Annotated in this window: 42 protein-coding genes and 1 pseudogene; 40 read left to right on the top strand and 3 right to left on the bottom strand. The window is 35.9% G+C overall.

Annotation, left to right across the window (positions count from 1 at the left end; translation table 11 throughout):
- The 8 genes from KKC91_01115 to KKC91_01080 all read left to right on the top strand — a co-directional run.
- The coding region (locus KKC91_01115; protein ID MBU0477157.1) for a substrate-binding domain-containing protein at window positions 1–451 on the top strand (451 nt) is incomplete at its 5' end.
- Complete coding sequence (locus tag KKC91_01110) at window positions 438–1,604, top strand: Xaa-Pro peptidase family protein (GenBank protein MBU0477156.1); 1,167 nt, start codon at window positions 438–440, stop codon at window positions 1,602–1,604. The genes KKC91_01115 and KKC91_01110, both read left to right, overlap by 14 nt.
- Window positions 1,605–1,632: 28 nt before the next feature.
- The gene (locus tag KKC91_01105; protein ID MBU0477155.1) at window positions 1,633–2,019 is read left to right on the top strand and encodes a hypothetical protein; all 387 of its coding nucleotides are present in this window, start codon (window positions 1,633–1,635) and stop codon (window positions 2,017–2,019) included.
- Between the two features lie 5 nt (window positions 2,020–2,024).
- The gene (locus KKC91_01100) at window positions 2,025–3,923 is read left to right on the top strand and encodes a DUF4838 domain-containing protein (GenBank protein ID MBU0477154.1); all 1,899 of its coding nucleotides are present in this window, start codon (window positions 2,025–2,027) and stop codon (window positions 3,921–3,923) included.
- 33 nt (window positions 3,924–3,956) lie between these two features.
- Window positions 3,957–5,633 (top strand): metallophosphoesterase, encoded by a 1,677-nt coding sequence (locus KKC91_01095; GenBank protein ID MBU0477153.1) that lies wholly within the window; start codon window positions 3,957–3,959, stop codon window positions 5,631–5,633.
- A gap of 32 nt (window positions 5,634–5,665) precedes the next feature.
- Window positions 5,666–6,355, top strand: a complete 690-nt coding sequence (locus KKC91_01090; protein MBU0477152.1) for a prepilin-type N-terminal cleavage/methylation domain-containing protein — start codon at window positions 5,666–5,668, stop codon at window positions 6,353–6,355.
- A gap of 31 nt (window positions 6,356–6,386) precedes the next feature.
- Entirely contained in the window at window positions 6,387–7,295 is a 909-nt protein-coding gene (locus tag KKC91_01085) for a hypothetical protein (protein MBU0477151.1), read from the top strand.
- A gap of 22 nt (window positions 7,296–7,317) precedes the next feature.
- Window positions 7,318–9,810, top strand: coding sequence for a hypothetical protein (locus KKC91_01080; GenBank protein MBU0477150.1), 2,493 nt, complete (start codon window positions 7,318–7,320; stop codon window positions 9,808–9,810).
- Window positions 9,811–9,937: 127 nt separating this feature from the next.
- On the opposite strand, the pseudogene KKC91_01075 reads toward KKC91_01080, so the two are convergent.
- The 3 genes and pseudogenes from KKC91_01075 to KKC91_01065 form a co-directional block, all read right to left on the bottom strand.
- Window positions 9,938–10,048: pseudogene (locus KKC91_01075) on the bottom strand (divalent-cation tolerance protein CutA).
- Window positions 10,048–11,511 carry an NAD(P)/FAD-dependent oxidoreductase gene (locus tag KKC91_01070; GenBank protein MBU0477149.1) on the bottom strand — a complete coding sequence of 488 codons (1,464 nt, stop codon included), beginning with the start codon at window positions 11,509–11,511 and terminating at the stop codon, window positions 10,048–10,050. The pseudogene KKC91_01075 and the gene KKC91_01070 overlap by 1 nt, the downstream one beginning before the upstream one ends.
- The gene (locus KKC91_01065) at window positions 11,484–13,076 is read right to left on the bottom strand and encodes a hypothetical protein (protein MBU0477148.1); all 1,593 of its coding nucleotides are present in this window, start codon (window positions 13,074–13,076) and stop codon (window positions 11,484–11,486) included. The genes KKC91_01070 and KKC91_01065 overlap by 28 nt, the downstream gene beginning before the upstream one ends.
- A gap of 99 nt (window positions 13,077–13,175) precedes the next feature.
- Here KKC91_01065 and KKC91_01060 point away from each other — a divergent pair, with 99 nt between their 5' ends.
- The 32 genes from KKC91_01060 to pelF all read left to right on the top strand — a co-directional run.
- Window positions 13,176–13,550 (top strand): PilZ domain-containing protein, encoded by a 375-nt coding sequence (locus KKC91_01060; GenBank protein ID MBU0477147.1) that lies wholly within the window; start codon window positions 13,176–13,178, stop codon window positions 13,548–13,550.
- A gap of 93 nt (window positions 13,551–13,643) precedes the next feature.
- Complete coding sequence (locus KKC91_01055) at window positions 13,644–14,129, top strand: hypothetical protein (GenBank protein MBU0477146.1); 486 nt, start codon at window positions 13,644–13,646, stop codon at window positions 14,127–14,129.
- A gap of 25 nt (window positions 14,130–14,154) precedes the next feature.
- Window positions 14,155–15,192 (top strand): UDP-N-acetylglucosamine 4,6-dehydratase (inverting), encoded by a 1,038-nt coding sequence (gene pseB / locus KKC91_01050; GenBank protein ID MBU0477145.1) that lies wholly within the window; start codon window positions 14,155–14,157, stop codon window positions 15,190–15,192.
- A complete protein-coding gene (gene pseC / locus KKC91_01045; GenBank protein MBU0477144.1) occupies window positions 15,192–17,288 on the top strand; it encodes a UDP-4-amino-4,6-dideoxy-N-acetyl-beta-L-altrosamine transaminase in 2,097 nt (698 codons plus the stop codon). Before pseB ends, pseC begins: the two co-directional genes overlap by 1 nt.
- A 72-nt stretch (window positions 17,289–17,360) precedes the next feature.
- Window positions 17,361–18,116: a glycosyltransferase family protein gene (locus tag KKC91_01040; GenBank protein MBU0477143.1), complete on the top strand. Its 756-nt coding sequence runs from the start codon at window positions 17,361–17,363 to the stop codon at window positions 18,114–18,116.
- Window positions 18,113–18,865, top strand: coding sequence for a sugar phosphate isomerase/epimerase (locus KKC91_01035; protein MBU0477142.1), 753 nt, complete (start codon window positions 18,113–18,115; stop codon window positions 18,863–18,865). The genes KKC91_01040 and KKC91_01035 overlap by 4 nt, the downstream gene beginning before the upstream one ends.
- Window positions 18,858–19,910, top strand: coding sequence for an N-acetylneuraminate synthase family protein (locus tag KKC91_01030; GenBank protein ID MBU0477141.1), 1,053 nt, complete (start codon window positions 18,858–18,860; stop codon window positions 19,908–19,910). The genes KKC91_01035 and KKC91_01030 overlap by 8 nt, the downstream gene beginning before the upstream one ends.
- On the top strand, window positions 19,897–21,447 hold the full coding sequence (locus tag KKC91_01025) for an acyl--CoA ligase (GenBank protein ID MBU0477140.1): 1,551 nt from the start codon (window positions 19,897–19,899) through the stop codon (window positions 21,445–21,447). Before KKC91_01030 ends, KKC91_01025 begins: the two co-directional genes overlap by 14 nt.
- Window positions 21,444–22,214 (top strand): inositol monophosphatase, encoded by a 771-nt coding sequence (locus KKC91_01020; protein ID MBU0477139.1) that lies wholly within the window; start codon window positions 21,444–21,446, stop codon window positions 22,212–22,214. Before KKC91_01025 ends, KKC91_01020 begins: the two co-directional genes overlap by 4 nt.
- Window positions 22,215–22,219: 5 nt before the next feature.
- Complete coding sequence (locus KKC91_01015) at window positions 22,220–23,851, top strand: B12-binding domain-containing radical SAM protein (GenBank protein ID MBU0477138.1); 1,632 nt, start codon at window positions 22,220–22,222, stop codon at window positions 23,849–23,851.
- A 54-nt stretch (window positions 23,852–23,905) separates the two neighbouring features.
- Window positions 23,906–24,922: a 4-hydroxythreonine-4-phosphate dehydrogenase PdxA gene (gene pdxA / locus KKC91_01010; protein ID MBU0477137.1), complete on the top strand. Its 1,017-nt coding sequence runs from the start codon at window positions 23,906–23,908 to the stop codon at window positions 24,920–24,922.
- Window positions 24,923–24,970: 48 nt separating this feature from the next.
- On the top strand, window positions 24,971–25,996 hold the full coding sequence (locus KKC91_01005; GenBank protein MBU0477136.1) for an AAC(3) family N-acetyltransferase: 1,026 nt from the start codon (window positions 24,971–24,973) through the stop codon (window positions 25,994–25,996).
- Entirely contained in the window at window positions 25,993–27,303 is a 1,311-nt protein-coding gene (locus KKC91_01000) for a DUF4910 domain-containing protein (GenBank protein MBU0477135.1), read from the top strand. Before KKC91_01005 ends, KKC91_01000 begins: the two co-directional genes overlap by 4 nt.
- Before the next feature lie 44 nt (window positions 27,304–27,347).
- Window positions 27,348–27,848: a GNAT family N-acetyltransferase gene (locus KKC91_00995; protein ID MBU0477134.1), complete on the top strand. Its 501-nt coding sequence runs from the start codon at window positions 27,348–27,350 to the stop codon at window positions 27,846–27,848.
- Window positions 27,845–28,402: a GNAT family N-acetyltransferase gene (locus KKC91_00990; GenBank protein ID MBU0477133.1), complete on the top strand. Its 558-nt coding sequence runs from the start codon at window positions 27,845–27,847 to the stop codon at window positions 28,400–28,402. Before KKC91_00995 ends, KKC91_00990 begins: the two co-directional genes overlap by 4 nt.
- 61 nt (window positions 28,403–28,463) lie before the next feature.
- The gene (locus KKC91_00985; protein MBU0477132.1) at window positions 28,464–30,575 is read left to right on the top strand and encodes a radical SAM protein; all 2,112 of its coding nucleotides are present in this window, start codon (window positions 28,464–28,466) and stop codon (window positions 30,573–30,575) included.
- Window positions 30,576–30,587: 12 nt separating this feature from the next.
- Complete coding sequence (locus KKC91_00980) at window positions 30,588–32,531, top strand: hypothetical protein (protein ID MBU0477131.1); 1,944 nt, start codon at window positions 30,588–30,590, stop codon at window positions 32,529–32,531.
- A gap of 4 nt (window positions 32,532–32,535) precedes the next feature.
- Window positions 32,536–34,473 carry a hypothetical protein gene (locus KKC91_00975; protein ID MBU0477130.1) on the top strand — a complete coding sequence of 646 codons (1,938 nt, stop codon included), beginning with the start codon at window positions 32,536–32,538 and terminating at the stop codon, window positions 34,471–34,473.
- 9 nt (window positions 34,474–34,482) lie between these two features.
- Window positions 34,483–35,958: an oligosaccharide flippase family protein gene (locus KKC91_00970; GenBank protein ID MBU0477129.1), complete on the top strand. Its 1,476-nt coding sequence runs from the start codon at window positions 34,483–34,485 to the stop codon at window positions 35,956–35,958.
- Between the two features lie 12 nt (window positions 35,959–35,970).
- Window positions 35,971–37,800, top strand: coding sequence for a hypothetical protein (locus KKC91_00965; protein ID MBU0477128.1), 1,830 nt, complete (start codon window positions 35,971–35,973; stop codon window positions 37,798–37,800).
- Window positions 37,801–37,810: 10 nt separating this feature from the next.
- Entirely contained in the window at window positions 37,811–38,584 is a 774-nt protein-coding gene (locus tag KKC91_00960) for a 3-deoxy-manno-octulosonate cytidylyltransferase (protein ID MBU0477127.1), read from the top strand.
- 2 nt (window positions 38,585–38,586) lie between these two features.
- Window positions 38,587–39,573, top strand: a complete 987-nt coding sequence (locus tag KKC91_00955; protein ID MBU0477126.1) for a radical SAM protein — start codon at window positions 38,587–38,589, stop codon at window positions 39,571–39,573.
- The gene (locus KKC91_00950; protein MBU0477125.1) at window positions 39,573–40,328 is read left to right on the top strand and encodes an SDR family oxidoreductase; all 756 of its coding nucleotides are present in this window, start codon (window positions 39,573–39,575) and stop codon (window positions 40,326–40,328) included. The genes KKC91_00955 and KKC91_00950 overlap by 1 nt, the downstream gene beginning before the upstream one ends.
- Before the next feature lie 11 nt (window positions 40,329–40,339).
- On the top strand, window positions 40,340–41,041 hold the full coding sequence (locus KKC91_00945) for a hypothetical protein (protein MBU0477124.1): 702 nt from the start codon (window positions 40,340–40,342) through the stop codon (window positions 41,039–41,041).
- 27 nt (window positions 41,042–41,068) lie between these two features.
- Window positions 41,069–42,574 carry a B12-binding domain-containing radical SAM protein gene (locus KKC91_00940; GenBank protein ID MBU0477123.1) on the top strand — a complete coding sequence of 502 codons (1,506 nt, stop codon included), beginning with the start codon at window positions 41,069–41,071 and terminating at the stop codon, window positions 42,572–42,574.
- Window positions 42,575–42,612: 38 nt separating this feature from the next.
- Window positions 42,613–43,662, top strand: coding sequence for a Gfo/Idh/MocA family oxidoreductase (locus KKC91_00935; protein MBU0477122.1), 1,050 nt, complete (start codon window positions 42,613–42,615; stop codon window positions 43,660–43,662).
- Between the two features lie 3 nt (window positions 43,663–43,665).
- A complete protein-coding gene (locus KKC91_00930) occupies window positions 43,666–44,673 on the top strand; it encodes a class I SAM-dependent methyltransferase (protein ID MBU0477121.1) in 1,008 nt (335 codons plus the stop codon).
- Between the two features lie 23 nt (window positions 44,674–44,696).
- Window positions 44,697–46,259 carry a B12-binding domain-containing radical SAM protein gene (locus tag KKC91_00925; GenBank protein ID MBU0477120.1) on the top strand — a complete coding sequence of 521 codons (1,563 nt, stop codon included), beginning with the start codon at window positions 44,697–44,699 and terminating at the stop codon, window positions 46,257–46,259.
- Between the two features lie 19 nt (window positions 46,260–46,278).
- Window positions 46,279–46,923: an SIS domain-containing protein gene (locus KKC91_00920; GenBank protein MBU0477119.1), complete on the top strand. Its 645-nt coding sequence runs from the start codon at window positions 46,279–46,281 to the stop codon at window positions 46,921–46,923.
- Window positions 46,920–47,870 carry a phosphoglycerate dehydrogenase gene (locus KKC91_00915; GenBank protein MBU0477118.1) on the top strand — a complete coding sequence of 317 codons (951 nt, stop codon included), beginning with the start codon at window positions 46,920–46,922 and terminating at the stop codon, window positions 47,868–47,870. Before KKC91_00920 ends, KKC91_00915 begins: the two co-directional genes overlap by 4 nt.
- Before the next feature lie 24 nt (window positions 47,871–47,894).
- Window positions 47,895–48,986, top strand: a complete 1,092-nt coding sequence (locus tag KKC91_00910; protein MBU0477117.1) for a glycosyltransferase — start codon at window positions 47,895–47,897, stop codon at window positions 48,984–48,986.
- A gap of 13 nt (window positions 48,987–48,999) precedes the next feature.
- A partial coding sequence (gene pelF / locus KKC91_00905) for a GT4 family glycosyltransferase PelF (GenBank protein MBU0477116.1) occupies window positions 49,000–50,110 on the top strand: 1,111 nt, incomplete at its 3' end.

Here is a 50,110-nt window from a genome sequence, read left to right as displayed (position 1 = left end):
TTCTCGTGAAATTGAGCAAGGATACAGAGAAATACTCAGACAATCCAGCATTGCAGTTGATGAGAGTCTTATTTTAGAGACTGATTTTACCACACAAGCTGCATATGAGAGGATCTCTTCGATTATTGATAAAGGAATTAAGTTTGATGCGGTATTTACGAATGATGAGATGGCATGTGGTGTAATTCGTGTACTGCATGAACGCAAGATAAATATTCCATCTGATATTGCTGTAGCTGGATGTGATGGATTGCCAGTTGGTATGCATATTATGCCTAGACTGACCACTGTTATTCTTGATTACCACAGGCTTGGCAGAACAGCAGTTGAACATCTTCTAGATAATAGGGAAAAAACATCGTCACCATGTCGGATTAAGCTGGTGCCTGTACTGGAAGTGAGAGAAAGTACTGTTAATAATCAAAAGGAGAGGCAAAATGGCGTATCTTGAGAGGGCTGAATCTGACAAGAGAATTAGTAAAGTAAGAGAGCTATTGAAGGAAAAAGAACTGGATATGGCACTGGTTTATTATGATGAATTCAATATTGGCAATGGCTGGTATTTGACTGGATGGTGTCCACAATTTGAAAGTGGAGCAGTGCTTATTCCAAGAACAGGAGAGCCTATGTTACTTGGTGGTCCTGAAAGTGAACCCTTTGCGAAGCTTGATAGTTCTATAACCGAAACGCGAAATTTCCCTGTTTTTATGGTTCCTGATGAAGAATATCCCAATGCCACAATAATTGATTTCCCTATGCTTTTTGAGGAACTGAATTCCAAACTGGGAACTGTCAGAAGAGTAGGACTGGTAGGAGCAGGAAGGATGCCTGCTGACTGTTTCAAGCAAATAACAGATGGATTTAAAGGTGTTGAGCTTGTGGATATAACGCAGGATTTTGTTGAACTTAGATACATAAAATCATCCTGGGAACTTGAACAAATCAGGCAGGCATTTAAGCTTGCTGATTTTTGTTATGATGCTATGAAAAAGAAAATAGCACCTGGTATTTCTGAAATTGAGATCGCGGCTGAAGGAGAATATGCGGCTCGAAGTCGAGGAGCTAGTGGTTTTGGATTTAGTGCGATCGTTGGCAGTGGAAAACGGTCGAACGCAGTTGTACCAACAGCAAGTTCTAAAAAACTAGAGGATGGAGAGATGGTGATGCTCGGCATTTCTCCTAAGGTTCGAGGTTATGCAGGTGTTGTTGGCGATGTATTACCTGTTTCAGGTGTATATTCAAAAAAGCAGAAAGAATGCCTCAATTACCTCAAAGAAGCTTTCAACTTAACTAAAGAACAACTTGTTCCGGGAAAGGTTGGAAAAGAAATTGACGCTCCTGCGCGTGCTTATTTTGGAAAACACGGACTTTCAAAATATCTCGTTTGTCCATTTGCTCATACTATAGGACTACACGAAGCAGAATCACCATTTTTCGGACCAAATAGTGATGATGTCTTAAAACCTGGTATGGCTGTCTGTATTGATGTGAGTTTTTTCGGACATCCGGAATTTAATGGTGCAAGAATAGAAACAGGGTATGAAATCACAGAAAAAGGAGCGGTGCCCTTGAGTTCAAAGATGAACAAGCTCTTTGCTCAGTAAAAGGATTATAAAAAATGAGGATGAGAAGATGACAAATAATATTGGAGATGGACATTTCACATGGTTGGTACCGGATGGAGATCTGCCGCCAAAAGGAGATGGAGATTTGGAAGGACATGAAGCGCTTATAATATTAAATACTGGATCTCGGGAAGCTAACATCAAAATAGATGTTTACTTTGAGGATAAGAAGTCAAAGAAGGATTTGCCTATTGAAGTAGATGCAGAAAGAGTTCTTTGTATAAGACTAGATAGGCCCTTACCAGTCTCAGGTTATCAGATTCCCTTTGGGCAATATGCGCTTCGAATTAGAAGTGACCAGAAAATAGTAGTGCAATTTGGCAGACTGGACGTGCGTCAGCCAAATCTTGCTTATTATTGTACCATGGCCCAACCTGTGAACAAAAGAGGATGAAAATCATGATGAAACCAACCGGCAAAAATAATAAAGGGTTTATTATTTCCAGTTCTGGAAGCCCGGATGCTGTTATTGTTATAGCCAAGAATGCGCCAGCACCAGTACGTTTTGCAGCGCAGGAGCTTAAATATTTTCTCGATCGTATGACTGGTAATGATTTTGATATTGTTAATAAAAAACCTGTGAAAGGTAGATCAATAATTCTGGGAGATTGCCCATGGTCAAGAACTGCAGGTATTGATCCTGACTCTGTAGAACGCGATGGTTATATAATACATATTAGCAGTAAGACCGTCTTTATAGCAGGTAAAGATGATGAAAGTAAAAAGAGTAAAATCCTTTTTACTTTCAATGCTATTAGAGATGAGGAATTTATACCTGCAGTCTGGGATTTTGAGCGCGGGACACTATATGGAGTGTATTGGTTTTTGGAACATCTTGGTATCCGATGGTTTTTCCCCGGAACTAAGGGTATGGTTGTGCCTGGCAGAAAGGATATTACAGTAAAACCACGTAAATTTACTGATGAACCACATTTTGCATTGCGGTGTGTTTTACCGAACATGTGGACTAAACCCAAAGATTTACCATCGAAGAACCAAGCTTTATTCCCACAAGTCTTATTTCCGTCTGAGTATAAAGATCTTGCATGGAGCGATAAGGAATATCGTCTGTGGCTGTTACGTATGCGAGCTTCAAGCATGTGGATGGCTTTTAATCATAGGCCTAATCGGCATTTTTGGGAAAAGCGTTTTGGTAAGAGTCATCCAGAATATTTTGCAATTTCTAAAAACGGAAAAAGAGATTTGAAACAACATTCTCCAAGAAGAGAATTTAGCGGGCATCTTTGCTATTCGGAGAAAGGAGTCTTTGAAGAAACAATTAAGGATATTGAAGCCTATTTTTCAGGTAAGCCAGTACAGTCGCGTATACCGTTTATTTCAACTTTGCATAATAAATACAATAAGGGGTGGAGTCCATATGGAGCGTATGGAGATACATTTACTCTGCTTCCCCATGATTCATATCATCTTGCTGCATGTCATTGCAAGAAATGCAGATCGCTTACAGATGACAAGGCGTCCTTTGAATCTCGACACAGTAAACTAATATGGAACTTTGTAGCGCGTGTCGGAAAAGAAATTGAAAAAAAATTCCCTGAAAAAAAGCTAACCTGTCTGGCATATCTGACATTTACAGAAATTCCAGAAGGACTAAAAAAACTTCCTGATAATATTATAGTAGGTATTTGCCCTTATAAAACATGTGAAATCTATAATTTGATTAAACATGAAGAATATAACAAGTATCTAAATTTAGTTAAACGTTGGCACAGAATGATCAGTAATTCTTTGATATATTATATTCATTACTTACCACGTATGTTGGGAGTGTTGGGAGGAACTTCACAAGCAGGTATTCCCTCTTATATGCCTCATTTTCTCTCAAAATATTTTAGAGATATTGCAAAATATGGTAAATATGTTTTTATTGAGGAAGATAGAGATGGTATTATATTAGAACATCTGAACAGATACATTATATACAAGCTTCTATGGAATCCAGAGCTGGATATAGATGTTCTTATAGACGATTATTTGCAAAATTTCTATGGTCCAGCAGCAACGTATATTGGGAAAATACTAAAATCAATAGAATCACAATATGTACAAATGAATTTAGAGAAAACAGACCCTTTTCCAATACAATCCGATATATACGAAAAATATTTTACAGAATCATTAACAGCAGAATATCGAAGCTTGGCTGATAAGGCTATTAAGCTTACTAAAGGAACGCGATATGAAGACGCTACAGTTTTATTTTCTCGCTATTTTGTAGGTGCGCTTGAAAAGGGAAGAAGAATGTTTCTTAATAAAGTTCAAAAAAGGGCTAAATGAGAAAACTATAACATAAAAATAAAAGGGGGAGAGATGAAAAAATTATCAATAGGAAATAGTATCATGGGGCAGATTTTTATAGCACTAACCATGTGTTTTCTTTTTCTTGGGTTTGGCAGTTATAGCTGGGGAGAAGAAAAAGGATTAATAGCGTTCTGGAATTTTGATGGAGGGGGAGGAAGTATAACTGAGGATGTCTCAGGTAATTCCAATCATGGAAGAATTCACGGAGCGAAATGGGTCAAATGCGATTTTGGCTATGCCCTAAAGTTGGACGGAATAGATGACTACATTGATTGCGGGGAAAATATAACACGAAATATAAAAAACAGCAGCTATACAGTGGGGTTCTGGGTTAAACCTGCTCTTACCACAGGCAGCCATTGTATGATGTCTTTTGAAAATATGAGAATTGAACTACAGAGAGGTAAGGTCATATTCATGCAAGGTTGCCCCAGTTTGGATAAGGGCTATAGAATAGCTGGTGGTCAACTGCTGCCAAATCAATGGTATCATATCGCAGGAGTTTTTAATAAAGACAAATCCTTGAAATTATATATAAACGGCATCCTTCAGCCAGCAAGTACAACAAAAGCTCACACTCCAGCAATGATAACAGGAACAATCTGTATTGGAACTGTGCCTAAAGCTAATAGCAGATTTTTTGCCGGCATCATTGACGAAGTTAGAATTTACGAAAAAGCTTTGAGCAAGGAGGAAATTAACAATGACTGTTCAGTTCGATTTGGAGTAAGCGCAGATCCTCATTTACCGGGAAGGACGATGCCGCCCCGCGAAGATCTTCTTGAGGATTATGTTGATGCAATGATGAAGTGGAAGCCGGATTTTGTTATTGACTTAGGAGATTTTGCGGTACAGTGCGGCGCTCCCGGATTTGGCAAGGTTCCAACTACTCGAGAAAAGCATGACGGTCAGTTGAAAGGGCTTATTCATCATACTTCTGTTCTCTCAAGACTACCATGCCCTTATTACCTTGTAATAGGCAATCATGATATGGGATTCTTTGAAGGCGGTGATGAGAAAATTACACCTGAAGATCTATATAAATCCACTCATCATGCAGAAGATATTACTAAAGATGAGGTTGTGGCCCATACAAGGATACTGCATAGATATTATTCGTTTGATATAAAAAGGTATCATTTTATTGTTCTGGATGGAAACAATAAGAGACCGCCAGGAGTGCCAGCAGGTAAGGATGGAGGGGGTTGGTACTGGATTGATGATACGCAAAAAGCATGGTTAAAAGAGGACTTAGCAGCTAATCGTGAAAAAATCAAATTGGTTTTTTGTCATGAAGAGTTGCATTGCATGCCGCCTGAATCTGTCGAAGGAGAATATGTCCCGCCCTCGCTGACCAACGCTGGTTTTATACATAATGGATGGGAATTAAGAGAGATGTTTACGGCTGACGGCAAGGTGTTAGCTTGTTTTTTTGGGCATAAACATTGTAATAAACAACTTGTTCTTGGAGGTGTTAATTATATCACTTTCGCAGCGATGTTTTGGTGGGGGAATTATGCTAAGGTAACAATTTCAGATAAGTTATATATAGAGGGATTTAGGTCAAAAAAGGTATCTTTAGAAGAGGTTAAAAAGAGCTGTCCGGAGGTGTATTGGAAGACAGCAATATTCCAATACCGCAACCCTCAAAGAAGCTATGTTATACCTACAACTTGTGATAAATAAAGCAAAATGATAAAATGAAGATGGGAGTGACAATGTTTAGTAAAATTCGTAGAATCCGGGGAAGCAAAATTTTGGGTTTTACCTTGCTTGAGTTGCTTGTTGTAATAGCCATCATAGCTCTTTTGGCATCAATGCTGCTTCCGTCATTGAGTAAGGCAAGGGAGATGGGAAGGCGGATAAAATGTGTTTCAAATCTTCGCCAGATTGGCCTGGCATTTACAATGTATGCTGATGATTATGATGGTTGGCTTCCTTTTTATCTTGAGACCTCCGGTGACTGCCTGTTCTGGCATCAAGAAATTAGTCCATATCTAGGGAAAACAACAAGTGAATACGCTGGAAAAGATTACATTAGATGCCCGACTTCTACGGGAACAGATGCTAGCTATGGAGCAAACTATTACGTTGTTTTTGGGCAGGGACCAGTATCAGCTCAGAACGGTTCAAGAAGGCTATATAAGGTTCCAGCTAATGTCTTTCTATTAGGAGACGCTGTGACGTGTGCAATTCACAATCCCACTCAGTATCCGCTTAATTCAGATCGGGATGGCGATGGTATAAATGATACCAATAGCTTCATGGCAGATATTTACAACAGGCTTTCCATCCGACACAATGAAGGGGCAAACTTTCTATATGCTGACGGACATGTGAAATGGATAAGTCTCTATGACTGGATAAAGAATAAAGATGGAATGTGGGGAACATATGCCCGTCCATAACAATAACCATAACAATAACAGGAGACAGATTATGTTAAAGAAGATTTTGATAGTAGTGATTTTACTTTTAGGTTTTAAGGGAGTAGGGGCAGAAGAGTTAGAAAAAGAATCTTTTCTTTATACCCAGGATTTTGAGAAGACTGACCCGGTAAAGGTATGGACACTTAGTAAGCACAAGCTTACGATAGACTTCAAAGGATTAACAGAGGAAAAAGCATATTCCGGGAAGAATTCCTTTAAACTTGATGTAACCTTTCATGAAAGCTGTTACTTCTACTGGTATATCCCAATAAAAGTTCCAGCAGAAGGAAAACTTAACTTCTCCGCTCGTATCTTTTTAGGAGAAGAGACTACTGGTAGAGCTGCTTTAGGAGCAGGGGTTACTTGTCCTGCCGGTTCTGGGTGTTGGCGTTTTGATTATGGGGAAAAAGGGGAATGGAAACTGATAGAGAAAGATTTAGTTAAGTTTAGCCAGGTATTAGTCAAGACGATAATCCGCGGGGGCTGGGCAGTAGGAAAAGAAAATGTTGGTGTCTATGTAAATAGGATCGGTATTTTCCTTTATGGAAAAAAAGGGGAAAGAATAGTAGTTTATGTTGATGACATTAAAATAGAGGGAGAAATTCCGACGGAAGAAGCCTATGAAGAAGATATAGAGAAAAGATGGACTCCTGCTAAGGAAAGAATTAGTGAGAAGATAAGTCTCTGGGAAAAAACTTTAGAGGAAAAAGAAAATAAGATTGCTTCTTTTACCAATCTTTCTCCTGAATCAGAAAAGATGAAAAAGGATGCAGAAGCAAAAATAGCCTCTCTTAAAAAAAAGGTGGAAAGAATAAAGAAAAAAGGTTCTATTCCTCTCCGTGAGCAAAAGGAGATAGATCTTTCATTGGAGAACCTCACAAATATGCTCAGTAAGATCAAATTATCACCTATATTGTAAAGAGTAAGGATTTGAAGAAAAAATGAAAGGGAAAATTACGAAAATTATTTGTGGTATTTTGGGGATTTTAATTTCTACTGTTGCTTTTGCTCAGGAAAATAAAAATAATATTGCCTTCCAGAAACCTTATAGTCTCTCTCCATCCCCGAACTATCCTCATTGTACCGATACCGGAGATAAGACTCAACTAACCGATGGTGTCTACTCAGCTGGAGTTGGTAGTTTCTGGACTCAGAAGACTACCGTAGGCTGGACTAGTAGACCAAGAAAGCAAGTTATTATCACGATTGACTTAGGCAGGGTAGAGCCAATAAAAGGCATCTCTTTTAGCACCGCTGCCGGTATTGCAGGAGTGAATTGGCCATTGGCAATTTATATCTTAGCAAGCGAGGATGGCAAAACATTTTTCCTGGTAGAAGACCTGACACAATTAGTTGAATGCTCTTTACCAAAACCCGGTGTGCATCAAACCTTCCGCTACAAAACTGATAAACTGGAGACTAAGGGACGCTACATCAGGTTATTACCATTTTGTCCCAGTAGCGATAACTATGTTTTCTGTGACGAGATTGAGGTTTATCGAGGAGATGCCTCCTTTCTGAATCTTCCTTATTCTGGAGAACCTGTAACTGCTGCTGGACTATTAAGTAAAAGGCAATTCACACAAAGTGGTTGCCGTCGTCGGTTCCGGTTAGACCTCAAAGAAGTAAAAAGTCTGATAAAAACCTCCAAACTTCATTCTCAGAATAAGAAAAAAGCACTCCAGGAAACAGAAAGTATCGCTAAGCAGATTAAAGAGTCTGATTATCCAAACCAATGGGAGGAGTTCAAAGCCATTGTTCCTTATAATCATTTGCATCGAAGAATCTTTAAACTTCATGCCAAAATTCTTTCCGCCCAAGGTTTCCCTTCTCTCTCTCTCTGGCATAAACACCGCTATGTACCTTTAACTCTTTTCGAAGAACCAATGGGTAGTTTTCCTAATCTAAAAGTAACAATGATGCAAAATGAATACCGTGCTGAAGTATTTAATCTTACAAATGCTTCAGAAGAAGACATAAAAGCCAGGTTTCAAATTAGGGGTCTGCCAAAGGGGATAAATCCTGATTATGTTCGAGTTTATCAAGTAGAATATGTAGATACCCGAGAAGGAATAGTCGTTGCCTCTGCTTTAACAGAGATAGAAAAAGAAGCTAATTTCTATATCACAGCAGTTCCCTCTGGAATGACCAAGCAAATCTGGCTCTCTTTTCATCCCAAAAAAGTTTCGCCTGGGGATTATCACGGTAGCATCCTCATTAAATGCGAAACATTAACCAAAGAAATTCCTCTTCAACTTTCTCTGGCTCCCATCTCTTTCCCGGAGAAGCCGGATTTCTGTTTTGGCATGTTCGACTATGTTGATGCATGTCCATCATCTTTCTTAGGAATAACCCCTCAAAATAGAGAAGCAGCCATTAAGGATATGAATACTCACTTCGTAAATGTTCCCTGGGGCAATTCCTGGTGGAACAAGAGTAAGACTATTCCCTGGCCAAAACAGGAAGATATTGATGCAGAAGGAAACCTTATTCAGGCTCCTGACTTCTCCAAATTCGATGAGTGGGTGAAGATGTGGCCGGATGCTCATTATTATATTCTGCTTGCTTGCATTTGCCCCACTAGTTCCTTTGTCGGCAAAGAAAGAGGCAGTCAAATTTTCAATAAAGCTGTAAGTCAATGGGCGGCAGCCTGGGCAAAGCATAACAGAGAAATAGGATTAAAACCAGGACAGGTTGGGATTCATTTAATAGATGAACCTAATACTGAGATTGCTTTTAAAGCTATTCTGGACTGGGCAAGGGCGATTAAAAATGGCACTTCAGAGATTTCTATATTTATCGATCCTACCGGGACACAGGTATGGGATATAAATTTTGCTAAAGAGACACTGGATTACTGCGATATTATCTGTCCTCTCCTCAGTACGTACTACAAGGGTGGTCAGAGATTAGAAGATTTTTACGATAAACTTCAGCAAAAAGGGAAAACTCTCTGGTTCTATAGTTGTAGTCTTTCGCCCCTTCACCTTGATCCCACTGGATATTATCGAGCTCAACCCTGGCACTGCTTCCTTCATAATGCAGTTGGGTCTATGTTCTGGGCTTATGGAGCCAGTGGCGATCCCAGCAGCTGGAATGAATATCCAGACATGGGAAAGATAAGTTGCACTCCTGTTTATATTGCTCCGGATAGCATTACTATCTCCAAGCATTGGGAAGCAGCCCGGGAAGGAATAGAGGATTATCAATATCTAAAAATGCTTAAAGATAAAGTAACAGAAATGAAAAAGCAAGGTCAAAAAAATCCCCTTCTCACTAAAGCCAGTCATTTTTTGGAAACTCTACCGCAAGAAGTGGTGGATAAGGCAGAAGAGAATACCCGGCTTGAGAAAGAAGATCGTTCCTTCATTGACCAGGCAAGGATAAAGATATTGAGATTACTTATAGAACTGAACAGAAATAACCGAAGTTAAAATTTTGTTAATTTAGTGGAAACTCCACATCTACGCTTTTGTACTGCTCTTATTTTCCCTTTATCAGGATAGATTCACCAACCTTCCTAAACTCAAATAATAAACATTGCTATCAGAATAAGAAAAATTATAACTTGCTTTTTAGGCTCTCGTTTATCCATTTTAAGTATTCTTCATTACCACCGATTATAGGCATGGCGATTATTTCAGGGACATCGTAACTGTGAAGCTTCTTGACTAATCTTTGTTATCCTCATGATACTCATCTTCAGTATTCACGGCCCAAATGTTGTGTTTGGATTTAATATTATTGATAATGTTTTCAACAGCAGCCATTGCTGTAAGCATAGAATGGTCTTGATTATTATACCTATGCATACCGTTTCTGCCTATTAAAAACAGGTTTTCAAATTTATCAGTAAAGTTTTTGATCACATGAAATTGGTCATATGTGCCAAAATAAGCTGGATAGGTTTTTGGCATTCGAATGACAACACTATCAAGCACATCTTCTTTTTCTATAATATCAATTTTAGCTAATTCATCAATTGCAAACTTGGCAAAACTCTCATCAGCCTTATTCCATAGTTCATCTCCTTCATTGCAAAAGTATTCTAATCCTATCCATACAGTATTTTCATCTTTAACCATGTAAGGACTCCAGTTATTAAATATCTGAATTCTGCCAAGTTTTACATCTCTTTCTTGAATATAAATCCAGTTATCAGGAACAATATTATTAATAGTTTTTATTTTAGTTCCATTCTTTATTTTTAGCTTCCTTAGCAGTAAGCCAACCGTTATAAAATCGCGATATATCAATCCATGGGCTACATGATGGACCTCTCGTGGTACACCATCCTGAAGAGATTGTATTAGTTCTTTAACAGGCATTGTTGAGAAAAAAGAATCTGCTGTTTTAGTTATCAGATCATTAGTAGTTTTCTCTTTTACAACAGCTTCCACTATTTTATTATCATTGTGCTTAAGACCAATTACTTTATGCTTTAGATATATTTCTCCGCCTTTTTCTTTAATGATTCTGGCAACTTGTTCCCACATTTGACCAGGGCCAAATTTAGGATACATAAATTGTCCAATTAGGCTGGTCTCTGTATTTTTCTGTTTTTTCACAGCATGGAGCAGTGCTTTACTAATAGACAAACCTTTTATTCTTTGCCTGCCCCATTCAGGTCTAATTCTATTACAAGGAATTCCCCAGACCTTTTCTGTATAATCTTTAAAGAATGTAAGATATAGTTCTTTGCCAAATCTGTTGATAAAAAAGTCTTCAAGAGATCCTTCGTTTTTTATTGGAGAAAATCGTGTTTTGATATAGCTCAGACCTATCTTAATAATTCGCATAAATCCAAGATTTGAAAAAGTATTGAGATTCAAAGAAATAGGATAATCAAATAATTTTCGCAGGAAAAAAATTCTTGAAAGCCGGGTACGAGTTAACATTTGCGAGGGAAGAATATTCCGCCACCACTGCGTAACTCTGTCAGATTTAGAGAAAAATCTGTGCCCTCCTATGTCTATTCTATTGCCTTTATAATTTATTGTCTTGGAAATACCGCCAATATCTTCTGTCATCTCATAAATAATAGGTTTGATATCTGTTCTGTTTAGCAGCTCGTAAGCTGCAGTTAGACCTGCGGGACCTGCTCCAATTATAATAGCTGTTTTTTGATCCGACATGATGTTTCCCTTCTATCATAACTCATGAGATATAGATAATACTTCTCGTTAGGCACAATGCTTTTTTTGAATTCTTTAATTTTGACAATAGGATTTAAAGCAGAGGATATATCAAGGTCATAATTCATAATAAGCAATATGTCTTCTTTTCTCTGTAGTGTCAGTTCCTGAGCTTTTTTAAGAATTTCATAGGCGCTGCGGTCCCCTCTTTTGTTATTCCAGATAATGAAAGAGCCGAATTTATTACTCTGAGTGTAATAAATCTTGCGATTAAGGTAACCAGCCACAACAGATGCTGGAAAATCCATATCTCCAAGCATTAACATATTATCCATTTGTTTATCTTTGATGAATTTTGCTGTTTCTTTGCCTGCAGAAAATGGGTAAAACCAATCCACACCGCTTGCAACGAGGCCAAAGATGAGATGGATAAATAAAATTACCACAATAAACCTATTTTTGTATTTTTCGCAACACCTAGCCAGATTGTTAAATAATCGCGATTTTGATTCTATATCAGTGTAATAATCTGAGATCCATAAACATGCAATAAACAAGATAAACAGGTGTCCATGATGTCTTAACTCACCAAAGTGTATAATGTAGGAAAAAATTAGAAGCCCAATAGTTGCAGAAATATATAAAAAAGTCACAACAGACTTTCGTACAAAAAGCAGAAGAGAGAAACATAACAGAATGATGGATAGGATTGCACTAGGGATCCGGGAAGGGAGTATTGTAGAAACAATAAATTTAGTGTTCATGAACTCTGGAATTGGAATATAACTTTTCCATGGGATTGTAATTACACGTATGATGCGTCTTAAATCAATATTCATTCCCCAGATTCTTCCTCCGCTGTCAATGGGCTGGATAAGTTGGAGAACCGTAATTATAATGCCAAGAATAAATATGCACATACTGATAACAAGTTCCGTTCTTCTTGCGCTCAATAATTTCCGCAGGTTCCTATCGAGAACATATTCCATGATCAGCGTAAATCCAAAACAGATAGCGATCATTAAGCCGTAGACACTTGTTTGAGCAAGCATGAACAGAATACAGGATAGAGCGAGGTAGTTTTTGGTACGGGTTCGAAACGCTGCGCAGAAGCAAAAGATAAACAGAACACCCATTGCATAATTTCTGCTTATGGCAGCGTATTCATAAAGAGGAAAGTAACCAAAAGCAAATAATATCTTTTGTAACTTTGTAAATGGCGAAAATCTTGTAAAAATGTATATTGTTGTTGCAGCTAATAGTAAGTGAAAGAATTGCATTACAATTGGCTGAGCTGTAAACCTGCTGAATAAGTAAAGGCATATATGCCACAACGCAGGATGTCCTTCGTATCTCAAATTGCTAAACAGGTTCATAATGGAGACACTATCCTTGGCAATGAGCCAGGATTGTAGTTCGTCCCGCCACATTTCATGAGTTAGAATATTCAGAAGTCCAATACATAAAAAGCTTAAGACTACCAACCCTATAAAAATAGAATTATCGCTTAAAAGTGAGTTAAGGGCTTTTCTTTTATAATCAGTAATTTTTCGAACAACAGTCATTTACTCATTATATATTAGGATTATAAGAAAAACAATTGGCAGATTATGCATTAAATGTTATAATGATTTTAAGGATAAGAAAACGAAATTTGTTTAATTATGAGTATATCTGAAAGAAGAGCGGAAAGACGAAAATACCCGAGAGCTAAAGCCGATTTTCATGCAGAGATAGATAATGGGTTTGAAGCAGTAAGGACAAAGGTTGATAATATCAGCTGCTCAGGCATCTATTGTGAAGTAAATAAAAAAATTTCCTTAATGACAAAGCTTGATTTAAATATGTTAATTCCAACAACTTTTCCATCAAGGGGTGAGTTCTTCCGTGTCCACTGCAACGGCGTTGTTGTTCGTACAGAACTATCCAAACACAAAGGCAAATATAATATAGCCATATTATTCTCCAACCTATTAGAAAGCACAAGAAATAAAATATTCTCATATATTGTTGCAAAGAATTTGAGCAACAAACTGTAACAATCTTCAAACAAACCCTTGACACCCACCAAATTTTATCTTATTCTATGTTTAGAACATTCTAAACGCAAAGAAACATAAGGGTATTTTATTATGAATCCAGGAATAGAAAAAGTACGCGACTATTTTATTGAAATTGCTGGAAGCATGGCAGGAAATCTTGGGTTGAATTCAATTGCTGGTCAGATGTATGCGCTGCTCTATATCTCCAGTGACCCGGTCTCACTTGATGAAATCACAAACGTCCTGAAAGTAAGCAAGGGGAACGTGAGTGTTAATATTCGCGTACTTGAAAGATGGGGTGCAGTAAAAAAGATATGGGTAAAGGGAAGCAGGCGTAATTTTTATAAAGCGAATGAAGATATTTTGGAAATAATTAAAAACCGTCTTAAAGAAGGATTAACAAAAAGGACAAGAGAGGTAGATGATGGATTATCCAGAGCAGATGAAATGCTTCAAAGCGCAGGGAAACAGCTTAATAAAGAGGATAAAAAAATTACACATATATATAAACAAAAAATTGCAGGTATCAGAAAATTGTCTGCGAAGGTGGAAGGGTTTTTGAAATTTTTACCATAACCAACAAATACACAGGAGACTTAAGATGCTAAATGATAAGGTTATTCTTATTACAGGAGGAACAGGTTCGCTAGGAAAGAAGCTTGTACAGATTATTCTGAAAAACTATAAACCTAAAAAGCTGATTATACTTAGTAGAGACGAATTAAAGCAGTTCGAAATGGCACAGAGGTGGAATGAAAGAAAATATCCATGTATCAGATATTTTTTGGGGGATGTTAGGGATAGGGATAGATTAATCATGGCATTTCATCAGGTCGATTATGTTATTCATACAGCAGCATTAAAACAAGTGCCAACAGCAGAATACAATCCTGGGGAATTTATAAAAACGAATGTATTAGGAGCTATGAATGTTATTGATGCTTCGCTGTGTAACCATGTTGAAAAAGTAATAGCTCTATCCACAGATAAAGCATGTAATCCAATAAACCTGTATGGAGCGACAAAACTGTGCTCAGACAAGCTGTTTGTAGCGGCTAATGCTTATAGTGGCTTTGATAATACTAAATTTGCAACAGTTCGCTATGGCAATGTTCTTGCCAGTAGAGGGTCAGTGATCCCGTTTTTCAAAGAAAGGGCAAAAATAGGTGTATTGCCCATTACTGACCCGCGCATGACCCGATTCTGGATTACTCTGGATCAAGCCGCTCACTTTATTCTTATGTGCTTGTCAAGAGTCAAAGGTGGGGAAATATTTGTGCCCAGGATTCCTTCTATGAAGATTGTTGATCTTGCCAGAGCCGTTGCTCCTGATTGCAAACAGGAAATAGTAGGAATTCGCCCGGGCGAAAAACTTCATGAAACCCTGATAGGGGATGATGATGCGCGCAATACAGTACAGTTTAAGGATTATTATATCAGCATGTCGCGTGTTCCATCTAAAAAAGAGCTTCTTGACTATAAGGCATATGCTGGGAAACTCTGTCCGGATGGATTTAAATACACATCAGATAGCAACTCTGATTGGATGACAACAAAGGATCTCAAACATATTATAAGGCAAATTTCTGATGATTATGCAATTGAAAAATCACGCTGGTCTATGGAAGGTATTAGCTAATGCAAAGTAATAAAAGGAGACTTCTAATAACAGGTGTTAGTGGTTTGCTTGGAAATAATCTGGCATATTATTTTAAGGATAAATATAACATATTGGGCATGTATAACTCACACCCGGTTATTATTGACAACGTGCGAACTAAAAGAGCAGATATTATATCAGCGACTTTGTTTAATAAGACAGTCAATGAATTTATGCCTGATGTGGTAATTCACTGTGCATCGCTTACAGATATAGATTTTTGCGAAATGAATAGAGAATTGACAGATAGAATAAATGTTTTTGGAACAAAGGTTGTAACAAACAGTATTAAAAGTAATGATGTTAAATTAATATATATATCAACGGACTCTGTTTATGATGGTATTAAGGGCAATTTTTCAGAGAATGATGCTGTAAATCCACGCAATTATTATGGGTTAACTAAATATAGAGGAGAACAGATAGTTCTGAAAAAGCTCAATTCTCTAATTTTAAGAACAAATTTATTTGGATGGAACATCCAGGATAAAGACAGCCTAGCTGAGTGGATATTAACTGAGTTATCGAATAATAGACATATAAATGGTTTTAAAGATGCATGTTTTTCGTCAATATATACATTTGAGTTTGCCAGAATACTGGACAGGATAATTGATAAGGATTTGACGGGGATATATAACTGCGCAAGTAAAAGCTCTTTATCAAAATATGAATTTGCTGCGCATATAGCAAATCGTTTTAATCTGAATAAGTCTTTAATCAAGCCAATCTCTATTGATGAGTTTAAGTTTAAAGCAAAAAGAGGGAAAAAACTTACTCTTAATGTTGATAAGCTTGAAAGTAAGTTGAACTGTGTTCTTCCTACAATAGGTATGTCCATAGAATCTTTTTTTAGAGATTTTAAAAAATCTCTTCCAGAAAAAATTAAGCGCAGAGATGATTTTATTCCATATGGGAGGCAGAGTATTGAGGAGGACGATATTAAGGAAGTTGTTAAGGTATTAAGGTCTGATTGGATTACTCAGGGTCCAAGAATTAAAGAGTTTGAAGATATGCTTTGCAGATATACTGGCGCTGAGTATGCAGTTAGTGTATCAAGCGGTACAGCAGCTCTTCACATTGCCTGTCTCGCCGCAGGAATAGGAGCAGATGATAAAGTAATAACTTCTCCTATAACCTTTGTTGCCTCTGCAAACTGCATTCTATATTGCGGAGGAAAACCGGTTTTCACCGATATTCAGAGAGACACGGGAAACATTGATCCATGTAGAATTGAATATTATCTCAAAACTCAAATCTCAAATCTCAAATCTAAGCTGAAGGCGATAATCCTTGTCCATTTTGGCGGTCATCCAGTTGATTTGGAGAGAATTCAAGGTATTGCCAAAGAGTATAATTTAACTGTAATTGAGGACGCTTCTCATGCGTTAGGAGCAGAGTATAAAAACATAAGAATTGGTTCCTGCAAATATTCTGACATGACTGTATTCAGCTTCCATCCGGTAAAAAGCATTACCACTGGTGAGGGAGGGGTGGTTTTAACCAATAGAAAAGATTTATACAAGAAACTTTTGATGTTAAGGGTCGGAGGCATAACCAAGGAAGAAAACGAGTTTAAGAATAAAAAGGAAGGCGACTGGTATTACGAGCAACAATTGCTTGGTTTTAATTATAAACTCACTGATTTTCAATGTGCATTAGGAATTAGTCAGTTGAAAAAACTTGATAAATTTGTAGAGAGAAGAAGAGAGATTGTAAAAAGATACAATAATGCCTTTAAGGATAATGAGTATTTTGATTTACCAGTTGAAAAAGATTATGCTAAATCATCATGGCATCTCTATCCCCTCAGACTAAGGGATAAATATAAAGCTAAGAAAAAAGAAATTTTTTGTAAATTAAGAGAAGCAGGATTAGGCGTTCAGGTGCATTATATACCGGTTTACTTACATCCCTATTATCAAAAACTTGGTTTTAAAAAGGATTTGTGTCCTTTGGCGGAAGATTTTTATCAGCGAGAAATAAGTGTTCCTTTGTATCCAGCTATGAAAAATAGCGATATAAAATATGTTATAGATATCTTAACTAACGGATTAAAAAAATATGCTCAATAAGAGTAAACCCTTATATGAAGAAGTTGCAAAATCTGGCTTTGGAAATACTATCCCATATAGATGGAGGGAAGAATGAAAGTAGCAGCTATTATCCAGGCCAGAATGAGTTCTACGCGTCTGCCAAATAAGGTTCTTGCAGACATTGAAGGTAAGCCAATGTTATGGCATGTCATAAACAGATTAAAAAGGGCAGAGTTAGTTGATGAGATAATAGTTGCCACTACAACAAATAGAAAAGATGAGTCTATCATAGAATTAGCAAAGGAAACTAAAGCGGAATGGTTTAGAGGGAGCGAAAGCGATGTTTTGGATAGGTATTATCAAGCGGCGAAAAAACATGGAAGTGATATTATCGTACGAATTACCCCGGATTGTCCTCTTATTGACCCAGAAGTAATTGATAAAGTAATCGAACGTTTTTTTATAGGTAACCTTGATTATGTATCTAATGTTCATCCACCAACCTATCCTGACGGATTAGATATAGAGGTTTTTTCATTTAAAACTTTGAAGAAAGCGTGGGAAGAGGCAAAAAAGTCATCGGAGAGGGAACATGTAACTCTTTACGTTGTAAACCATCCCGAAATATTCATAATTGGGAATATAGAGAACGAGAAAAACCTTTCCTATATGCGCTGGTGTATCGATGAACAGAAAGATTTAAAATTCATAAAAGAGATTTATAAAAGATTATATAAAAACGACGAAATTTTTAACATGAACGATATTTTAAGTCTTTTAAAAAAGGAACCAGAACTGATGAAGATAAACGAGGGCATTTTAAGAAATGAAGGTCTTATAAAATCTCTAAAAGAAGATAAAAAATGAGTAAATACGGTTTAAAACTCTGGTCTAATAATGAGAGATACATAACACAAGCTGAGAAGTTATATAACGAAAAAGCATACGACTACGTAGAGCTATACATCGTGCCTGGCACATATGACAAACATATAGAAATGTGGAACAGTCTAAAAATCCCTTACATCATACATTGCACTCACTACATGCATGGATTCAATTTAGCGGATAAAGAAAGATTTAAAGATAATTTAAAGATGTTTTCTGAAGTAAAAGCTTTCTGTGATAAGTTAAATGGAAAGCACATAATAATTCATCCTGGTATAGGGGACAGTATAGAAAATACCACTGAGCAAATTAATATTCTTAGTGAGAAAAGACTGTTGGTTGAAAATATGCCATATGTCTCGATGTTTGGAGATGATTGCAGAGGCAGTGTATATGAGGAATTAAAAACAATAGTAGATTCCTGTAATGTTGGTTTCTGTTTGGATGTAGCCCACGCCATTACTACAGCTTTTCATCTTGGGATTGATAGTTTTGAGTACATGAAGAAAATGTTAAGTTTATCTCCAGGAATTCTTCACATATCAGATGGAACAAAACAAATACATGGCAAACATTTGAATATAGGAGACGGAGAGTTTAATTTTGAGGAGATAAAAAAGATTATCGCCCTTTCAAGTGCAGAATATATTACACTGGAACTTCCTAAAGAGAATAACTGGATACATAGTTTTACAGAAGACTTAAAAAAGATAAAGAATTATGAATAAAAGAATAAGATTGGCAAAAGGTAGATACGTAGGAGAAAACGAAGTCTGCTTTATAACTGTAGATGTTGGAGCAAACCATAACCGGGATTTAAAGGTTGCAAAAGAATTAATAGACAAAGCGACAGAGGCAGGTGCAGATGCTATAAAATTCCAGATATATTCTGCTGAAACTCTTTATTCTAAACATGTTCCGAGACATTCCTATTACAAAAAGCATTTATGGGATTTGATAAAAGAAATTGAAACACCGCGCGAATGGATCCCGAAGCTAAAGGATTACTGTGATAGAAAGCACATAATATTTTTTGCCACTCCTTTTGACATTGAAGCAGTTGATCAATTAGCTTCCTATGTAGATTTCTACAAGATCGCTTCATTTGAATTAGTTGATCTGCAGTTGATTGAATATACAGCAAAAAAGAAAAAGCCGCTAATTATCTCAACAGGTTTAGCCAATATGGAAGAAATAAAAGATGCATATCTAACCTGTAAAAAGGCGGGAAACGGTGAGATTATATTTATGCAATGTGCGTCCTTATATCCCGCAAAACCCGAGATTATGAATCTAAAAGCAATACACACTATAAAAACTGCCTTTCCTGATACAGTTGTAGGATTGTCTGATCATACTCCAGGAATTCATATTTCCCTCTCTGCGGTAGCGATGGGTGCAAAGGTCATAGAAAAACACTTAACATTATCACGCAAGATGGAAGGCCCTGACCATAGCTTCGCAATTGAACCAGATGAATTAAAAGAAATGGTAAGACAGGTTAGAGAGATAGAATCTGCTTTGGGTGATGGAAAGAAATTAGGCCCAAATCCGGAAGAAATGGAAAATTATCAAATAGCCAGAAGTAGTATCCATGCGAAAGTAAAGATACTCAAGGGAACAAGGATAACGAAGGAGATGCTCATAATAAAAAGACCTGCTTATGGAATTAAGCCAAAATTTATTGATATGATTATAGGCAGAAAAGCACGGAAAGACATAAAGGAAGATGAGTGGATAACGTGGGAGCTTGCAGAGAATGATAAAAGCTAAGATTACAAAGCTCAAAGAATGTCAAAACTTTTCAGAAGTTCTTTATTATCAAAGCACGGTAAATCCTGAAAGAATTTTCGTGCATGATGTGTGTTCGGACATAAACTATTCATTCAAAGAATTTAATTCAATTGTTGAGAAGACATCGAATTATTTGCTTTTCAGAGGGGTGAAACAGGGAGATAGGGTTACGGCTGTTATTAAGAATTCGCCAGAGTATTGTTTTTTCTATTTTGCAACTATAAGAATAGGCGCAATATTTAACCCTATGCCTTTTACTTCTCACAAAGAGGAGATAAAGAGAAATATCCGCTATGTTAAACCGTACATGGTATTAATTGATGGAAGAAGATTTGCCGAGTTTGAAGGAGAAGAAGGAAATTTTTTAGAGGTTCCTGTAGACAAGGAGAAAACGTTTGAAAAGAGACTAATGTCAATAAGCGAGAATTTAGAATACAAGATAGATATTAATGAGAATAAACCTGCTTGCTTATATTACTCTTCAGGTACCACAGGTGATCCAAAGGGAATCTTGTTTTCTCACAAGAATATGATTACCAACATTTCCTCGATTTGTCGTGGATTCAGATTTAGCAAAGAACAAGAGGTGCATCTGGTGTTTTTACCATTGGGTCATACTGCTTCCACAAACTATTCTTTCCTACCCTGTATGTACATTGGAGGTAAAATGGTTTTGGCAGAGTCATTCTGGCATATAAGAAATAAAATATGGCAATTAATTCAAGAATATAGTGTAACATATATGGAAACAGTCCCCACCATTTTATATTCCATTTTAAATATTTACAAGGATACAATGGAATATAACATCTCTTCTATGCGATTCGTTGGATGTGGTTCTGCTCCCTTGCAGAAGAATATTCAAATAGAATTTGAAAAAAGATACAACTTGAAAGCAGGAAATCTCTATGGATTATCTGAGACAGGGCCTACTCATATCGATTACCCTTTAGAAGAAAACTGGAGCCCGGGAAGTATAGGTTTTCCCTTAGATATAAATGAGGTTAAGATATTCGATAGACACGGTAATGAACTTGGTCCCAATCAGATGGGAGAAATTGTGGTCAAAGGCCCAAATGTATTTATTGGGTATTTTGAAAATGATTCTTTGTATTCCAAGGTTGTACACAATGGTTACTTTCATACTGGAGACACTGGATACAAGGATGCAGAAGGACGTTTCTATTATGTTGACAGGATAAAGGATTTGATTATAAAAGGGGGAACCAATATTGCCCCAGGTGAAATTGATGAGGTTCTCCTGCTGCATCCTGCGATAAAAGAATCTGTTACAATTGGTATTCCAGATGAGATGTTTGGCGAGGAAATCAAAAGTTTTGTTGTATTAAAAGATGTGCTATCTGTCAGTAGTGATGAGATTTTAAAACATTGCAGGAAGTATCTGCCCGTATTAAAATTGCCTAAAGAAATTGAAATTATTGAGTCCATTCCTAAGACTCATTCAGGTAAGTTGTTGAGAAAAGCATTAAGAGATAAAGCTAGACTAGAGACATGACAATTAATAATAGAGATCTTAATACTGCCATATATGCTGCTAAAGTTGCCGGGAAGATTTTAAGAGAAAACTTTGGTCAAAAATACCGTGTTATTCGCAAATCACCAAGAGAGATGGTTTCAGAAATTGACATGGAATCTCAACGTGCCATATTGGAAGTACTAAATAGTTATGATGCATCTTACGGGATAATTACTGAGGAGAAAGGAGTTCTCAAAGAAAAAGAAGGGAAAACTTGGATAATAGACCCACTTGATGGAACACATAACTATATAGCCGGTCTGCCCTTTAGTGGGATATCCATTGCTTTGGTTGAAGATAATAAATTCTATTTGGGTGTAATTTATTTTCCTATGGAAGACGAGCTGTATTATGCATTTCAAGGACGGGGTGCTTTTTGCAACGGGAAACGAGTTTCTGTATCAGAAAATAGAGACCTTTCGAAAGCTGTAATAAATTATGATAATCAATTTTATTTATCAGAAAAGTCATTTCGATATTATAAGATTTTAACAGAGAAGGCTTTTACAACAAGAATATTTGGAGTTGCAATAAAAGATTTATGCCTTATAGCTTCGGGTAAAATTGATGGCAGAATCTGGAACAGCACAAAGATATGTGATATTGCTGCCGGCATAGTAATTCTAACAGAAGCGGGAGGCAATATCACGAATTTTGATGGAAGTCCGTGCAGCGTTAATTCAAAAAGTGTGATAGCATCGAACGCAAAAATTCATGATCAACTGTTAACGCTGTTAACTCAATAAGGATTATGATCTCAAGAATCTTACTCATTAATTCTCCAAGAGTCTCGAATATCGATTTAAGTGCTGATACTGGCAAGGCAAAAAATTACTATGAAGTATACCCCCCTTTAGGGCTTTTATATTTATCTTCAATGATTAAAAGAGAATTAGAGAACATCCAGATAGAGGTGCTTGATTTACATTTAGAAAGTATTAAAGATGCTCTTGGTGGTAAAACGGTTAATTGGTTTGAAATGTGCAGAAGAAAAATAGAAGAATTTCAACCTGACTTAGTCGGATTAACTGTTATATTTGGCGCCTCATTTGCCTATGCAAAAAGCATTGGCACCAAAATTAAGGATAAATATCCAAAAATAATTATAGTTGGTGGCGGAATACATATTACCAGCATAGCTAAAGAAAAAAATAAATTAGCGTTTTGTGATTTCATTTCTTTATATGAATCAGAGTATCATTTTCTTGGTCTTATAAAATATTTAAACAATCAGCAAAACTTTCTGAGGGGGATAATTGTAAATAATAAGTTTCTTTTAAGAAATGAAGCCGATGTATTATCAGATATAGAGCGGCCTGACAATTTGGATAACCTTCCTATCCCTGATTTCGCCACTATCGATTTAAAAAATTATTATAAATATGGGATTTTATCTGCAGCCCAGACTATTTCTTATGAGACTCCTGTTGCAACCTTGCTTACATCTCGTGGGTGTCTTGGAAATTGTAAGTTTTGTAGTGTACGATCATTTATGGGGCCAGGAGTAAGGACGCATTCTCCTGAGAGAGTTCTTAGTGAGATAGACATTCTTTACAAGGAGTTTGGAATTCGGCATATTGATGTTGTTGATGACGATTTTGCATACAACGGACAGAGGGTCATTGATATACTGAATGGTCTTATTGATAGAAAATATTCGCTGACATGGTCCATGGGTAATGGTATCAGGATTGGAAGCTTAAATGAAAAAATTATGAAAAAAATGGTTAAATCCGGCTGTACATATTTTTCAATCGGTATTGAAAGTGGCGATCAGAGCATATTAAAAGAGATGCGAAAACCTCTAACTATTGAATTGCTTAAAAAAAAGGTTAAGCTATTGCATAAATATCCTGAAATATACTATAGAGCAAATTTTATGATTGGATTTCCAGGGGAAACGTTAGAACAAATGGAAAAGACATTTTCATTAGCAGAGGAAATTGCTCTTGACTGGTCTCTTTTTTCAATATGTAAACCTCTACCCAACACTGATCTCTTCAATGAAATGTTAAACAATAGTTCCGATTTTAATAGCGATTTAATAGATTATCGCTTTGATTCATCTAAAGGTATGCCTATTTATGATAATAAGGAAGAGTTTATTTTTGACCTTGCCTATACAAACAATCTAAAAATTAATTTTAAAAATAATGTAAACTTGATGGGTAGAAACATAAAGAGGTCTGTTAAAGACTTCGACAGAATTGTCAAACTAGCAAAAGATCACGCTTTTTCATGGAATTGCTTGGCAATAGGGTATAAGGCATTAAATATGAAGGAAGAGAAAAAATTTGCAATCAAAAAAACGAATGAGATTGTTAAAAGGAGTGCGTATTGGAGGCAAAAATTTGAAGAATTGGATTTTGCTATCGTGTGTTAACAGAAACACCATATTTGGGCAGGTTAATTTATGAAGCCAACTATTTGTATTACAATGGGCGATCCGGCGGGAATTGGGGCAGAGATAATTGCTAAGGCCTTAAACAATCCTGATGTGTATTCAAGATGTAATCCTCTCGTCATAGGCGATAAACAGGCTATGAAGGATGCGATTAAGATCAGTAAGCTGCACTTACATATCAATGTTATTGAAAACGTAAAGAAGGCTAATTTTAGACATGGTAGCATTGATGTATATAATCTATCCAATATAGATATGACTAAGTTAGTTTATGGAAAAGTCAGTCAAAAATGTGGTAAAGCTGCTGGTAAGTATATTGAAAAGGCAATAGCCTTAGCTTTAAAAAAAGAGGTTGATGCCATAGTAACTGCTCCGATTAATAAAGAGTCATTCGACCTTGCTGGATACGGAAAGAAATATCGCGGTCACACTGAGATGCTGGCAGCTTTGACCAATGCTAAAGACGTGGCCATGCTTTTGGCACATAAAAATTTGCGGGTTATTCATGTAACAACGCATGTTTCTTTAAGAAACGCTTTAGACCTTATTAAACTTGACAGGGTATTCAAGACTATAAAAGCAGCTTTTGAGGCCTGTCAGCAGTTAGGTGTTTTATCACCTAAAATAGGTGTGGCGGGTTTAAATCCTCATTGTGGTGAGGGGGGAATAATGGGGTATGAAGAGATAAACGAGATAATACCAGCGATTCAGAAAGCAAAAGTCGAAGGAATAAATGTTGATGGTCCAATATCACCGGATACTATATTCTCCAAAGGAAAGAACGGAACATATGACATTATTGTTGCTATGTATCATGATCAGGGACATATACCGCTAAAATTCTTTGGTTTTGAATGGAATGGAAATACATGGAGTTCGGTGGGCGGAGTGAATGTTACTATAGGTTTACCTATAATAAGGACTTCTGTTGATCATGGAACCGCTTTCGGAAAGGCAGGGAAAGGTATTGCCGACGAAAAGAGTTTACTAGATGCAATAGATTATGCAATTTTGATTGCTGAGAATAGAAGGTTGGATAGAGCAAATTAAACTTCTTAAGCAGAGAATTCTGGTAAATCTAAAAAATAGGGGAAGAGGGTGGAAATTAGTGAACGAGTAAAAAAAGTGGTAAGAAAAACATTTAATTTAGAACACAAAAAAATTGAAAATACTTGGACTTCTGCTGATATCCCTGAGTGGGATTCTATGGGACATCTTGAGTTAATCATGGCAATTGAAAAAGAATTTGATATTAAATTTGAAATTGAAGAAATGTTTAAGATACACAACTTAAATGATTTTAATAATATTCTTAAAATGAAAAAAAGATTAATACAGCCATTATATGAATTAGACAATAAAAAAATATATTATTCTGATTTTACCTGCACATTGAGAGATATTGGCGTTAATAAAGGAGATACTATTTTTGTCCATTCTGACATTTCTGCATTTGGGAAATTATGCATATCTGATAGGAGTTTTATTTTAAAAAGTCTAATTTATTCACTAAAGGAGAGTGTTAGCAATAATGGGACGATAATTATGCCCACATTCACTTATAACTTCTGTAAGGGAGAAATTTATGACGTTAGAAATACTAAATCAGATGTTGGTGTTCTTACAGAATATTTCAGGGTGCAACCAGAGGTTAGCAGAACAATCCATCCTATTTTTTCGGTCGCAATATGGGGTAAATATAAAAGTCACTTATTAGATATAAGCAAAGATTCTTTTGACGAAAACTCAATTTTTGGAAAACTCCACCAAATGAATGGGAAAATTATCTTCCTAGGTGCACCTTTTCAATCTTGCACATATGTTCACTACGTTGAACAAATGCATGGAGTTCCATACAGATATATAAAAACATTCAAGGGGAAAATTAAAGAATCCAGCATAATCTATGAAGATGAATACGATTATTTTGTGCGTTACTTAGATAAAACGATTATTACAGATCTTTCGAAATTAGAAAGACATATGCTTACGAAAGGATTAATGAAAGAAATTAAATTAGGGGCGGGGCGAGTATTAATGGTTAATTCTGATGTCTTGCTTAAGGAAGGCTGTAAACTTCTAGACAAAAATATCCGCTTTTTTTTAAAGGAGAATCCAAAATGACCCAGTTTGACAATGACAATTTGAATACGGAAAATTATGGGAAAAAAATGTTTAAATTAATAGAAAGACTCTACCCAATATGCAGAAGTATTACGGGCAATGGAGTACGAGAAACATTAAATATCATTAAAAAATATATACCTATAAAGATACATGAAATTTCTACTGGAACAAAAGTTTTTGATTGGACTGTTCCCAAGGAATGGAATATAAAAGATGCGTATGTGAAAAACTCAAAAGGGGAGAAACTAATTGATTTTAAGCAATCAAACCTTTCTGTCCTGAATTACAGTGTGCCTGTTCACAAAAGAGTGTCGTTGGAGGAACTAAAAAGTCATTTATTTACCTTGCCTGAACATCCTGATTGGATTCCTTACTTGACTTCTTACTATAAAGAAAATTGGGGTTTTTGTTTGACTCATAAGCAATATGAGAAGTTACAGGATGGTACTTATGAGGTAGTTATTGATTCCACACTTGAAGATGGCAATCTTTCATTTGGCGAATTATATATAAAAGGGAAGAGCGATGACGAAGTTCTTTTTTCGTGTTACATTTGTCACCCTTCTTTATGCAATGATAATCTTAGTGGAGTAGTCCTTTTGACTTTTTTGGCAAGAGAGTTATTAGGCGCTGATTTAAAATATTCTTATAGGTTTTTGTTTATACCTGAAACTATCGGCGCAATCACTTGGTTAAGCTTGAATGAAGATAGAGTAGCAAATATCAAGCATGGAATTATTGCGACATGCGTAGGTGATTCTGGTAAATCAACATATAAAAAAAGCAGGCAAGGGAATGCTACAATTGACAGGATAGTAGAAAAAGTCCTGATCGATTCGGGAAATCCTTATGAGATTATTGACTTTTTCCCTTCTGGAAGTGATGAAAGACAGTTTTGCTCTCCAGGATTCAATTTGCCGGTAGGTTCATTAATGAGAACTCCCTATGCTCGTTTCCCTGAATATCACACTTCTTTAGATAATTTAGATATCATTGCTCCTGAATATCTAGCAGATTCATTTCAGAAATATATTAAAGTCGTATCCATTCTTGAGAACAATATTACTTATTTAAATATTAATCCAAAATGCGAACCACAATTAGGAAGAAGGGGGCTTTACAGAATGATTGGCAGTCAAAAAGATCATGCAATTAACGAATTATCAATGTTATGGGTTTTAAATCTCTCTGACGGGAGAAACTCTCTCTTAGACATTGCAATTCGCTCCAAGATAGCTTTTGAGCAAATTAAAGTTGCAGCCGATTCTTTGGTGTATAAAGGTTTGCTTAAAGAGACTGGCTAATCCTAATAATTTCTGAAATGGGCAAAGTGCGGATGAAACATGGTATGAAATCTGAATTAACTCTGCGAGATGGAGAAAAGAAAGACTGTAAATTATTATGGGAATGGAGAAATGAAAAAAGCGTAAGAGAGGCATCTTTTAATTCAAAATATATTTCTTATGAAGAGCATAAGAAGTGGTTTCAAAAAAAAATAAAAAGTAGAAAGGAAAAGATTTCCATTATTGAAAGTGAATTCGGCAAGGAAATAGGACAAGTAAGATTTGATTTTAATTCTCCAGGAGCAGCGGAGGTTAGTATTATTATCGACAAAACTGAAAGAGGAAAAGGTTACGGTATACAAGCTCTACGGTTATTTTGCGAACATACTTTCAAAAATTACCCTATAAAAAATATAACTGCTCACATAAAGCAGAAAAACACACCTTCTTTGAGAATATTTAAAAAATCCGGTTTCACGATAAATAGATTAAAAGAAGTTAAAGGATTCAGCTGCTACGAAATGATTCTGGAGAGAAACAGTCAAAAAAGAGTTAATGGTTTATGAAAAAAATTGCTGAGAAGATATTCCTTGTAGGCAGGCGAATATATCTTCGCCCTCTTAACCAAAGAGATATAAATAAAAAATATTTATCATGGCTTAACGATAGTGAAGTGACAAAATATATGGAGATAGGAATTTTCCCAACAACTAAGAATGAGCTACAAGATTACTATGAGAGAATAAACAAAAGTAAAACCGATGTAATGTTTGCTATTGTTACAAAAAAACAAGGCAGACACATAGGCAATATCAAATTGGGTAATATAAATTGGGTTCATAGGTTTGCTGAACTGGGAATTATGATTGGAGACAAAAGATACTGGAGCAAAGGTTATGGACAGGAGGCATGCCAACTATTATTGAAATATGCTTTTAATAGATTGAATTTGAATAAAGTTATTTTGGGTGTACATGCACCTCACAAAGCAGCAATAAAAGCATATCAAAAGGTTGGATTTCAGATTGAAGGTAGATTAACAAAAATGCTTAATTTAGATGGGAAATATGTGGACAAGGTTTATATGGGAATCCTACAAAGAGACTTTAATAAAGACTAAATTGCGAAATTCACAAGCTGAATTATGCGGCTTATCAAATCGATGATATTCAAGGGTATATGTGAATAAAAACAAGGTTATTATCTATCTTGTAGAATTAGCTCATAATGGTTTTGGATTAACCTTAGGAACAATTCCATTGGGAATTGGCACTATAGGGGCATATTGTAAAAAATTGCATGGTGATGAAATTGAACTAAAACTATTCAGACAGTTTGATGATTTATACAAAGCAATTAAAAAAAAGACTCCACACATTGTCGGATTTGGCTATTACTCATGGAATGACAATTTGAGTCTTACTGTATCCGCCTTTCTCAGATGCATAGCTCCCGATACATTGATTGTTTTTGGCGGGCTTAATATAGGATTTGTGAGCACAAATACAACTCAAAAATTGGAGAAAAATGACGATTCCGTGTCGTGTTTGTTAAATGAGGATTTGCAACTGCTTATTTCTAATCCGCATATTGACATTATTGTCCATGGTTATGGAGAAGTGCCATTTGCAGATATTGTAGGTAGATTTATTGCATGCAGAAAGCGATTGGAACTAAAAACTCAGAGAATTAATGGATGCAGTGTTTTAATAGGAGAAAAAGTATTCAGCGGGAAACCTGCTCCAACGCTTTATGATTTAGATGAAATACCTTCTCCTTACTCAATGGGTTTATTTACAGATTTTTTTGAACGGTTTCAATCAATGCCCCAGCTTGAAACAGCCAGAGGATGTCCTTATAGATGCGGTTATTGTACGATTGGAGGTCACTCTTCGCGCCTTTACACTCATAGCGTGGAGTATCTTAAAAGGGAGATTCTGTATTTAAAAGACCACAGCCCAAATAGAGTTTTGAGAATAGCAGACCCAAATTGGGGAATTGTTGCTCACGATGTTCAGCTGGCAGAGTTTATCAGAACGCTTTACAACAACTGTGGTTATCCAGTTTCATTAAGAGTTTATTACGCGGCAAACGGACCGATTGAAAATGTTAAAAAAATGGCAAAGTTATTGAAGCCTTTACTGCCTCTAAACATGAGTTTCCAGTCCTTTAATAAACAAGTTTTAAAGAATGTTAAAAGGAGAAATATATCCTTGGATAAAGTTAAAGACATGGTTATATTTGCTCATACAAACAAAATCGCAACTTCAACCGAGCTTATTTCGGGATTGCCGGGTGAAACATACAACTCGTTTCGAAAAGGATTTTTGAAAGCCATACAGCAGGGTTTTGATAGTATCTATATTGGTCAGTTTTATCTAATTAAGGGAGCTGAATTGTACGCAGAAGATGCAAGAAGACAATATGGATTTAAGACAATGTATTCACTACTGGGAAAAGATGTAACAAAAGTTAATGAGCATTATGTTGTTGACGCAAATGAGATTGTGACAGAGTCAAAGACAATGAATCAACAAAATTTTTGGAAGATTCATAAATTCAGTCTTTTTGCTCACCTATGCTATGCCGCAGGATTTTTGAAGGAAATAATTATGCATTGTCTCAATTACAATATGACTCCATCGGATGTTTACGATGAATTAGTAACTCATAAAGAGAACTATGAATTTTTTAGCACGATAGCTTCGCAATATATGAGAGATATCAGAGGTTTGCACTTTAAAACAACAGCAGCTTTGAAAAAGAAATTAATGAGTTCTATTAAAAAGCATGCCAATATTGATTCATTTGATGTTTATAAGCACTTACGGTCTATAATGGGTAAAACGCTTGGAATCCAAGAAAAGCGAGTTTTTATTGCAGAGTATGTTAAAGCGGCTTGTGCTGTTTATAAAAAGAGTAAGAAATATCAGGTTAGTAGACAGAAAGACTTTCATAAAATATTAAATATGCTCGCTTCTTTGACAGCCGATATTATAATTACTCCCCTTCAGAGGACTCAAGAAAAAATTCTTTATGAGTGCTCCTATGATCTTATTGCGTGGGCAATGGGCAATTATGAACAGCCGCTATTAGAATATCACCTAAAAAGTTCCCGACTCTTTGCACTGGTCGTAAGGAATATAGAGGAACATTATGATTTCATTGAGAAAGCAAAAACTTTGACAGAGATAGAAAAGTACGATTTTTATTTTAGCACTATGGTTTCGTCTAATATGAGACGCTATATTTCTTATGCAAAAAGAAAAACAGCGGGCTTGAAAACGGTTTAGGGAGAACAAATTATGGATATTTATTTTGGAAGTTCATGCATCGCCAAAGCAAAAAGTGGTCTAAAAAAACAATTTATTCTGTTTCAATCGAAAAATATATTAGTTATTTCCGATAAACCATTTGTTGCTCTCTGCCTTAAAGGGAATAGAAGAGTTTTTATCTGGGGCATGATTTATGCGGTGAAGTCACATAATGGAACATATGCACCATCAAATATTGCTTCTGACAGGGGAAAAGCAATCCTAGAACATACGTTTGAAAACCATATGATTGAAGATATCCCTAAATATTTAGAAGGGAATTTTATAGGCATTTCAATATACGGGTCTAATAAAGCGGTAATTTTTGGAGATGCTTTTAATCGTACAGAGGCTTTCTATGCGTTTAAATCTAAAGAAGCAATTGTTTCCAGTGATTTAGAAAAAATAGTTAAACTTATAGGCGGGGTTCACTACTCTCAGGAAGCACTGGCTGGTCTATTAACAGTTTACGGAGGATGTGTTCCAAAGAAACATACTATTTATAAAGAGATTAAACGCCTTGGAGTTGGTGAATATTTAGTATTTGATAACAATGCTATTAGAATAAAAGAGATAGAATTTACTCCTGTTAATTCGCGGCAGTTTGGTGAGCGCGAACACCGTGAGTATGCCGATATTCTTGAAGATGCGGTAAGAATTAGAAGCTCAAATCACTGTAATTGGATCTTTCTTTCAAGCGGGTGGGATTCCACAGCGCTTTTAGCAATATTAGCTAAACATAATAGAAAATCAAAGGTTAGAGGTATCATCGGGCAGATGAATTATTCAGCGCGCTCTGGCACTATCAATCAATTTGAGGTAGACAGAGCCAAAAAATTTGCGCAGTACTATAAAATTCAAGTAGATATAGTTCCCTTGGATTTATGCAATCAGGGTGCTGTAGATTACTGGAAAATTATACGTGCTCCTTTGCGAAGACAGCATATTTACACAATAACTGCTTACAATCCTTATAGATTATCCGATTTTGTTTTAAAACACGGCAGCGCTAAAGATGCTGTTTTTTCAGGTGAAATAAGCGATGGCGCGCATAATTTAGGCTTTTCACAATTTGCTACGATTTTAGATCATCCCGATTTGGGATTCCGTGAATACAGCGACAAAATGGCTTCTTATCTTTACGGGGCTAAGTTCTTCGGACGTGTTATAAATAACGATTATAAGAGTGATATTGTCTATAAATTTCTTAAAGAACGCTTAAAGCCGGCTATTTTTGATGATAAAAGCGATTTGCATAAAAAACAACGGTGCTTTAAATATCTTAGTTCGTTTTTCCTCGGGAGTAAACGTATGCCATTTTACAGCGTCTTGAACAAAAAAATGCTTACATATGATGGAGCTAAAAAATTTGAAAACGAAATATATAGAATCTATCTTAGGGATGCAGTCGATAGTTTAACTCCTGAAACACTTTATGCTTGGATGTTATATCTCTACAACAGTTTTCATTGGCAGAGTAGTGCTGTCAGGACATTTGAAACAAGACTTGTTGCAGGTGCCATGAAAATTAGATCGCCTTTTTGGGATGGCAGGTTACAGCGTTTTCTCAGCGAAATGCCTGAAAATTGGGGAAGAGGACTTGAGCTCAAACCTACCAAGTATCCCCTAAAATGGATGCTTGCAAATAATCTGGACTACCCTATAGATTTTCAGACTGGACCTCACTCTTATCTTTACGACGTAAATCATGGATTTTGCCATTTCAATGAAATTCTTTTTGAATCTTTTGTGTCAACTTATTTCAAAGAATTGATTAAAGGTTATCCGTACGAAAGTATATTGCAAGAAGATTATTTCAATCTTCAATATATGCGAAAGATTGTAGATGCTTACTTAAACGGCACAGAACTAATTGGCACAGAATGCACAGACCTGATGTCTTTGGTAACTTTATGCTTAATAGGCTGGTACTAATCTTATGTCAGAAAAAGAAATAAAAATAGTCTTTGAAAGAATTCGATTAATACATTATCCCATCATAATGTATCATTTACAGCGAAGGCATAAGATATATGTTTTTGACTTTACTTATGACATGAAGAAATGCACGTGGCTGCGACGATTAATAAATGCTGAAAAAATCATTAGGATTTATATTAAACCCCATACTAAAGAGCACGGCAGAGCTATTGACCAGACAGAAGTAATATATAATAATTTGAAAAATAAAAGGTTGCAGAGAATTATTGCCGGTCTTTATGGAAGCAATGAAATAGATTTGATATTTAAGAAATCGTTGTTGGAAGAAATATTTAAGTATATTTATATAAACAATTATTTAAATGCCGAAGGGGAAAGAGCAGGTTTGCAAAAAATACTTTTTTACCCTGACTATTATAGATTCTATGAAAAAATGATTGCTGAGCATAGTAATTACAAAATAAATGCTCTTAAAAACATTGACTTTTGCAATTGGATTCTCCCCCTATTACCTATTATCAGAATATGCGACAAGCTCAGGTTTTTTGGAAAAACGTTTTTCTATCTTCTTCTTAAGGTCGCGTTAATAATCACAGGAAGATTAATTCATGCAGCCTCCCCGAGTATTAGTCATTTCAAATATGCAGTTCCTATAGATCAAGTATTTCTAATCAAGTTCAAGGGTGGGAGAAACTTTGACTTTATATTAGATCATAAGAAAATCAATATAGAAAATACCATATTCATGCTTAATATCTCGGTCGATGATGAATGGCTGACTTCTTATAAGAAGAAGGGGTATAACTTTCTAAGAGGGCAAGGGATATACAAATACATAATATCTAATGTTTCAACTAACCGGATAAGTGATGTTTTTTTTGCACTGTTAGGAATAGCGATAAGATTCAACAGTTCTTTATTGACATTTTTATCAGCCTCTATACACAGTCTGAATACCTTTATTGAACAGCAGATAATCTTTAACCGTGTAAGTTTTAAAAATTATATATATACAAATCAGGAATCACTAAGGCAATTAGCTATCAATATTCTTGTGAGAGAGCAAGGCGGAGAAACATGGGATTATGCCTTTTCTATAGGGAGAGGATTAATCTACGCCAAGGATGATGATTTCAACTGTTATCGTAATATATTGTGGGCATTTTTGAACAGCGATAATTATCTTGCAGTACACGAGGATATGGTTAGTTATCACGGATTACATTTACCAAAAGTGAGAAAATATCATATTATTGGCAACATCTATTCAGAGATGGTGTCTAAAAGCTCAAAGGAGATGGAAAAAAAATTAATATTAGAACATTTCAAGCTTAATATAAATAGCGAAACAAAAATACTAGTTTTTTTTGATACAACTTTCGTAGACTCGGAGGACGCTCCTACTACTTTTCAAGATGCAATCTATTTTTACCAGGACATAATAACGTTATTGGATGAAAGGGAGGATATTCTGGTAATAATTAAGTCGTCTAAGGATGAAGCTTTTTTTGTGTCACCTTACTCGCAATGGTCTTCTGCCAAAAGAGGCAGGGATATTATTCACTTATGGAACATTTTAAAGCGAAACCCAAAAGTTTATTGGGCAGGAGATTCAGGCGATACCCCGTCCATTATGGCAGCCAGTGATTTGGTAATAACACATTGTTATTCGTCTCCGACGGTTGAGGCTCTTGGTGCAAGGAAAAAGGCCATCTGGTATGAATCCGGGAATAAGCATCGCGGTACTATTTATGACAATATCCCCGGATTAGTAATACATGGATATGCAAATCTTAAGGAAAGAATTGATTCTCTTTTATACAAGGTTAATGATGAAGAATACAATAACTATTTGGACCAATATATAAAGGGGAAAGTCGAATCATCACTTGATGGTTTGGCCTTAACAAGGTTCAGACAATTGCTAAAAAAATAAATACATTATATGAATAACAAAGATAAGCAGGAACAAATTAAAAACTCTTTTTTTTACATGTTGCCAATGTTAATTAATACTCTGATGCCTTTTATTACGCTTCCTATCTTTACAAGAATATTAACTAAAGAAGATTACGGTGTTTTGGCTTTGTCGCAAGTATATGCTACATTTGCTGCCGGTTTGGTAAACTTTGGCATGGTGGCATCTTATGACCGTAATTATTTCAAATATAGAAACGATAAACAGAAGTCTGCGCAATTACTATATACAACTTTGCTGTTTGTAACCTGCAATTTTTTGTTCTTGCTTGTTTTAACTTACTTGTTCAGGGTTCCCTTATCCAATCTTATTTTCCATTCCCCGTTATATGTTCGTATCATGCTCTGCGCCTTTTGCGCCAGTTCTGTAACCAGGCTGCACCAGTATTATTTGGCATATTTCAAGAATTCAGAGAAAGCTAAACATTATGTAGCTTATACCATAGCATACATTTTAATTAGCTTTGTTCTATCTCTTTATATGATAGCTTTCCTACGAATTGGTGTAATCGGGTTAGTTTATGCGCAATTGTTTTCTTCAATTATAATGTTTTTTATATTGAGTTATAAATCCCTGACTTTATTACCATTGTCATTCAGCAAAAAGCTATTATTGGAATCACTTAAAATAAGTTATCCTTTAACGCCGCGAATATTTTTTGGAGTCATAGGATCTCAATTTGATAAATACATGATTGGTCTCTTGGCGTCACTGGGTGGCGTAGGCATATACAGTATTGGACAAAGAATATCTTATTTCGTTTTTAACTATATGACATCATTGGAACATGTGTTCATACCCCAAACGTATAAAAAGATGTTTGACCTGAAAGAAAAAGGCGGAGAATCAGTTGGCAGATATCTAACTCCGTTTGCTTATGTTTCTATTGCTATTGCTCTTATTATAGCTTTATTTTCGGAAGAGATTATATCTGTGTTGACTCCATCGTCTTATCATAGTGCCATTAATATCGTCATTATTCTTTCCATGTATTACGGATTTCTATTTTTCGGAAAACTAACTGGCAATCAACTTATTTTCACGAAGAAGACTCATATTGCCTCTCTTCTTACCATGGTGGCAATCGGCTTGAATATTCTGCTAAATATACCTTTTATAATTAAGTGGGGCGCTATTGGTGCCGCATGGGCAACGTTTATAGCAGGACTAATTTCCGGGTCAATTTTTTTTGTAGTTGCTCAACACTACTACGAGATTAAGTGGGAATACAAGAAAATAGCAGCAATTTTTCTGGTATTTTTTGGTTCTTCTCTTCTGATGATTATACTGAGGAATTTTTCAGTTGAGTATTCTATTCGCCTAATGGTCAAATTGACATCTTTATTATGTTATGCGTATGTTGGCCTCAGAATAAGACTTCTTACCAAAGAGAATTATAATTTGGTTAAAAATATAATTTCATTTAAGAAAAAGACCTCCTAGAAAAAGGCATCTATGAACCGTGTAACTCTAATTCCTAAAAAATTTGCAAAAACCTTGATTCCAAAGTCAATTGGCTCAAATTCATTATGTTACTATTTAAGTGATGATACTGCCCATTTAGTATACTTGCAAAATAAACTAGGTGATAAGATAGAGATTAAGACTCTGTCCGGTTTGTTCAACGAAACCTTTCAAGAAATCAAGGGCGCTTTTTTGCATCTAATTTCAGAATTAAATAGGAAAGACGATTCACTTGAGTGGTGGGGTGCGAATTTTGCTTCTGGAAGTACCTCTGCATCGCGATTACACCTTAATACTACATATTTATTTTGCGCAAAAAAAATACTCTCTGATTCAGATAAGGATTTAATATTTATTGTGGACAGTTCCGCATTGGCGGATTGCATTTCAAATGTTGCAAAGAAAGATGAATATCAGGTTGTGACCAAGAGGATAAGATTGAATGAATATATGACGATTATAAAGAGATGGTTGATCTATGGTGTAAGTATTTTTTATTTTTTGTTGGAGAGACTGCAAAGCCGTAGAGCTGTATTAGCTTTGTTTAAACCAGATAAGGCGAAAAAAACGCACGCAAAGAAAAGGGTGGTTATAAGAAGCTGGGTTACTATTGATAAATCTGGAAAATTAAAAGATAGAAATTTTGGTCCTTTGCCGGAGTGGTTGCGTGCTAATAATTATGAGGTATGGATCCTTCCCATGTTCTATAATTGCCACGAATCTATAGATAAAATATACGCTCTGGCAAAGAAGCAAGAATTGTCTTTTTTGATTCCTGATCAATATCTGAAAGTGTCAGACTATTTCAGAGCACTATACAATGATTATAAATTACTAAAAAAGCATGTAAGTAATATTGAAATTAAAAAAATAGATATTAGACCTATATTTATTGAGATACTGAAAGAACAACCATTCCAAAGAGAACTTCTTAACCTGAATTTATGTTATGCCATGCTTAAGAGATTGAAGGAACTGGGATTTGAAATTGATTATTTTTACTATCCATTTGAGAACAATACCCCTGAAAAGTCCTTTATCCTTGGTTGTCGAACGTTCTTTCCAGATTCCAAAATTGTTGGTTTCCAACATACCACATTTTTCCCAAACCAACTGGCTTATCACTTAGCTCCTGGAGAAAAAGATCATCATCCTTTGCCTGATAAAATTATTTACAGCGGTCCAATTTATGTTAAACTGCATGAAAAAGCGGGGTTTCCTCGAGAGATATTATACTCAGGTCCTAACCTTAGATTCGAATCCGTATATGTACATAACTCAAGCAGTAAAGATAATCTGTGTAATGAAAAGAAGGTGCTTATGCTTCCTCTTGCATTTACATCCAGCCATAATCTTGCATTTGAACTTTTTCTAAAAGTAAAGGAAGCATTAAAGAATACACAAGGTTACAGGGTATACATAAGAACACATCCTTTGCTGTCAAGAAGGACACTGACGAGGTTCCTGTTCAGTATTGGGATGAGGGATTATAAATTTGCTGATGGAGGAATCATTCAGGACTGGCTTCCGAAATCGTATGCTGTTATCTCAACAGGCTTTTCAATAACCGTAATGGAATCTGTGGTAATGGGCACTCCGGTTATTCGTGTGATTCCTGATAATACTTTTTATTACGATCCTTTTATGTCCCCCGATTATCCTTTGAAGCCTGTTAATACTGCTTCTGAGATAAAAGAACAACTGCAATTAATCGGAACACTTCTTGACGGAGACAGGGAAACGTTTCATAAGATTGCAAAACAGGCATTATCTGAGTATTTTACAAAACCGACTAAAGAAAAAATGAAGGTTTTTTTATAAAGGAGCTTTTATGAACGCAAACAGAAAAGTACCGGTATTAGGTGTAATCCCCGCCCGTATGGCTTCAAGCCGTTTTCCTGGAAAACCTTTAAAACTAATACGTGGGAAGCCAATGATATGGCATGTATGGAGGCGTAGCTTGTTGAGTAACTTTCTGGATGATGTGGTGATTGCTACCTGCGATGAAGAAATCAAGGACATTGCGGAAGGATTTGGCGCGCGGACAATAATGACGTCAAATAAACACACGAGGTCCAATGATCGGGTGGCTGAAGTGGCAGAAAAAATCCCGTGCGATATTATCTTAAATATTCAGGGGGATGAGCCGTTGTTGAATCCACAGCTTATTGATGATGTGGTAAAGGAATTGAAGAATAATGCTGAGATACAATGCGTAAATCCTGTTTCTGAAATCAAGACTGAAGTTGAAATGAATTCTGCTCATACAGTAAAGGTAGTTAGTACTATCAAAAAGCGTGTTGCGTATTTTTCCCGATATCCCATACCTTCAGCATTGATCAACGAAAGAAAATATCCTGTTTATCGTCAAGTTCCAATTCTAGGATTCAGGAGCGATTTTTGTGTGAAACTTTCAAAGCTTCCTGAAGGCCCTCTGGAATTACAGGAAGGGATTGATTTGTTACGTGCGATTGACCATGATCTGCCTCTACACATTTTAATAACAGAAATGCAAACAATCGGAGTAGATACCCCTGATGATTTGATAAATGTTGAAAAGGCATTGGAAAATGACTCTGTTTATCAGATGTTGAGTGAGGATTGAATATGTCAAAGATAGAGATAAATGGTAATTTCCATAGGCTCAAAAAAAGGGGGTTGTCTCCTTTTGATTTGGAGAGATACAAGGAATACCGAAAAAAATGGGAAGAATATCCCAGCAAAAGAAGAGTTGGCCGTTTTCCAATTCATTTAGATATTGAGGCAACGTCATCATGCAACCTAAAATGCGATTTCTGCATTACAACACATGCCAATTTTGGGAATGGCTTGATGGAATTAGAAAGGTATAAGTCCATCATTGACGAAGGAAGCGAGAAGGGGTTGTATTCTCTTAAGCTGAACTGGAGAGGGGAGCCGCTTCTCCATCCAAAGCTTCCTGAGATGATTTCTTACGCAAAGGATAAAGGAATCATAGATGTATTCATAAACACCAACGCTGTGTTACTTACCGAAGCCAAGTCCAAAACCTTAATTGAGTCTGGAATAGACCGAATAATTATTTCTTTTGAAGGTTATGAAAAAGAATTTTATGAATCACAGAGAGTTGGGGCTGTTTTTGAAAAAACGTTAGAAAATATCAAAAACTTTATGTCAATCAAAGAAAAACTCAACAAATCTCTTCCTTGGGTAAGGGTGCAGACAGTATTACTTGAAGAATTAAAATCAAACATAGAGAACTATTGTGAATTTTGGGATGAGATTGTTGATGAGGTTGCATACATTGACTTAAAAAATGAAGTTAACCGTGTAGCATTAGGTAAGAGCGATTGGATTTGTCCTCAACTCTGGCAACGCATGACAATTTCTTGGGACGGACGAGTCATGCCTTGCGTGAACGATACCTTTTGCAAAATGTGTCTTGGTAAAGTTCCTGAGATAAGTATCGAAGAAGCATGGAAATCTGATAAACTGATGCAAATGAGAAAAATTCACGATGATGGCCGTGCTCATACAATAGAAAGCTGCTTAGATTGTCCGTTACGATCAGCTCAAATCATTAAAACAAGTGTTTTAGAGAAAGGGGGAGAATAATGCCAGATAAGGATTTTAACGGGTTTAGGGTATTAGTAACTGGCGCTTCGGGTGGTATCGGCAGAGTCCTTGTTAATGAATTATTGAAGCGAGGAGCCCGTGTCGGAGCACATTATTGCAAAAATAAGCCAGATAGCGAAGAATTAGTGTCAGACACAAAGATTGATGTGAAAGAGAATTTGTGTATTTTAAAAGCGGATTTACGGAGTATTCAAGAAACGCAGTACCTTTTTAAGAGCTTTACAGACTGGGCTGGCGGGATAGATGGATTGGTTAATAATGCAGGAGATGTGAGTATCCGTAAGCACTTTCCCGATATTGCAGAAGCGGATATGGAGGCAGATTTAGCCTTGAACTTGAAAGCGCCATTTCGGTTAAGCAGACTTGCAATAAAAAGAATGGAAAAGGATGGAATAAAGGGGTCTATAGTAAATATATCAAGTATTGCTGCTAAATTTGGGGGGAGTCTTCACACATTATTTTATGGTTTATCGAAGTCTGCTCTAGAGACGATGACCTTTTCTTTAAGCCGATATTGTGCTCCTTTAGGAATAAGAATTAATGCTTTAAGACTGGGCGTTTTTGACACGCCATTTCATCGGCGTCATATAAAAGACCTTGATGAGAGAATACAATTAATCCCGGCAAAAAGGATGGGCACCCCTGATGAAGCCGCTTGGTGGATTATGTGTCTTTTGAACAGCAAGTCAGCATATATGAATGGACAAATAGTTTCTTTGACAGGCGGAGAATAAAGGGCGGACTTATGAACACAAAAAAGCTTATAAAATGGCTTGAAGTTTTATTGTATTTTGACGGTAGAATGGCTATGAATCGTATACTAGGATTGCCCGCACAGACAAGAAAAGAGAGGCAGATATTTAAGAAAGTTTTTGATAATGTCACAGGCAAGAAGCAAATTAGGGTCTTTGAGTGGGGCAGTGGATTCAGTACCGTTTACTACGCAAACTATCTCCGCAAAAAAGGCATAGAATTTGAATGGCATTCAATAGAAAATAGCATAAGCTGGTATGAAAAGGTCAAATTAATGGTAAAAAAGAGAAATCTGGAGACATACGTTTCATTATATGTCAAAGAATTTAAGCCATTTTGGGAAAAACCCGACTGGGTAACACCTCCTCTTTGTGGAGTTTTTAGTCCGAAGTTAGAAAACGAGAAAACCTATGTTGCCTTTCCCAAGAAATTTAAGAAAAAATTCGATATTGTGATTGTAGATGCGCGCTTTAGAAGACATTGTATTCAAACGGTTAAAGAAATCCTTTTACCTGCAGGTATAGTAATTTTGCATGATGCACAGAAGAAACATTATCATGTAGGCCTGGATTATTTTCGATATAAAAAATTTATTAACAGTGGTTCGTGGTGGCCCTCTCAAGAAGTGAAGAATAAAGTTTGGATTGGAAGTATGTCAGATAATAAGATATTTGAAGCATTAGAGCGTTTTTAATGAATATTTATTAGCAGAAGGAGATTTGTGAAGAAGTTCAAAGTGTTAATCCTATATCCGAATGGTAAATTATTGAATCCGCCACCGATCTCGGTAGGAATATTCGTTGCCTTATTGAAACAGGAACATTTTGAGGTAGATTTGTTTGATACAACATTTTACACCAGAGATGAAATATCCTCTGATGATGCAAAGGAGAAAAATTTACAGGTCAGACCATTCGACTACGGTCAAAGAGGTGTCAAGCTAAAAGAAACAAATATGGGATCTGATTTAATAAAGAAAGCAGAAGAATTTAATCCTGATTTAATTGCCGTCTCTGTCTTGGAATGTACTTACCCTATAGCTACATTTTTGCTTAAGTCAATCGAAAATTTTAATATTCCGATTATAGTAGGAGGGGTCTTTGCAACATTTGCTCCAGAAATTGTGCTTTCAAACAAGAATGTTAACATAGTTTGTTTGGGCGAAGGCGAAGGAGCACTTGTTGAAATCTGCAAGAAAATAGCAGCAAATAGGGATTACTTGAATATAGAGAATCTCTGGGTTAAAAAAGGGAATAAAATAATCAAAAATAGGTTAAGAAAACCAATTGATCTAGAGACTTTGCCCATTCCTGATTACAGTCTCTTTGAACCAGAAAGACTTTTTCGACCTATGGCTGGGCAGATTTATAGGACAGTACCCATAGAGACAAATAGGGGATGTCTTTATGCATGCACTTTTTGTAATTCTCCGTCCATGGATGAATTATATAGAAGAAATGATTTTAAAACTTTTTTCAGAAAGAAAAGCATAAATCAGATTCAAAAAGAACTGCAATATTTAATTAAAAAATGGGACGCTGAGTATATTTATTTTACGTCAGATACTTTCCTGACAATGAATGACAGTGAATTTGATAGATTTGTAAAGATATATAGTGAATTTAAACTCCCCTTCTGGATGCAATCAAGAGTAGAAACGATTACAAAGTATAGAGCCAGGAAACTGAAAGAGATCGGTTGCCATAGAATGTCCATTGGCTTAGAACATGGGAACGAGGAATTCAGGAAAAAAGTGCTCAAGAAAAAATTTGATAACACAAAAATTATTGAGGTTTCTAAAATACTCGCAGACGCTGGAATTCCCTTGACGGTAAATAACATAATTGGTTTTCCAGATGAAACCAGAGAACTCGTTTTTGATACAATTGAATTAAACAGAAAGTTAACTTTTGATACTACAAATGCTCTTGCTTTTTCTCCTTTTCATGGGACTCCTTTGCATAAAGTTTGCGTAGAAAGAGGATATATCTCAAAGAGTTTCAATCCCGGATCATTGAATGTTGATGCATCTCTTAATATGCCTCAGTTATCAAGGGAGGAAATTATAGGATTAAGAAGGACTTTTTCCCTGTATGCAAGAATGCCTAAAAAGTATTGGCAAAAAATAAAAAGAGCCGAAAAGTTTGATGCAGAAGGTAACAGGATATTTGAGGAGTTAAGAAAGGTTTATCAGGAAAAATATTTTAATGTTGGCAAAAGTTCTTGATTGGAGACTCTTTTTAGGAGGAAGCATTAAAAAATATCATGAATGAAATAAAAAATCCCCTTAAAGCAGGAATAATAGGTTACGGTAAGGTTGGTAAAATACGCAATGAATGTATTAAGGCTTGTCCCCATTTAGAGTTAATAGGTCTTTGTGATATAAACACCGAGGCAGTCCAGAATTCCAAAGTGCCGTACTATTCCGATTATAAAAAATTATTAGATAAATGTCCTGATATGGTTTTTGTATGCACCTATAATTGCTACACTACTGAAATTGTTATTGATGCAATATCACGAGGGATTCATGTATTTAGTGAGAAACCTCCGGGAAAGACGTTAGAGGATGCCAAAAGCATACACAATGCTTCACTAAAAAAATCAAAGGTTAAGGTTAAATTTGGCTTTAATCATCGCTATCATGAGGCAGTAATCGATGCCAAGTCTATTGTCGATAAGGGACATTTAGGGCAGGTTATGTGGTTAAGGGGTGTTTATGGAAAGGCTGGGGGTTCTGGATACGATAATAACTGGAGAAACAATGAAAGTTTATCCGGTGGAGGAATCTTGATAGACCAAGGGATTCATATGTTAGACTTATTCCGGTATTTTTGCGGAGGGTTTGATGAAATAAAAAGTTTTATCGGACATTCATTTTGGTCAGTTGGGGTTGAAGACAATGCTTTTGTTATGATGCGTAATAGTAGCACAGGTCAGACAGCAATGCTCCATTCGTCAGCAACGCAATGGCGGCACAAATTTCTTCTGGAAATATATCTAGAAAGGGGGTATTTGGAGATAGACGGGATATTGTCTTCAACGCAATTATACGGTAAAGAAACATTGAAAATCGCTTCTTGTATTTATGACAAAAAGGGATATCCTCTGCCTAATCCGCAAGAAAGCATAACATATTATGATGACGATAAGTCATGGATTGTTGAAGTTAATGAGTTTGTAGGGTATATAATGGAAAACAAACCTGTCTCTAATGGTGGCGTTGAAGATGCAGTAAAGACCATGGAATTGGTCCAGAAGATTTATAATGCTGATGAGCGATGGAAATTTAGAAACGCTCTTAGGAGGAAATAGGTAATGAAAAATGTTGTGTTTTTAGATAATTTGAAGGAGTCAGACATTCGTTCAGAAGATGTTTACAATAAATATAAGCATCTTCTTCTTGAAGACATACAAAAAATATTTCCCAACAATTCTATGTTTATAACGATTAGTTGCCCAGGCTGTTCAGCTAAGGATTCGAAATTTGCATTTAAAAAGTTGGGATTTAATTACCATTTGTGTAGTAAGTGTGGTTCTCTCTATGTTTCTCCTAGACCAACAGCAGAGATGCTAAGAGGTTTTTATAAAGATTCTCTGGCGGGTCGGTTTTTCAGAAATACCTATATGAAAAATACGTTAGAATCTCGATCTAAAAAAGTTTTTTCACTTCGTGTCCAATGGATAATGGAGCTGGCTGCAAAATACCTCTCAAATACAACGGTTCTTTTAGATTACGCAACAAAATATCCAACTTTGTTACAAGAAGTTGCTAATATAAATATTTTTAAATCTATCCTATCACTTTTGCCTGAATGTTTTGAGCAAGAAAATCTACTCCCTAAGAACGTTAAGATTATTGAAAGTAATAAAGCTATTAAAAGTAAAATCGACCTATTTTTGGCATTTGAAGTGATAGAGAGAGTCTTTGAGCCCATGAAGTTACTTAAAGATGCATATGGGGCATGCAGAAAGAATGGACTATTGCTTATTACTTCAACAACAATCAGCGGTTTTGAGTATCAAATATTAGGAGAATATTCTCCCAATATCATCCCACTCGACCGTATTAATCTCCTGTCTATGGAAGCATTGACAGGCCAGATAGAAATGGCGGGATTTGAGATAATTGAAGCCAGTACTCCGGGGAGACTTGACGTAGAAATAGTTAAAAACACCTATGAGAGAAATCCTGATATTCCACTTCATAATTTCTGGAAATATGTTTTCTGTAAGCGCAATGAGAGCGTATTGCATTTGTTTCAAGAATTTTTACAACAGTCCCAATTGAGTTCTCATGTTCGCATTGCAGCTATAAAAAAATAAACTTTGGGAGATGACGAATTAATATGAAGATTCTTTTTCTGTATCCCAATAAAGTAATGACAACACGTATGCCACTTGGTATCAGCTATCTGTCTTCGTACCTAAAAAGGGATGGTCATGAGGTCAAGGTTTTTGACACAACATTCATGAAATGCAGCGATATTCAAAATGATGAAGAACTGCGTGCTCTATCATTACAGGTACGCAATCCAGATCTTAAAAAATACGGATTAATAGAAAAAGATACTGATGTCATGGCTGAACTTGAATGCGTAACTAAATCATTTAATCCTGATATAATTGCCATGAGCGCGGTTGATCCTAATTACGATTTTGGTTTGGAACTGCTAAAAAAAATTAAAACTAAACATAAGAATATAATAACAATAGTTGGTGGATCTACAGCGACCTTTGCTCCAGATGAAGTGATTGCAGAGGATTGTGTGGATATGATATGCATCGGTGAAGGAGAAGAGGCAATAAGTGAGTTATGTAATAAAATGCAACATAGAAAAGATATTAAAAATATAAAAAATATGTGGATTAAAGAAAATGGGGAGATTTACAAAAACGAGGTTAGGCCATTACTCGATGTTAATAAAATCCTTCTTCCAGATTGGGATATCTTTGACCAGCGACACATTTTAAGACCATTAGGTGGTAAAATGTATAGGATGGGAATTTTCTCTATGACTCGAGGATGTTTGTTTCGTTGTAAATACTGTGGGAATTTTGCATTATCTCGAATATATAAACATAAGGGGGAATTTTACAGAATTAAAAAACCCGATTTATTAATTAAGGAAATAGTGTCCTACAAAGAAAAATACAATCTGAATTTTGTGTTTTTTATAGATGATATTTTCCCACTCCACGAACGCGAGATATTAGATGATTTTTGCAGGCTCTATAAGAAACACGTTGATCTTCCATTTTCTGTCAGCTTACATCCCGGGCTCATAGAAGAATGGGCGTTTGCTAAGATGGTTGATGCAGGTTGTCGCAACGTATGTGTTGGGCTAGAATCAGGGAATCCAAAAATAAGAAAAGACGTATTAGGAAGAATTTATAAAAATGATCAGATAATTTATGTATTTAGTCTAGCGCGAAAATATAAAATACGCAGTTCATCGTTTAATATGATTGGAATACCCTATGAGAAAAGAGTACATATATTTGATACCATAGAACTTAACAGAAAAGCAAATCCTACTACGACCACGCTTACCTTTTTTCATCCCTATCGCGGCACTGAACTACGAAATTTGTGTATAAAAGAGAACTTTTTTGATCCTTGCAAAGAAAAAAAATACGAAAATGTTTATAGAGCAGAGTCATGCCTTAGCCTTAGACAGATTTCTAATAAGACTCTACGTGGTCTGTTTCAAACGTTTCAATTATATTTTAAACTTCCGAAAATCTTTTATGGATTGATATGGATAGCAGAGGGAGACAATTTTTTAAATAAGATTATTTTTGACATATTAAAACGAATATTTTATCGTCTCACAGACAAAGAATCAAAATGGGATTTTATCCAGACAAATAAAGTCCGTGGGTACGCTTCGATGAGGAGCATTAAATAACTAAAGGAGGAGATAAAAGATGTCTACTCGACACAACATAGAACAGTTACTTGAAAAATCTTCAAATATTCAACAATTCTCCAAACATTATTTCAGCTATTTTCTTAAATTGCTAAATGAGCTTGATTTGGATGCCATTGCGGCATTTGCTGATGAAATGGAAAAGGCTCGGCAAAATCGCAATACAATCTTCTTCATTGGAAATGGGGGTTCTGCTGTAACTGCCTCACATATGGCAAATGACTTTGGCAATGACATCCGCAAAAGAACCAAAACTGACACACCATTTCGTGTTCTATCATTGACTGATAATACAGCCGTTATGCTTGCGATAGCAAACGATGATGGATATGATAATTTATTTGTTGATCAGCTTCGCATTCATTATCAGCGTGGAGATAAGCTTGTCGCTATTTCAGCAAGTGGGAATTCGCAAAACATAGTTACTGCAGCTGAATGGGTTAAAGCCCAAGGCGGTGTGGTCATGGCTCTTGTCGGATTTGATGGGGGGAAACTAAAAGAATTTTCTGATGTGGTTATTCATGTCAAATCAATGAAGGGAGAGTTCGGACCGGTTGAAGATATCCATTTAATTATGGGCCATTTATTATCCTATTGGTTGCAGCATAGAATACAGAAAGAACAAAATATGGAGAAAAAGTGAAGAAACCATTAAAAGGCGTAAAGACCTTAATAGGGCCTTCTGTCTTTGGTGTATACGATCGTACCCCCTTAGAGCATTTAGCAAAAGCAGGTTGTGAGATAATTACAAATCCCTATAAGCGCCGGTTGACTAAAGATGAATTACTTGAGCTATTATCCGATGATGTAGCTGGTTTGATTGCTGGTTTAGAACCTCTTGATCGAGAAGTTCTAGAAAAAACCAAATTGAAGGTTATTTCGCGATGCGGCTCAGGAATATCAAACATTGACTTAAAAGTAGCAAGAAAGTTACATATCAAAATTTGTTATACACCTCATGGACCAACAAGTGCTGTAGCTGAACTTACTATAGGCGTCATGATAAGTCTGTTGAGACAAATTCCACAGATGAATATGGATTTACACGGCAACAAGTGGATAAAGAGGGCTGGCGTGCAGCTTGAGGGCAAAACCGTTGTAATTATTGGACTTGGTCGAATTGGTAAAAAAGTTGCTACATTACTCAAGCCTTTCAATGTCAATCTTATTGCAGTTGAGCCAAGCTTACACAAAAATAGGAATGGATCAGCAGACGGGATAAAATTATATTCTCTTGCCCGAGCGCTTCCAATAGCTGATATTATAACTATTCATGCCAGTGGCGAACATCCGATTATTGGGAGCAATGAGTTTCGACTTATTAAAGAAGGTGTCTTTTTGTTGAATGCTGCTAGAGGGGGACTAATAGATGAGAAGTCTTTGATCCAAGCACTAGAAAATGGTAAAATTAGAGGGGCGTGGTTGGACACATTTAATTGCGAACCGTATTCCGGCCTTTTAAAGAAATATCCCCAAGTGATTCTAACTCCTCATGCTGGATCGTACACCGTTGAGTGCAGGAAAAGTATGGAAATTGAAGCTGTACAAAATTTAATAGACTATTTCAAGAATCAAAATACAATTCTATAAACACAACAATATTAATTAAAACCAATGGAAAACTTGAATACAAATCCTTTTATAACTGTTTTAATGGCTGTCTATAATGGTGAGAAGTATTTAAGAGAAGCTATAGACAGCATTCTAAATCAAACACTTAAAGACTTTATTTTTTTAATTATTGACGATGGCAGCGCAGATAGAACTGTTGAAATAATAAAGTCTTACAAGGATACAAGAATTAAGCTGGTCCTAAACGAAAAGAATATGGGGCAGATTGTGTCCTTAAATAAAGGGATTGAATTAGTAGAAACCCCGTTTATGGCAAGAATGGATGCAGATGATATTTCTATGCCTGAAAGACTCGAGATTTTGTATGGTTATATGACTAAAGATAGAAATCTTTCTGTGGTTAGTTCCTATTCAATAATAATAGACGAGAATGGCAACACTTTATCCTATTATAAGATTCCTCTAGGCATAAGAAATATGAAGTTTAAGGCACTGTTTGATTCACCTGTAAATCACGGGAGTTCATTAATGAGAATACAGCATATCCATCAAATGGGGCTTTATAACACTGAATTATTAATAGGTGCAGATTTAAACCTGTGGGTAAAGTTACTGGCAGACAACTATACTATATTAAATATTCCCGAATATCTTCTAAAGATAAGACAGCATTCTCAATCGCAGCTCAAATCTGCAAAATTGGAAAGTCTTTGTAACGAATACAGCTATACTCTTGATTATTATATAAAAACTTTTACGGCACTGGAAATTGATTTTGAACAAGTAAAAAAGCTAGCATTATTTTTGCACCATGGTAGCGAGTTTAATAAAGCGGATCTGAAACAAATCCAGATGAATTTCAGAAACATTCTCAAAAATCTTAACTTTGAATACCCTGCTGTAAAGAAACTTATGTCATATTATTACAGTGTTGCACATTATCACTATCATCTAGGGATTAACTGTACATATAGAAAAGATTATCAAAAAGCGCGCGGCAAGTTTATAAAGTCATTCTTCACATTTCCCCTAATGGTAAAATCTCTTTTTGCCTTTTCCCTCACATTTACTGGTAAAGATAGTTTTCATAGAGTGAGGGAACTCGCAAAAGGAATAATCTTCGGAATAAAATAAAAACATAATTATCATGCAAAAAACTAATATTCTCCAAATTATTGCTACTCTGGATATTGGCGGAGCGGAAAGACAGCTTGTAGAGCTGGTAAAAAGACTGGATAAGAATAAGTATAATGTTACTGTCTGCTGTATAACACGCGGAGGACCTATGGAGGAGAATTTAAAAAAACTTGGTATTGAATATCATCTTCTCCATAAAAGATTCAAATTTGATTTTACTGTTATTTTCAAATTAACTCGTTTAATCAGGCAGAAGAAAATAGATTTGGTTCATACATGGAATTTTACCGCTAATGCATGGGGCAGACTATGCGCGTGGGTTGCTGGAGTTCCAATTATCATTGCGTCAGAGCACGGAACATTTTCTCCTGTCTTAAAACGCCAAATTTTGGTTGATAAATTACTATCAAAATGTACTGACAAAATAATAACAGTATCTAATAATTTTAAGGAATGTATTGAAAGAATAGAGAAAATACCTCATGAAAAGATTATTGCGATTCATAACGGGATAGATATAAATGAATTTGGTACAAGCGTTAATAATGCAAATCTTAAAAATGAGCTTAAGATAGATAAAGAATGTCCTGTTGTGGGTATTGTTGCGCGTCTCGATCCTTTAAAAGATCACGAAAGCTTCTTGAGAGCAGCGGAATACATAATAAAGAAAATGCCTGAGGTGCGATTTTTGATAGTTGGAGACGGTGAGCTAAGAGGCAAACTAGAGTCTCTTGCAAAAGAAGTCGGTCTTAGCAAAAAAGTTATATTTACTGGTTTCAGGCGGGATATTACTAACATTCTCTCCATTATAAATGTATTTGTATTATGTTCGATCTCTGAAGCTCTGGGTATTGCTGTTCTTGAAGCAATGGCCTCATCGAAGCCTGTTGTGGCTACTAATGTTGGAGGAATACCAGAGGTAGTAAAGGATGAAGAAACTGGCATACTTGTGCCTCCAGGAAATCCAGAGGCATTGGCAGAGAGTATTACTAGATTACTGAAAAACAAGGAAGAAGCAAGAAGAATAGGACTTGCTGGAAGAAGACGCGTAGAGAAATATTTTGATATCAAATTAAAGGTTAAAAAAGTAGAAGAAATCTACGATAAATTAATAAATTTAA

The sequence above is a fragment of the bacterium genome, assembly GCA_018812485.1.
Taxonomy (GTDB): Bacteria; JAHJDO01; JAHJDO01; order JAHJDO01; family JAHJDO01; genus JAHJDO01.
The sequence above is the reverse complement of the archived record's forward strand: the minus strand, read 5'-3'. Positions and strand labels throughout refer to the sequence as shown.

Excerpts from the sequence above, each read along its gene's own strand:
- KKC91_01030 (MBU0477141.1), top strand. The coding sequence starts at position 18,858 with ATGAATAAAAGAATAAGATTGGCAAAAGGTAGATACGTAGGAGAAAAC.
- KKC91_01105 (MBU0477155.1), top strand. The coding sequence starts at position 1,633 with ATGACAAATAATATTGGAGATGGACATTTCACATGGTTGGTACCGGAT.
- KKC91_00945 (MBU0477124.1), top strand. The coding sequence starts at position 40,340 with ATGAACACAAAAAAGCTTATAAAATGGCTTGAAGTTTTATTGTATTTT.
- KKC91_01000 (MBU0477135.1), top strand. The coding sequence starts at position 25,993 with ATGACCCAGTTTGACAATGACAATTTGAATACGGAAAATTATGGGAAA.
- KKC91_01060 (MBU0477147.1), top strand. The coding sequence starts at position 13,176 with ATGAGTATATCTGAAAGAAGAGCGGAAAGACGAAAATACCCGAGAGCT.
- KKC91_01065 (MBU0477148.1), bottom strand. The coding sequence starts at position 13,076 with ATGACTGTTGTTCGAAAAATTACTGATTATAAAAGAAAAGCCCTTAAC.
- KKC91_01080 (MBU0477150.1), top strand. The coding sequence starts at position 7,318 with ATGAAAGGGAAAATTACGAAAATTATTTGTGGTATTTTGGGGATTTTA.
- KKC91_01040 (MBU0477143.1), top strand. The coding sequence starts at position 17,361 with ATGAAAGTAGCAGCTATTATCCAGGCCAGAATGAGTTCTACGCGTCTG.
- KKC91_01035 (MBU0477142.1), top strand. The coding sequence starts at position 18,113 with ATGAGTAAATACGGTTTAAAACTCTGGTCTAATAATGAGAGATACATA.
- KKC91_00960 (MBU0477127.1), top strand. The coding sequence starts at position 37,811 with ATGAACGCAAACAGAAAAGTACCGGTATTAGGTGTAATCCCCGCCCGT.
- KKC91_00980 (MBU0477131.1), top strand. The coding sequence starts at position 30,588 with ATGGATATTTATTTTGGAAGTTCATGCATCGCCAAAGCAAAAAGTGGT.
- KKC91_01095 (MBU0477153.1), top strand. The coding sequence starts at position 3,957 with ATGAAAAAATTATCAATAGGAAATAGTATCATGGGGCAGATTTTTATA.
- KKC91_01020 (MBU0477139.1), top strand. The coding sequence starts at position 21,444 with ATGACAATTAATAATAGAGATCTTAATACTGCCATATATGCTGCTAAA.
- KKC91_01055 (MBU0477146.1), top strand. The coding sequence starts at position 13,644 with ATGAATCCAGGAATAGAAAAAGTACGCGACTATTTTATTGAAATTGCT.
- KKC91_00910 (MBU0477117.1), top strand. The coding sequence starts at position 47,895 with ATGGAAAACTTGAATACAAATCCTTTTATAACTGTTTTAATGGCTGTC.
- KKC91_00965 (MBU0477128.1), top strand. The coding sequence starts at position 35,971 with ATGAACCGTGTAACTCTAATTCCTAAAAAATTTGCAAAAACCTTGATT.
- KKC91_01015 (MBU0477138.1), top strand. The coding sequence starts at position 22,220 with ATGATCTCAAGAATCTTACTCATTAATTCTCCAAGAGTCTCGAATATC.
- KKC91_01025 (MBU0477140.1), top strand. The coding sequence starts at position 19,897 with ATGATAAAAGCTAAGATTACAAAGCTCAAAGAATGTCAAAACTTTTCA.
- pseC (MBU0477144.1), top strand. The coding sequence starts at position 15,192 with ATGCAAAGTAATAAAAGGAGACTTCTAATAACAGGTGTTAGTGGTTTG.
- KKC91_01100 (MBU0477154.1), top strand. The coding sequence starts at position 2,025 with ATGATGAAACCAACCGGCAAAAATAATAAAGGGTTTATTATTTCCAGT.
- KKC91_01110 (MBU0477156.1), top strand. The coding sequence starts at position 438 with ATGGCGTATCTTGAGAGGGCTGAATCTGACAAGAGAATTAGTAAAGTA.
- KKC91_01085 (MBU0477151.1), top strand. The coding sequence starts at position 6,387 with ATGTTAAAGAAGATTTTGATAGTAGTGATTTTACTTTTAGGTTTTAAG.
- KKC91_00995 (MBU0477134.1), top strand. The coding sequence starts at position 27,348 with ATGAAATCTGAATTAACTCTGCGAGATGGAGAAAAGAAAGACTGTAAA.
- pdxA (MBU0477137.1), top strand. The coding sequence starts at position 23,906 with ATGGGCGATCCGGCGGGAATTGGGGCAGAGATAATTGCTAAGGCCTTA.
- KKC91_00935 (MBU0477122.1), top strand. The coding sequence starts at position 42,613 with ATGAATGAAATAAAAAATCCCCTTAAAGCAGGAATAATAGGTTACGGT.
- KKC91_00920 (MBU0477119.1), top strand. The coding sequence starts at position 46,279 with ATGTCTACTCGACACAACATAGAACAGTTACTTGAAAAATCTTCAAAT.
- KKC91_01070 (MBU0477149.1), bottom strand. The coding sequence starts at position 11,511 with ATGTCGGATCAAAAAACAGCTATTATAATTGGAGCAGGTCCCGCAGGT.
- KKC91_00970 (MBU0477129.1), top strand. The coding sequence starts at position 34,483 with ATGAATAACAAAGATAAGCAGGAACAAATTAAAAACTCTTTTTTTTAC.
- KKC91_01090 (MBU0477152.1), top strand. The coding sequence starts at position 5,666 with ATGTTTAGTAAAATTCGTAGAATCCGGGGAAGCAAAATTTTGGGTTTT.
- KKC91_00955 (MBU0477126.1), top strand. The coding sequence starts at position 38,587 with ATGTCAAAGATAGAGATAAATGGTAATTTCCATAGGCTCAAAAAAAGG.
- KKC91_00950 (MBU0477125.1), top strand. The coding sequence starts at position 39,573 with ATGCCAGATAAGGATTTTAACGGGTTTAGGGTATTAGTAACTGGCGCT.
- KKC91_00925 (MBU0477120.1), top strand. The coding sequence starts at position 44,697 with ATGAAGATTCTTTTTCTGTATCCCAATAAAGTAATGACAACACGTATG.
- KKC91_00990 (MBU0477133.1), top strand. The coding sequence starts at position 27,845 with ATGAAAAAAATTGCTGAGAAGATATTCCTTGTAGGCAGGCGAATATAT.
- KKC91_00930 (MBU0477121.1), top strand. The coding sequence starts at position 43,666 with ATGAAAAATGTTGTGTTTTTAGATAATTTGAAGGAGTCAGACATTCGT.
- pseB (MBU0477145.1), top strand. The coding sequence starts at position 14,155 with ATGCTAAATGATAAGGTTATTCTTATTACAGGAGGAACAGGTTCGCTA.
- KKC91_00975 (MBU0477130.1), top strand. The coding sequence starts at position 32,536 with ATGTCAGAAAAAGAAATAAAAATAGTCTTTGAAAGAATTCGATTAATA.